Raw genomic sequence first — 54375 nt, forward strand, 5'->3', positions numbered from 1 at the left:
CAGGAGTACCTGCCGAGGGAGGAGGCCGAGGACTGGATCGTGCACGCGTGCTTCGACGCGGACTCGGCCCCGCTCGCCCTGTTCACCGGCGTCAAGGTCCGCTCCTGGCCGCCGCACGCGGGCATGACGGCGAACGCGTACGTGGTCGACAACCCGGAACTCGCCGACCTCGCCGCGCGTTTCATCAAGCAGATCGGCTTCAGCGGCATCATCGATCTCGACCTGCGCTTCGACCGGCGCGACGGGCAGTACAAACTCCTCGACTTCAATCCGCGCATGGGCGCCCAGTTCCGGCTCTTCGAGAACGAGTCGGGAGTGGACGTCGTCCGCGCCATGCACCTGAACCTGACCGGCCGGCCCGTTCCGGAGGGGGAGCAGCGTGCCGGCCACCGCTACATCGTGGAGAACATCGACCTGCCCGCCCTCCTCGCCTACCGCCGCAGCGGCTACACGACGCCGCACGCACCGGCGAGGGCGAGCGGGACGGAGCTGGCCTGGCTCGCGGGTGACGACCCGCTGCCGTTCCTCACGATGCTCGCCCGCTTCGTGCGCCCGGGCGCGAAGCACCTCTATCAGCTGTGGCGGACCCACCGCCGCGGCAGCAGCACCACTACCGCCACGAAGTAGGCAAGGCCACCCGAGGTGGCGCACCGTGTCTCTGGGGAGGGACTTCGTGATTCGACCGGTTGCAGTCATCGGGGCGGGGCCGTTCGGCCTGTCCACCGCCGCCCACCTGCGGGCGCGCGGCATCCCCGTCCGCGTCTTCGGCGACACCATGGTCAGCTGGCGCGACCACATGCCCGAGGGCATGCTGCTCAAGTCGACCCCTGCCGCCTCCAGTCTGGACTGCCCGCAGCCCGGACACACCCTCGCCGACTACTGCGACGCGGCCGGCATCCGCCGGCTGGTCACCGACGAGGACATCATCCCGGTGGAGACCTTCATCGCCTACGGCGAGTGGTTCCAGCACAAGCTGCTGCCCGACCTGGAGCGGGTCCGCGTCGTCTCCGTCGACCGCGACAGGAGCGGCGGGTTCGAACTCAAGCTGGACTCGGGTGAGTTGTTCACCGCTCGCGCGGTCGTGGTCGCCACCGGCCTGTCCGGGCTAGCCCACCTTCCGGCGGAGTTGGCCGCAGCGGCGGCCGACGGACCGGCGCCCACCGGACCGGTCTCCCACAGCTCCCAGCACCACGACCTCACCCGCTTCGCCGGCAAGGAGCTGATCGTCGTCGGCGCCGGCCAGTCCGCACTGGAGACGGCGGCCCTGGCCGCCGAGGCCGGAGCCCAGGTGCGGGTCGTCTCGCGCGGCCGCGGCCGGGTCGCCTTCGGGGCTCCGCCCTGGGACCAGCCCAGGCTCCGCCCCGAGTCCCCCTTCGGCCGTGCCTGGTCCCTGTGGGCGCTCAGCCACTACCCGCACCCGTACCGCTTCCTGCCCGCCCGGACCCGCCACTACCTGGTCCGCCGGGTCCTCGGCCCGCTCGGCGCCTGGTGGCTGCGCGACCGCTTCGAGGACAAGGTCCAGGTCCAGGACGTCGAGCGGGTGCTCGGCGCCGACGCCCCGGACGGCACCCCGGTCCTCACCGTGCGCACGCACGGCGGACACACCGATCAGCTGCCCGCCGACCACGTCATCGCGGCCACCGGCTACCGCGTGAGCATCGCCGCGATGGACTTCCTCGGCCACGAACTGCGCACCCGCCTCGCGGTGAGCCGGGGCGCCCCCAGGCTCGGCGCCGGTTACGTCTCCTCGGTCCCCGGCCTGTACTTCACCGGACTCCCGGCGGCGTCCTCCTACGGCCCGGTGATGCGCTTCGTCTGCGGCACGGAGTTCGCCTCGCCGCGCCTGGCCGGGCATCTGGCGGCGGCACACCCCTGAGGCCCGGAAGCAGCCCTACGCCTCCCATCCCGCCCGCTGCCACCGGAGGAACTCCGCGATCAGCTCGGGCGGGTTGGCGGCCTCGGTGGCCTCCACCTCCCAGCCCGGGCAGTACATGTCGAAGATCACGACGGGCAGCGGACGGCCGAGGACCTTCTCGATCCGGCCCTCCGCGTGCAGCCGGCGGGCCAGCTCGATGCAGGCACCCGCGAAGTGCTCACCGAGCAGTTCGCGCCGAATGGCCTGATCGCCGTCGCTGTCGTCGTCCTCCTCGAACCACAGCCCGAGATCCTCGGCCTCCGCGGCGTACAGCCGGGCGCCGGCCGGGTCCTCGGGGACGTTCCCGAGCATCTCGAAGCCGTCCAGGAGCCAGCACGCGTAGTTCCAGCGGGCCTCGCCGGGGTCTCCGTGGCGCTTCTCCTGCTCGTACTGGGTCTCGGTGTTGTAGCCGATGGCCACGTACGGGCGGCGCTCGTCGTCGTCCACCCGCCAGATGCGGAAGGAGAGGGCGTAGATCTCCGGTTTCAGCTCCTCGGGGAAGCGCTCCAGGACACCGGTCGAAGCCTCCAGAAGATGCGCCGAAAAATCTCCGTGCCGATCGGTCACGACGTCCGCCCCCGTTCCGTCAGTGCAGTGAACACAACCTAGCGAGCACCACTGACACTCAGGGGGCAGCACCATGCAGGCACGGATGACGAACCCGGCGTACGTCCTCCCGGCCGCGCTGAAGGGCATCGGCACGATCTTCCAGGCGGTCGGCGAGGGCGGACTGCCCGAGGAGCTGGCTGAGATCGTCGGGCTGCGGGCCAGCCAGATCAACGGATGCAGCGCCTGTGCGCACGGTCACACGGTCAACCTGCGCAAGGCCGGTGCGAGCGAGGAGCGGATCGCGGCCGTCGGCGCCTGGCGCGAGGCGCCCTTCTTCACCGAGGCCGAGCGCGCGGCGCTGCAGCTGTCCGAGCGGGTCACACGGCTCGCCGACCGCTGCGAGGAGCCGGTGCCGGACGCGCTGTGGGACGAAGTCGCCGACCACTTCGACGAGAAGCAGCTCTCGGCGCTGATCCTCACCATCTCGCTCACCAACATGTTCAACCGCATCAACACCACCATCAAGGAGCCCGCGGGCACCACTTGGGGGTGAGAAGCAGACAAGTGCGGGAACATCAGGGTGAGTCGGTGGGGCGCACTGTCCGTATTCTCTGATCATGGCCGCACCCCCCGCATACGCACTGATCGCCACGGACCTGGACGGGACACTGCTGCGCGGTGACGACACCGTCTCCGACCGGTCGCTCGCCGCACTCGCGAGGGCGGTGCGGGCCGGTGCCCGGCATCTGGTGGTGACGGGCCGCCCGGCCCCGCGGGTGAGGCCCCTGCTGGAGGACCTCGGGTGCACGGGGCTCGCGGTGTGCGGGCAGGGCGCGCAGGTCTACGACGCCGGAGCCGACCGCCTGCTGTGGTCGGTGCGCCTGGACCGGGAACTGGCCGAGACCGCGCTCGGCAAGATCGAGGCCGAGGTGGGGCAGGTCTACGCCGCCGTCGACCAGGACGGCGTGGACGGGCTCACGCTGATCGAGCCGGGGTATCTGATGCCGCACCCGACCCTGCCGGCCGTGCGGGTCGGCCGCCGCGACGACCTGTGGTGCGAGCCCATCAGCAAGGTGCTGTTGCGCCATCACACACTGTCCGACGACGAGTTGGCGGCGGTCGCGCGCTCGGCGGTGGGTTCGCTGGCGACGGTCACGATGTCGGGGCCGGGGACCGTGGAACTCCAGCCGTGCGGTGTCACCAAGGCGACGGGGCTGGCGCTGGCCGCCGACCACCTCGAGATCCCCGCCGGGCGGGCCCTCGCCTTCGGCGACATGCCCAACGACATCCCGATGTTCGACTGGGCGGCGCACGGCGTCGCCATGGCCAACGCCCACCCGGAGCTCAAGGCCGCCGCCGACGAGGTCACCCTGTCGAACGAGGACGACGGCATCGCCGTCGTCCTCGAAAGACTGTTCCCGACCGACTGACCGGGATAACAGCAGGGGCCCCGCCGCGGGCGTTCGTCAGTAGGCGCCGTTGACGTTGTCCATCGACCCGTAGCGCGCGGCCGCGTAGTTGCAGGCGGCCGTGATGTTCGCGACCGGGTCGTAGATGTCGAAGGACGTGCCGGCCACGTGGTACGCGTTGAACGTCGGGTCGATGACCTGGAGCAGGCCCTTCGACGGTATGCCCTTGGCGGCGTTGGAGTCCCACAGGTTGATGGCGTTCGGGTTGCCCGAGGACTCGCGGATGATGTTGCGGTAGATGCCGTTGTAGGTGCCCGGGATGTGCTTCTCGGCCATGATCGCGAGCGATTCGCGGATCCAGCCGTCGAGGTTGTTCGGGTACCCGGCGAGTGTGGTGGAGGGCGTGGTGGCCGCGGGGGTGGCGGCGGACGCGCTGGTCGCGCCGATGACGGGAAGGGCGAGTACGGCGGCACCGGTGCCGGCCACGGCGAGCGTGCGGACGAGGCGGTTGGTGCGGTTGCGGAGGCGCTGAGCGGCAGCAGGCATGGCGTTGTCCCTCTCCGTCGCCTGCGAGGTGAGCTGTCGGGTTCGGGCCCGGGGAGTGCCCGGCCGTGCCTCCTGGAAGGCACGGCTTCACCCCTAGCCGTTCCGGTGACGACATGTGCATCTGCGCATGTGCCGGCCGGTCCGGCGGCTTACCTGGGTCCCCCGCTCCTGCCGTACGAATGAGTTCGTCGATGGGTGGTGTCAGACGCGGCAGGATTCGGCGTCCGCCTGACGTGCCGGGAAGCTATGCGAGAGCACATGTCCGGAACAAGTACCGGATTCACCCAACGTGCCAGTTGACCTTGGTCTGTCCCGTATGGGCAACTTGATCCTTTGCTGTTGCCAATCCTCAACTGGCCTTGCGGGGCAAGGGCGGAAGGGGGTTGTGCCGGATGGCTGGATATACCTGCCCGCGTGACCCAACTCACGAAATGGCAAAGTGTACCAAATCAGACATGCGGGATTAGAGGGATTTGCTGCGCATGACGCAAAAGGAGTAATTCGCCCACGGCCCGGTTCGCGACAAATCGGACCAGTTGCTGTTAAGTCAATAGATGTCCGTCGTTATCAGATGATCAAGAACATAGCGGCCGTGATCCGATAGCGCCCGGCCTGGACCGGTGGGCGCTATCGGTGATCGAAACAGGACCGGATACGCTGACTTGAGTGATGGCAGCGACCTATCGACAAACCGCGTAACCGCCAGCAGACACCAGCAGACAGGAGACCCCTCGTGACCGTCGTCGGGCCGTTCGGGCTGAGCGTGCGGGACCAGGCTCTGGAAGCCGATGTCCAGGCCGGATTGGCGGCTGTCGAGGAAGGCTTGCTCGAAGCCACCAAGAGTGAGGTCCCGTTCATCACGGAGGCCGCGCAGCACCTCGTACGAGCCGGTGGGAAGCGGTTCCGGCCGCTGCTCGTGATGCTTGCCGCGCAGTTCGGCGACCCGTACGCGCCCGGCGTCGTACCGTCGGCCGTCGTCGTGGAGCTGACCCACCTGGCCACGCTGTACCACGACGACGTCATGGACGAGGCGGCCGTGCGGCGCGGCGTGGACAGCGCCAACACGCGCTGGGGCAATTCCGTCGCGGTCCTCACCGGCGACTTCCTCTTCGCCCGCGCCTCCCAGATCCTCGCCGACCTCGGCCCCGAGGCGGTACGGGTGCAGGCCCTCGCGTTCGAGAGGCTGGTCACCGGGCAGATCCTGGAGACCGCGGGTCCCTCGGACGGCCGCGATCCGGTCGAGCACTACCTGGACGTGCTCGGCGGCAAGACGGGATCGCTGGTGGCGGTCTCGTGCCGGTTCGGCGCGATGATGTCCGGCGCCGACGAGACGGTCGTCGACGTGCTCACCCAGTACGGCGAACGGCTCGGGGTCGCCTTCCAGCTCGCGGACGACGTCCTGGACATCGCCTCCGACTCGCGCGAGTCCGGCAAGACCCCGGGAACCGACCTGCGCGAGGGCATCCCGACGCTGCCCGTGCTCCGGCTGCGCGAGCGGGCCGCCCGCCTCGGCCTGCCCGAGGACCTCGCGCTGTGCGAGCTGCTGGACTCCGACCTCAGCGACGACGCCCGGCTCGCCGAGGCGCTCACCGCCCTGCGCGCGCACCCCGCCCTGGAGCAGGCCCGCCGGGACACCGTCCGGTACGCGGAGGAGGCGCGGGCCGCCCTGGCCCCGCTGCCGGAGTGCGACGCCAAGGCTGCGCTGACCGAGCTGTGCGACGCGGTGGTGCACCGGGCCGGCTGACCCGGGGCGGCATGCCCGCAACGAGCGCGAGGGCGGCGTCTCCCGCACGACCCCTACGGGTCGGGGGAGACGCCGCCCTCATGTGTCATACCGCAGGCGTACACGGAGTTGGCTCCGAGGTCTGACGCTTCCGCGCGGCCGATTTGGTCAGATGGAGACCACGGAAATCACCACTCCTCACCGATTCGGGTGAGAATGGCGGCTCAGGTGGACCAGCGTGAGGACAGCCGCCGCCGACGACGGAGGTAAGGCACAGATGGCACCGTACGAATCCGACGACGCAGCGGGCATCGCGCAGGACGAGGACCTGCGCGCCGGACGCCGCAAGGCCGCCCGGTACGCGGTCCCGGTCGCGGTGGTGGGGGTGGCGGCGGCCACGATCGGGCTGGTCCCGGCGCTCGCCGCCTCCGGTGACCCCGACCTGCCGAAGATCACCGCACAGCAGCTCATCGAGAAGATCGCCAAGTCGGACGTGCAGCAGCTGTCCGGCACGGTGAAGGTCACCACCGACCTCGGCCTGCCGAACCTCGGCGGCCTGGAGAGCAGCCTGGCCTCGGGGGCGGCCCAGCGCGGCGGCGACGGCTCCTCCGCGGACCCCAAGGCCAAGCTCACCGAGCTGGTCTCCGGCACGCACACCCTGCGCGTGGCCGCCGACGGCCCCGACCGGCAGAAGCTCTCGCTGCTGGAGAGCGGCGCCGAGTACAGCATCATCCACAACGGCAAGAACGTGTGGGGCTACGACAGCAAGAGCAACGAGGTCTACCACGGCACCGCCGCCGACTCCGGCAGGAAGCACCGGGCCGAGCCGCCGGCCACGCCCAAGGACTTCGCCGACGAGGCTCTGAAGTCGGTCGACGACACCACGTCCGTGACGGTCGACGGCACCGTCCAGGTCGCCGGACGCGACGCCTACAAGCTGCTGATCAAGCCCAAGCAGTCCGGCACCACGGTCGGCGCGATCAGCATCGCCGTGGACGCGAAGACGGGCCAGCCGCTGAAGTTCACGCTGACGCCGAGGAGCGGCGGCGCCGCCGTGCTGGACGCGGGCTTCACCCAGGTCTCCTTCGCCAAGCCGGCCGCCTCCGCCTTCGACTTCACCCCGCCCAAGGGCGCGAAGGTCACCGAGGAGAAGCAGAAGTCCAAGGCGCCGGAGCACGCCCCGAAGTCCGGCGAGGGCTTCGCCAAGGGCATGGACCGTGCCACCGTGCTCGGCAAGGGCTGGACGTCCATCGCCACCTTCGACACCGGCGCCAAGGGCGGCGCCCTGCCGTCCGGTTCCGAGGGCGGTGCCTTCGGCGGCTTCCTCGGCTCGCTGGGCGACCAGGTCTCCGGCAAGTTCGGCAAGGGCACGGTCTTCTCCACCCGTCTGGTCAACGCCCTGATCACCGACGACGGCAAGGTGTACGCCGGCGCGGTCACCAAGGACGCCCTGGTGAAGGCGGCGAACGAAGGGAAGTGACCCTCCCGGGGCCTGCGGGGAGCCCGGGTGGCTTTTCGCAGGCCCCGGGTGCGCTCCCGGGACACGACGAATCGAGGGACCGATGGACGAACCGTCCGCCACGGAGCGGGACTCGGGGGGCGCGGCGGAGCGGGGCGCACAGGACGAGCGGGGGCCCGTCATCGCCACGCTCGGCCTCACCAAGCGCTACCGCGGCGGACAACTCGCCGTCGACGGCCTCGATCTGACCGTCCCGGCGGGCAGCGTCTTCGGCTTCCTCGGCCCGAACGGCTCCGGCAAGACCACCACCATCCGCATGCTGATGGGCCTGATCGAGCCGACCTCGGGCACGGCCCGGGTGCTGGGCCGCCCCATGCCCCGGGCCACCCGCGCCGTCCTCCCGCAGGTCGGCGCACTGATCGAGGGCCCGGCCCTGTACGGCTTCCTCTCCGGCCGGGACAACCTGCTGCGCTACGACGCCGCCGACCCGACCGCCGACCCGCGCACCCGGCGCGCCCGCGTCGCAGCCGCCCTGGACCGGGTGGGCCTCGCCGCGGCCGCGGGCAAGAAGGCCAGGGCGTACTCCCTCGGAATGAAGCAGCGCCTGGGCCTGGCCGCCGCCCTGCTCCAGCCCCGCAGCCTGCTCGTCCTGGACGAGCCGACCAACGGCCTCGACCCGCAGGGCATGCGCGAAATACGCGCCCTGATCCGCGAGTTGGCCTCCGACGGCACGACCGTCTTCCTCTCCTCCCACCTCCTCGACGAGATCGAGCAGGTGTGCACGCACGCGGCGGTGATGGCGCAGGGCCGGCTCGTCACGCAGGGCGCGGTGGCGGACCTGGCGGCCGGCGCGCGCGGCCGGCTGGTGGTGATCACACCGGACCCGGGCGAGGCGGCCCGGACACTGAAGGAACAGGGCGTCGCGGACGTCACCGTGGACGGCGAGCGGGTGAGTGGCGAGCCGCCCGTACACGACCTCGCCGAGGTGAACGCGGCACTGGTCACGGCGGGCGTCCGGGTCCGGGGCTTCACGCTCGAACGGGCCTCCCTGGAGGACGCGTTCGTGGCACTGACGGGGGAGGGTTTCGATGTCGCGGGCTGAGGCGCTCGGCACACCGGCGGCGGCAGGTCCCGGTCGTCCGAGCCCCCTGTGGACCTTCGGGCTGCTGCGCAGTGAGCTGGTCACCACCGTCCGCCGCTGGCGCACGCTCGCGCTGCTCGGGGTGCTGGCGGCGGTGCCGGTGCTGATCGGGATCGCGGTGAAGGTCCAGACGCGGGGCGGCTCGACGGGCGGTCCGGAGGGCGGGAACGGCCCGGCGTTCATCGCGCAGATCACCAACAACGGCCTGTTCCTGGTGTTCACGGCCCTGGCCGCGACCCTGCCGTTCTTCCTGCCGATGGCGGTGGGCGTCGTCGCGGGCGACGCGATCGCGGGCGAGGCGGGCGGCGGCACCCTGCGCTATCTGCTGGTCGCGCCGGCCGGCCGTACCCGCCTGCTGCTCACCAAGTACACGACCGTCATGGCCTTCTGTGTGCTGGCCACCCTGGTCGTGACCGTCTCCGCACTGCTCGTCGGTGCGCTCCTGTTCCCGCTCGGCGAGCTGATGACCATCTCCGGCACCCGTATCAGCTTCGCCGATGGCCTCGGCCGGGCGCTGCTGATCGCCCTGGTGGTCGCGGCCTCACTGGTCGGCATCGCCGCCCTCGGCCTGTTCGTGTCGACCCTGACCAACAGCGGCATCGCGGCGATGGCGACCACCGTGGGCCTGCTCATCACCGTCCAGATCCTCGACCAGATACCCCAGCTGCACGCGCTCCAGCCGTACCTCTTCCCGCACTACTGGCTGTCCTTCGCCGACCTGGTGCGCGACCCCGTCTACTGGGACGACCTGGTGAAGAACCTCGGTCTCCAGGCGCTGTACGCGGCCGTGTTCGGCTCGGCGGCCTGGGCGCGTTTCACGACGAAGGACATCAACGCGTAGGGACGCAGGCCGTCCGCACGCAGGGCGTCTGCGCGCAGGGCGTCTGCGCGCAGGGCGGGACAGACGCCCGGGTGCGCCGAGTGCGCTCGCCGTCTGGCGCGCAGGAGCGAGCGGTTCGCGCCGTTCGCGCGTTCGTGCCGGGCGTGCCGGGCACGCGGGCCGTTCCGGGCACGCGGGGTGTCTCAGGCGTCCTGGTACGGGAAGCGGGCGAGCGGTGCCTCCCGCGCGAAGAACGTCTTCGCGCGGGTCAGCGCCTCGGAGTCCGTGCGCACGTCCCCGGGCCCGCTGCCGTTGCCCAGCAGCACCCCGCCGAAGCGCATCCCCAGGTAGGCGGCCGAGTTGTTGAGCGTGCCGACCAGGGGATCGGCGACCGACGGTTCCCGGTCCGCGAGGACCGTGACACCCCACAGCGTGCGTCCGCCCAGGGTGGCCTTGAAGTCGAGGCCGGGGGTGCGCAGCCAGCCCGACCAGTGATCCAGGTAGCGCTTGGTGAGGCCGGACACCGAGTACCAGTACAGCGGCGTGGCGATCACGATGTCGGTCGCCTCGAGGGTGGCGTCGAGCAGCAGACCGGTGGGGGTGTCCGCCTCCGGGCGTACGTGGTCGCTGTCGTGGCGCAGGTCGACGAAGTCGGGCAGCGCGAGGTCGGCGAGGCGGATCCACTGCTGCTCCACCTCCCCGGGCAGCTGCTCGGCGGCCTTGCGGGCCAGCAGTTCGGTGTTGCCGTCACGGCGGGCGCTGCCCAGGACGAAGAGGAAACGACGGCTCATGGGTCCCCCAGAGTGAGCGTTGACGTGCCACAAAAACAGGTGTGTGCATTATATGCACACACATGGATCTCCCTCCAGGGTGCGGCTGGTGCGATGCTGTGACGTCGTGGTGACGCAGGAGCCGTGCGGAGCAGACAGACTGGTCGGTAGGACGCGTAACGACCGGATCGCGACGCCGGGGGAGTGAGGGAACACCGATGTCTCGACTCAGCTTCGAGAAGAAGCGGGCGCAGCAGCCCGCGGCACACCCTGCGGCGGTGTACGTCCGGGTGTCCGGCGCGGGCAGCGCGTCGGTGGGCGGGACGGCGGTCGTGGCCGCGCCGGGCGAGGAGATCCAGCAGGCCGTGCTGGACCACCTCCAGCGCCTGGCGATCAGCCTGGGCACCCCCATACGCGCCACGATCCACGACGACTGCGCCGGCTGCATGGTTCCTCTGGAGGTCGCGGCGGACGGCTCCAGCCGAGTGGTGGGGGACCCGGTGCGGGTCGCTCCGCGGACGGCGCCGGGCGGGGCGCAGCCGCAGACGGGTGCGTTCGGCGCGCCGGGCACCGTACAGGCGCCCGCGGGGCAGTTCGGCCCGCCGCCCGTCATGATCCCGTCCACGACCACGGCCGCCGCCCCGGACGCCCCGGCCGGGCATCTCGCCGCCGTCGCCGCACCCGAGCGGGCTTCCGTGCCCGAACGAGCCTCTGTGCCCGAACGAGCCTCTGTGCCCGAGGGAGTTCCTGTGCCCGAGCGGGCCTCCGCGTCCGGGGAGAGCCCCGTGTCCTGCCCGGTCGCCCTGGTCTCCGTGCCCGCACCGGCCCCGGTGTCCGCGGGCATCCCGGAGCCCGCCCCGCTGCCGACCCCCGAGGCCCCGCTGCCGGCCCCGAAGACCACCCTGCTCATCCCGGAGGCGGCCCTGGAGCCCGCCCCGGCCACGTCCTCCACGCCCACCCCCGCCCGCGGCTTCGACGCCGTGGCCGAGGAGGTGCTCGGGGACGAGCCAGTGACCGAGACCGCCGAGGGGGCCGAGCTGCTCACCGGGCCGATGACGCGGATCAACGAGGCCGTACGGGAGGGTCGTATCGACGCCGCGGCGGAACTCGCCGACCGCACGGTCGTCGAGGCGTCCGGTGTGCTGGGACCGCGCCATCCCGAGGTGCTGCACCTGCGTGAACTGACCGCCTACATCGCCTATCTGGCGGGTGAGCCGGTCCGTGCCTTCCACCTCTCCCTGGACGTCGCCCGGCTGCGCCGCCAGGCCCTGGACGCGGAGGCGGCGTACGGCAACGTGCAGAGCGCGGCCACCGCCTGGCGTGCGGTGCGCGACCCGGAGGAGGGGCTGCGGCTCGGCCACGACCTGATCGACCTGTGGACGGATCTCACGGGGGAGCCGGGGCCCGCCGCCGACGATCTTCGCCCCTTGGAGTCCGTGCGCGCCCGCATGACGCGACTGACCGACCGGGCGGCCAGGGCGGCACAGGTGTGACCGGAGGCGGGTGACCGGGGGACAGCCGGCCGTACGCCGCCTTCGGCGGTCAGTGCACGCAGAACTCGTTGTCCTCGGGGTCCGCCATCACCGCCCACGCGCCGGCCGGCTCCTTCACCTCGCGCAGGATCCGCGCCCCCAGGGCCTCGAGCCGCGCGACCTCGTCCGCGCGCCGCCCGTCACCGGGGTGCAGATCGAGGTGCAGCCGGTTCTTGGCGGTCTTGGCCTCGGGGACGCGCTGGAACAGCAGCCGTCGCCCAAGCCCGGTGCCGGTGTCCGGGTCGTAGGGATCGTCGGGGTGCCGTACGGCGATCAGGTCGCGGAAGGCGGGGCGGCCGTGGTACTCGACGGTGGCCTCCCCGGGCAGTGCGCCGAGTGACAGCAGCCGCTCGACGAGGGCGCTGTTGTCCTCGGCCTCGTAGTGCAGTGCGGCGGCCCAGAAGTCGGCCTGCGCATGCGGGTCGGCCGCGTCGATGACGAGCTTCCAGTGCACCGGGGCGGGTGTGTGCGTCGACATGGCCCACTTATAGCGCGTGCCTCCGACAACCGGCCCGCGTCAGTCAGCCGGCCCGCCTCCGACGACTGGCCCGCCTCCGACGACCGGCCCGCGTCACGCGGCCGGCCTGCGTCAGGCGTCCACCGGGGCGGAGCCGGGCGCCTCGACGCGGGGCGGTACGACCATCGCCCTCGGCCTGCGCGCGGAGCGCAGGGCGTTCCAGGTGAGCAGCCCCAGGGCCAGCCAGACCAGCGCGAAGCCGGCCCAGCGCTCGGGCGGCATGGCCTCGTGGAAGTAGAGGATGCCGAGCAGGAACTGGAAGACGGGGGCCAGGTACTGGAGCAGCCCCAGCGTGGACAGCGGCACCCGGATCGCCGCCGCGCCGAAGCAGACCAGCGGCAGGGCGGTGACGATGCCGGTCGAGGCGAGCAGGGCGGAGTGGCCCGTACTGCCGGTGGTGAAGGTGGACTCGCCGTGCGCGGTGAGCCAGATCAGATAGCCGAGCGCGGGCAGGAACTGGATCGCGGTCTCGGCGGCCAGCGACTCGATGCCGCCGAGGGCGACCTTCTTCTTCACCAGCCCGTAGGTGGCGAACGAGAAGGCCAGGCACAGGGAGATCCACGGCGGACGGCCGTAGCCGACGGTCAGGACGACCACGGCGGCGAAGCCGACCGCGACCGCCGCCCACTGCGTGGGCCGCAGCCGTTCCTTCAGGATCAGCACGCCCATCGCGATGGTCACCAGCGGGTTGATGAAGTACCCGAGGGAGGCCTCGACCACATGGCCGGAGTTCACGGCCCAGATGTAGACGCCCCAGTTCACGGTGATCACGGCGGCGGCGACCGTGATGAGCGCGAGCCGCTTCGGCTGCCGCAGCAGCTCCCCGGCCCAGGCCCAGCGCCGTACGACGAGCAGGGCTGCCGCGACGAAGGCGAGGGACCACACCATGCGGTGGGCCAGGATCTCCATCGCCCCCGCGGGCTTCAGCAGGGGCCAGAACAGGGGGACCAGCCCCCACATGCCGTAGGCCGCGAAGCCGTTCAGCAGGCCTATCCGGTGCTCACTCCTGGACGTCCTGGCCACGGGCCCCTCCCTCTCACTTCTCACGCACGCGAGAAAGAAGGTAGCGCCGGACACCCCCTGCTGTCATGCCCGTATCGCCATACGGTCATGACAGCAGGGGGTGGCGCCGGTCACGTGCTCCCGGGAGAGGCGGTCAGTCCTTGAGCGCGGCGGTGACCGCCTCGGCGAGCGGGGTCGTCGGGCGGCCGGCCAGACGGGACAGGTCGCCGGTGGGGACGACCAGCTCGCCCTTCTCGATCGAGGCGTCCACGCCGACGAAGATCTCCACGAAGTGCGCGGGCAGTCCGGCGCCGGCCAGGATGCCTTCCAGGACCTCGCCGGTGACGGCGTTGTAGGCGATCTGCCTGCCGGTCTGGCGACTCAGCTCGGCCGCGTACTCGGCGAAGCTCCAGGCCTCGTCGCCGCCCAGCTCGTACGTCCGGTTCTCGTGGCCCTCGCCGGTCAGTACGGCGACCGCGGCGGCGGCGTAGTCGGCGCGGGAGGCCGAGGAGACCCGGCCCTCACCGGCCGCCGCGACGACCGCGTCGTGCTCCAGCACCGGAGCCAGGTTCTCGGTGTAGTTCTCGTGGTACCAGCCGTTGCGCAGCAGCGTGTACGGCAGCCCGGAGGCGAGCAGCACCTCCTCGGTGGCCCGGTGGTCGTCGGCCAGCGCGGCCGTGAGGCTGCCCGGGGCGCTGGTGTACGCGAGCAGTGCCACGCCCGCCGCCCGGGCGGCGTCGATGACGACCCGGTGCTGCTGCACCCGGCCCTTGTCGAACTCGTTGCCGGAGATCAGCAGGACCTTGTCGCCGGCCGCGAACAGCGCGCCGAAGGTCTCCGGCGCGTTGTAGTCGGCGACGGCGAGCTTCACCCCGCGGGCCGCGAAGTCGGCGGCCTTGGCCTCGTCGCGCACGACGGCGGTGATCTGCTCCGCCGGAACCTTCTCCAGCAACTGCTCCACGACGTGACGGCCGAGGTGTCCGGTGGCTCCTGTGACGACGATGCTCATGGTTCAGAACTCCTTGTGGGGTGGCTGTGACACTCACCCTAGGATCTGCACTAACCAAGCGAAAGTACCCACTTTGAAGTAAGGTACTGGCATGGCAGTAAGTAGTGCGCGTGGGCGCAGTGGCGCCGAGGCGGAGGCCCTGTGCCCCTACCGGCTCGTCCTGGAGCACGTCACCAGCCGCTGGGGCGTTCTCGTCCTCATCGAGCTGCTGGAGGGCTCGCGGCGGTTCAGCGAGCTGCGCCGGGCGATCGACCGGGTGGGCCGCATCAGCGAGAAGATGCTCACCCAGACCCTCCAGACCCTGGAGCGCGACGGTCTGGTCCACCGGGACGCCAAACCGGTCATCCCGCCCCGCGTCGACTACTCGCTCACCGTCCTCGGCCGCGAGGCGGCGGAGCAGGTGCGGGTCCTGGCCCAGTGGACGCACGACCGCATGGGCGAGGTGGAGAAGGCCCGCGCCGTCTACGACGAGGCCCGGGAACTGCGCTCCCGGGCCTCGTGATCGAACGGCGCCGTCATGGGCGCCGGCGGCGGTGTCAGCCGACGACCGTCCAGGTGTCCCCGCCGGCCAGCAGCGCGGCCAGATCGCCCTTGCCGCGCTGTTCGATGGCCGCGTCCAGCTGATCGGCCATCTGGGTGTCGTAGACCGGCCGCTCGACGGAGCGGAACACACCGATCGGGGTGTGGTGCAGCGTGTCGGGGTCGGCCAGCCGGGAGAGGGCGAAGGCGGTGGTGGGGGACGCGGCCTGCGCGTCGTGCACCAGGACGTCCGCCTCGTTCTCCGGGGTCACCGGGACCACCTTCAGGTCGCCGGTCTGCCGGTCCCGTACGACCCCGCGCGTGTTCTCGGGGCCGAAGCGGATCGGCTGCCCGTGCTCCAGCCGGATCAACGCCTCCTCGGCATGCTGCTTGTCCTTCAGGGCGTCGAAGGCGCCGTCGTTGAAGATGTTGCAGTTCTGGTAGATCTCGATCAGGGCCGTGCCCGGGTGGTCGGCGGCCGCGCGCAGCACCTCGGTCAGGTGCTTGCGGTCGGAGTCGATCGTCCGGGCGACGAAGGACGCCTCCGCGCCGATCGCCAGCGACACCGGGTTGAACGGCGCGTCGAGGGAACCCATCGGGGTCGACTTGGTGATCTTGCCGACCTCGGAGGTCGGGGAGTACTGGCCCTTGGTCAGGCCGTAGATCCGGTTGTTGAACAGCAGGATCTTGAGGTTGACGTTGCGGCGCAGGGCGTGGATCAGGTGATTGCCGCCGATGGAGAGGGCGTCGCCGTCACCGGTGACCACCCACACGCTCAGGTCCCGCCGCGAGGTCGCGAGGCCGGTGGCGATCGCCGGGGCGCGGCCGTGGATGGAGTGCATCCCGTAGGTGTTCATGTAGTACGGGAAGCGGGAGGAGCAGCCGATGCCGGAGACGAAGACGATGTTCTCCTTGGCCAGACCCAGCTCCGGCATGAACCCCTGGACGGCCGCGAGGATCGCGTAGTCGCCGCAGCCCGGGCACCAGCGCACTTCCTGGTCGGACTTGAAGTCCTTCATCGACTGCTTGGCCTCGGCCTTGGGGACGAGCTGCAGCAGCCCGTTGGTGGCGTCAGTCATCGATGGCCTCCTTCAGTGCGGCGGCGAGCTGCTCCGCCTTGAACGGCATGCCGTTGACCTGGTTGTACGAGTGGGCGTCGACCAGGTACTTCGCCCGGATCAGGGTGGCGAGCTGCCCGAGGTTCATCTCGGGGATCACGACCTTGTCGTACCGCTCCAGCACCGCGCCGAGATTGCGCGGGAACGGGTTGAGGTGGCGCAGGTGGGCCTGCGCGATCGACTCGCCGGCCGCGCGCAGACGCCGTACCGCCGCGGTGATCGGCCCGTACGTCGAGCCCCAGCCCAGCACCAGCGTCTTCGCCTCGTGCGGGTCGTCGACCTCGATGTCCGGGACCTCGATCCCGTCGATCTTGGCCTGGCGGGTGCGGACCATGAACTCGTGGTTGGCCGGGTCGTAGGAGATGTTGCCCGTGCCGTCCTGCTTCTCGATGCCGCCGATGCGGTGCTCCAGGCCCGGGGTGCCCGGGATCGCCCACGGACGGGCCAGGGTCTGCGGGTCCCGCTTGTACGGCCAGAAGACCTCGGTGCCGTCCTCGAGGGTGTGGTTCGGGCCGGAGGCGAACTGCACCCTGAGGTCCGGCAGCTCGTCCAGGTCGGGGATCCGCCAGGGCTCGGAGCCGTTGGCCAGGTAGCCGTCCGAGAGCAGGAAGACGGGGGTGCGGTAGGTCAGCGCGATCCGGGCCGCCTCCAGGGCCGCGTCGAAGCAGTCGGCCGGGGTCTTCGGGGCGACCACCGGTACCGGAGCCTCGCCGTTGCGCCCGAACATGGCCTGCAGCAGGTCCGCCTGCTCGGTCTTGGTGGGCAGGCCGGTCGACGGGCCGCCGCGCTGGATGTCCACGACCAGCAGCGGCAGCTCCAGGGAGACGGCCAGGCCGATCGTCTCGCTCTTGAGTGCCACACCGGGACCGCTCGTCGTCGTCACCGCGAGCGAGCCGCCGAAGGCCGCCCCCAGCGCCGCGCCGATGCCGGCGATCTCGTCCTCGGCCTGGAAGGTGCGCACACCGAAGTTCTTGTGCTTGCTCAGCTCGTGCAGGATGTCCGAGGCCGGAGTGATCGGGTACGAGCCGAGGAACAGCGGCAGATCGGCCTGCTGGGAGGCGGAGACCAGGCCGTAGGCGAGGGCCAGGTTGCCGGAGATGTTGCGGTAGGTGCCGACCGGGAACGCCTTGGCGGCCGGGGCGACCTCGTAGGAGACGGCGAAGTCCTCGGTCGTCTCGCCGAAGTTCCAGCCCGCCCGGAACGCCGCGATATTGGCCGCCGCGATGTCCGGCTTCTTCGCGAACTTCGACTGGAGGAACTTCTCGGTGCCGTCGGTGGGCCGGTGGTACATCCAGCTCAGCAGGCCCAGCGCGAACATGTTCTTGCTGCGCTCGGCCTCCTTGCGGGAGAGGTCGAACTCCTTCAGCGCCTCGACCGTCAGGGAGGTCAGCGGCACCGGGTGCAGGTTGTAGCCGTCCAGCGAGCCGTCCTCCAGCGGGGAGGCGGCGTAGCCGACCTTCTGCAGGGCACGCTTGGTGAACTCGTCCGTGTTGACGATGATCTCGGCGCCGCGCGGCAGGTCGCCGATGTTGGCCTTCAGAGCGGCCGGATTCATCGCGACCAGCACGTTCGGCGCGTCGCCCGGGGTGAGGATGTCGTGGTCGGCGAAGTGGAGCTGGAACGAGGAGACGCCGGGCAGGGTGCCGGCGGGGGCGCGGATCTCGGCAGGGAAGTTCGGCAGGGTGGAGAGGTCGTTGCCGAAGGACGCGGTCTCCGAGGTGAACCGGTCACCGGTGAGCTGCATGCCGTCACCCGAGTCCCCCGCGAACCGGATGATGACCCGGTCCAGACGCCGGACATCCTTGGTTCCGCCCGGTTTGCGCTGCTCTCCCACGACGGTTCCGTCGGCCTGCTCCGCTGGGCTGCTGACCTGGCTGGTCACTGAACTGGACCTCCTTCGAGGCGGCTGTCCGGGCATGGTCGTCCCACCGACCATCCCAGGATCAACCCTACGTCGGTTAGGGTCGCCTTCCCGGGGCCATCCGCAGAATGGACGGCGTTTCGAGACGGCCTGTCGCGCTGACTTGTCATAATCTCCCGCACTGGAGCGCCGTTCGAGTCGCGCCCCGCGCTCCCCCCCACGCTTTCTCCGGTTCCCGCTCCCGGCCCGCCGCTCCGGTGTCCGGCTTCCACAGAAGCCGGACGGCCTGACGCAGTGCTGATACAGCGTCAGGCCGTTATGAGTTCAGGTAGGTCAGGACGGCCAGAACACGTCGGTGATCACCGTCGCTCTGGGACAGACCGAGCTTGAGGAAGATGTTGCTGACGTGCTTCTCCACGGCGCCGTCGCTGACCACCAGCTGCCGTGCGATCGCCGAGTTCGTCCGCCCCTCCGCCATCAGCCCCAGCACCTCGCGCTCACGCGGGGTGAGCCCCGCCAGCACGTCCTGCTTGCGGCTGCGGCCCAGCAGCTGCGCGACGACCTCCGGGTCCAGCGCCGTACCGCCCTCGGCCACCCGCACCACCGCGTCGACGAACTCCCTCACTTCGGCGACCCGGTCCTTGAGCAGATAGCCCACGCCCCGGCTCGAACCGGCCAGCAGCTCCGTGGCGTAGCGCTCCTCCACGTACTGCGACAGCACCAGCACCCCGAGTCCCGGGTGCGACTTGCGCAGCCGTACGGCCGCCCGCACGCCCTCGTCGGTGTGCGTCGGCGGCATCCGCACGTCCGCCACCACGACGTCGGGCAGCGCGCCCTGCGCATCCAGGTCGGCAATGGTCTTGACCAGCGCCTCCGCGTCCCCGACGCCCGCCACGACGTCGTGCCCGCGGTCGGTCAGCAACCGGGTCAGGCCCTCTCTGAGCAGCACCGAGTCCTCGGCGATGACCACCCGCACCCTGTCCTCCACCATCTCCCGGCCCCCCACTGCCCGACTTCCGCCGACGTCGTTTCGTACGGCAGTCCAGCATTCCAGCAATCGGGCCGCCGTGCGCGGGGGGCAAGGATCTTGCCGGTGTGTCGGGAGGCAAACGGGCGTGTGGGGGGCTCAGGCCCGCCAGGGCAGTTCGGCGATCACGCGGGTGGGGCCGCCGGCGGGCGAGTCCACGACCAGAACTCCGTCCACCGCCCCCAGGCGGCCGGCCAGGCCCGCCAGCCCCGAGCCGTGGGAGGCGTCCGCGCCGCCCACCCCGTCGTCCATCACCTGGACGAGCAGCCGGTCCTCGGAACGCCACACGTCGACGGAGGCGGAGCGCGCCCCGCTGTGCTTGCTGATGTTCTGCAGCAACTCGGAGACGGTGAAGTAGGCGATGCCCTCGATGGCCGGGGCCGGCCGGGTCGGCAGGTCGACCTCCACCCGCACCGGCACGGTGCAGCGGGAGGCGACCGAGGACAGGGCCGCGTCCAGGCCGCGGTCGGTCAGTACGGCCGGATGGATACCGCGTGCCAGGTCACGCAGCTCCTGCAGCGCCGTCTTCACCTCGCCGTGGGCGTCGTCCACCATCCGGGCCGCCGCCCGCGGGTCCTCCCGCAGCTTCTCCTTGGCCAGACCCAGATCCATGGCCAGGCTCACCAGCCGGGCCTGCGCCCCGTCGTGCAGGTCCCGCTCGATGCGGCGCAGATCGGCGGCCGCCGTGTCCACCACGATCCCGCGGTCCGACTCCAGCTCCACGACCCGCGCCGACAGCCGCGTCGGCCCCAGCAGCCCGCGCACCAGCAGTCCGTCCACCGTCGTCAGCGCCCGCACGATCCACGGGGTGGCCAGCGTGAACAGCAGTCCGACCAGCGCGGTCACGGTGATCTCGAACGGGTTGTCGAGATAGATGCTGTGGTGTTCGTCGCCGTACAGCTGCAGGCCGCCCTGGCCGCCGTACATCGGGAACACCCAGAACCAGAGGGGATACGTCAGCAGCGCCCAGCCGTAGGTCCAGAAGCTCACCGACACGACGAACGAGAACACCGCCCAGGGGAACTGCAGCAGCGCGTAGAGCAGGGCCCGCCAGGAGGTGCCGCTCTTCAGCACCGCACCGATCCAGGGGAACACCCCGGGCTTGCTCGTGCGCAGCGGCTCCGGCTCGGCCACGTCCAGGCCCAGCAGCGCGCGCGCCCGCGTGCGCTCCAGCGCGCCGAAGCCCCGGCAGCCGGTGAGCGCCACCGCCAGCACCGGGATCCCGAGGAAGGTCACCAGCAGGCCGGCGCCCAGCGCCACCATCGTGACCGCCCAGCAGAAGAACACCACCGCGATCGGCAGGCCCAGCAGCACATACCCGTACTCGCGCCAGCTGCGCGCCTCGACGGGCGCCCGCAGCGCGGCGGGCAGCCGGTGGCGCCGTTCCCCGTCGCGGGCGGGGTAGCCGGATCCGGCCGGGTGCCCGTGTCCCCGCCCGTACCCCTGTCCGTACTCCGTGGCCATCGGTGTCGTCCCGTTCTGCTCGTCCTGACGGCGGTGCTGCCGTACCTCCCAGCCTGGCGTGCAGCGGCTTCGCGAGCCATGGAGGCCGTCGGTCTCTCGGACCGGGGGTTTTCCCCACCCCGGGGTGTGCCCGCGCCCCCCGGGGTGTGCACGCGCGCGTGGGGGCGGCCGGGTGACCGCGGTGGTGCGGCTGCGGCGTTCCGGCTGCGGCGTTCCGGCTTCTCGCGGGGGTCCCGGTCGCGGCGCGTCGGGGTCTCCGCTGGTGTTTCCTGCGGTGTCGGTTGCTGCGCGGGGGTCTCGGTTGGTGTTTCCTGCGGTGTCGGTTGCTGCGCGCGGGGGTCCCGATCGCTGCTCCCTGTGCTCCCGGCGCTATTCCGTGCGATCCCGCCAGGGCAGCTCCGCGGTGACCACCGTCGGGCCGCCTGCCGGGGAGTCGACGACGAACAGGCCGTCCACGGCGCCCAGCCGTTCTGCCAGGCCCCGCATGCCGCTGCCGCCGTCCAGCCGGGCGCCGCCACGGCCGTCGTCGCGGACCTGGATGAGCAGCCGGTCCTCCGAGCGCCACACGTCGACGGAGGCGGAGCGCGCCCCGCTGTGCTTGCTGATGTTCTGCAGCAGCTCGGAGACGGTGAAGTAGGCGATGCCCTCGATGGCCGGGGCCGGCCGGGTCGGCAGGTCCGCCGTCACCTTCACCGGCACGGTGCAGCGGGAGGCGACCGAGGACAGGGCCGCGTCCAGGCCGCGATCGGTCAGCACGGCCGGATGGATGCCCCGGGCCAGATCGCGCAGCTCCTGCAGCGCGAGCTTCACCTCGCCGTGCGCCTCGTCCACCATCGCCGCGACGTTGTCGTCGGCCTGGCCCTCCAGCAGCTTCTCCTTGGCCAGGCCGAGCCCCATCGCCAGGTTCACCAGCCGCGCCTGTGCCCCGTCGTGCAGGTCCCGCTCGATGCGGCGCAGATCGGCGGCCGCCGTGTCCACCACGACCCCGCGGTCCGACTCCAGCTCGGCGATACGGCGTTCCAGCTCGTCGGAGGGCGACAGCAGCCCGCGGACCATCGCCCGGTCGACGTTGGCCATCCCCCGCGCGAGGAACGGCAGCACCGGCCACAGCACGAACAGCGAGGTCAGAACGGTGCAGAAGGTGAGGATGCCCCAGGGCAGCCGGATGAAGTCGTACAGCAGGGTCCGCCAGCCCACCGGGTCCTTCAGCGCCAGCCACAGCCGCTGCATCGGCCCCCCGCCCCGGGAGATCGGCAGCGGCGACGGCTCCTCGACGTGCACCCCGAGCAGCGCCCGGGACCGGCTCCGCTCCAGCTTGCCCAGTTGCCGGGCGCCCAGCAGCGAGACGGCCAGCATCGGAAGTCCGATCACCGTGAGGGTGAGGAGCCCGCCGGTGAACACCACCGTGCACGCGTAGACGAAGCCGAACACCGACACCGGCAGGTTCAGCAGGAGATGCGCGATCTCCTTCCAGGTGTGACGGTCGTAGGCGAACCGGACCGGAGGAAGGCGGTCGGGGCCGTCGGCGCGGCCGGCGGCGGAGGCGGGAGCGGTCATACCGGCCAGCCTGCCGTGCCCGGCACCTCCTGCGCCATGCGGTCCGCCGCCTGCCTCTACTGGGGAAAACCCCACCCTTTACACCGTCCATGTGTCTCACCCCGTGACGGGCTGCTTACCGTGTCTTTATCAGGGCCTAGACTCCCGTGCGTACAGATCCTCGAATCACAGTGCGGCACAGGATTCGCAAAGGTCACGAGGTCAGGGAGCGAGGCGGACGGTGCGGGAGACGTTGGGGGACTCGACGGTCGCCGCGGCGGACGTCGCGGCGGGCTACTTCCGGTCCTACTCGGTGGTGGGACTGCTCGCCGTGGTGGGCGTGCTCTTCGTCGCGGTCGCCTTCGGGGCCGGCCGCCTGCTGCGCCCCGTAGTGCCGACCCCCGAGAAACTCCTGACGTACGAGTGCGGCGTCGACCCCGTCGGCGAGGGCTGGGCCCACACCCAGGTCCGCTACTACGTCTACGCCTTCCTCTACGTGATCTTCGCCGTCGACTCGATCTTCCTGTTCCCCTGGGCGACGGTCTTCGCCGCCCCCGGCTACGGCGCGACGACCCTGGTCGAGATGTTCATCTTTCTCGGCTTCCTCGCCGTGGGCCTGCTCTACGCCTACAAGAAGGGAGTCCTGGCATGGACGTGAACGCCTCGGCTCCGACGGTCTCCGAGCCCGTGCCGCTTCCCGAGCCCAAGCGGCTGGGTGCGCTCGCCCGCCTTGCGCCCGAACCGATGAAGGTGGTCCTGAACTGGGGCCGCCGCTACTCGCTGTGGGTGTTCAACTTCGGCCTCGCCTGCTGCGCGATCGAGTTCATCGCCGCGTCGATGGCCCGCCACGACTTCATCCGCCTCGGCGTGATCCCCTTCGCGCCGGGCCCCCGTCAGGCCGACCTGATGGTCGTCTCCGGCACGGTCACGGACAAGATGGCGCCTGCCGTCAAGCGCCTGTACGAGCAGATGCCGGAGCCGAAGTACGTCATCTCCTTCGGTGCCTGCTCCAACTGCGGCGGCCCGTACTGGGACTCGTACTCCGTCACCAAGGGCGTCGACCAGATCATCCCGGTCGACGTGTACGTCCCCGGGTGCCCGCCGCGCCCCGAGGCGCTGCTCCAGGGCATCCTCAAGCTCCAGGAGAAGATCGCCCGCGAGTCGCTGGGCGAGCGCTACGGGACGTCCCGGCCGTCCGCGGCCGCCCTGCAGAGCGGCCTGGTGAAGCCCCCTGCCGCCGCTTCTGATCCTGCGCCCGCGCCTGCTTCTGACTCCGGTTCTGGCTCTGGCTCGGGCTCGGGCTCGGGCTCTGGCTCTGACTCCGGTTCTGGCTCCGGGGCCGCTTCCGGCTCCTCTTCCGCCTCCGCCTCGGCCGAGGGGGAAGCGCGATGAACACGGCCGGCTGGCTGCCCGCCCCCGTCGAAGAACTCTTCGGTACGGAGGCCACGGCCGAGGAGGCGTACGAGGTCCTGACGGTGGACGTCCCGGCGTCCTCCTGGCTCACCGCCCTGGAGACGGCCCGTACGACCCTGTCCTGCACCTACTTCGACTGGCTGAGCGCGGTCGACGAACCGGGCACGGGCTTCCGGGTCTCCGCCCACGTCGTCGCCCTCCGGCCGGTCCGCCGTCTGCTCCTGCGGACGACGGTCCCGCACGAGGCGCCGACCCTGCCCTCGGCCGTCGGCGTCTTCGCGGGCGCGGCCTGGCACGAGCGCGAGACCCACGAGATGTTCGGGGTCGTCTTCGAGGGCCACCCGGGCCTGGAGCACCTCCTTCTTCCGGAGACCTTCGAGGGCCACCCCCTGCGCAAGGACTTCGTCCTCGCCGCCCGGGTGGCCAAGGCCTGGCCGGGAGCCAAGGAGCCGGGCGAGTCCGAGCACGGCGGGCCCAAGCGCCGCCAGATGCTGCCCCCGGGCGTCCCGGATCCGAACGAATGGGGCCCGCTGAAGGGCCAGCTGCCTCCCGCTCCGGCGCGTCCGGCCCGGGGTGCGGGCCGGGCGGCGGGGGAGCGGCCTGCGCGAGCGGCCGGAGAGCGCGCCGCGGGCGAGCGTCCGGTACGGCGGGCCCGTACGGCGGCGGAGGGCTCGGCCAGCCAGACCGCCGGCCAGGCTTCCGGGGAATCGGCTGCCGGGGCGACTGAGGTCACCGGGGCTGCTGGAGCTGCCGGGTCGACTGAGGTCACCGGGGCTGCTGGAGCTGCCGGAGCCACTGAGGTCACCGGGGCTGCTGGAGCTGCCGGAGCCGATGGGGCTGCCGGGGCTGCGGGTGCCACCGGAACTGCCGGAGCCGGTGCCCGGCCGCGTCGGATGCGGAGCGCCGGCCAGGGCTCGGTGAGCCAGACGGCGGCGGAACCGGCTTCCGAGACCCCCGCGGCACCCGAGCCCCGCCCGGCGTCGCCGGCCGGCCCGCGCCGCGCGCGCAGCGCCTCGCAGGGCTCGGCCTCGCAGCGGGCCGGGACCCCGGAACCGGCATCGTCCGAGCAGGACGGCGCCGCCCGCCGGAGCACGGCCCCGCGCAGCTCGGACGCCCCCTGGCACCACGCGCGCCCGGCGTTCGACGAGCAGCGCGAGCAGAATCAGGCCGAGGGACAGACGCAGGCCGAGGAGCCGAAGCAGGCCGCGGAGCAGGCGCCCGGAACGGATCGGGCGCCGCAAGCGGATCAGGCACCGGAGCCGGAGCGGGCCTCGGAGCCGGTGTCGGCACCGGACGAGAACCGGGCCCCCGAGCCGCAGCCCGAAGCCTCAAATGCACCCGAAGCCTCCGACGCACCCGAGGCACCCAACGCACCCGAAGTGCCCATGGAACCCAAGGCGCCCAACGCACCCGGCGCCCCCGAAGTGTCCAGGGAATCCGGAGCCCCCAAGACACCCGAAGACCCCAAGGCACCCGAAGACCACAGCACCCCCGACGACCCCACTGGAGGCCCGCAGTGAACGACGCGCTCGACGTCGCCTTGCGACTCCTGGTCGTGTTCGTCGTCTTCCTCACCTTCCCGCTGATCGTCGGCCAGACCGAGCACAAGGTGATGGCCCACATGCAGGGCCGCCTCGGCCCGATGTACGCGGGCGGCTTCCACGGCTGGGCCCAGCTCATCGCCGACGGCGTGAAGTTCGCGCAGAAGGAGGACGTGGTCCCGGCGGGCGCCGACCGCCGCGTCTTCCAGCTGGCCCCCGCCGTGGCCCTGCTGCCGTATCTGCTCGTCCTGCTCGCCATTCCGATCGGGCCGAGCGAGGGCGCGGTCGGTCAGGTCCTGGACGCGGGCATCTTCTTCGTCCTCGCGGTGATGGGCGTCGGTGTCCTCGGCTCGCTGATGGCCGGCTGGGCCAGCGCCAACAAGTTCTCGCTGCTCGGCGGCCTGCGCACGGCCGCCCAACTGCTTGCCTACGAACTCCCGATGCTGCTCGCCGCCGCCTCCGTGGCCATGGCCGCCGGAACCGTCTCCCTGCCGGGCATCCTGCACGCCTTCCACTGGTGGTGGGTGCCCTGGCAGATCGTGGGCGCGTTCGTGTTCTTCGTGGCCGGCCTCGCCGAGCTGCAGCGCCCGCCCTTCGACATGCCCGTCGCCGACTCGGAGATCATCTTCGGCGCGTACACCGAGTACACCGGCCTCAGGTTCGCGCTGTTCCTGCTCGCCGAGTACGCCGGGATCGTCGTCCTGTGCGGTCTGACCACCGTCCTCTTCCTGGGTGGCTGGCACGGCCCGTGGGGTGCCGACGGCCTGGGCTGGCTGTGGACCCTGCTGAAGACCGCCGTCCTCGCCTTCGTCGTCATCTGGCTCCGCGTGACCTACCCCCGCCTGCGCGAGGACCAGCTCCAGAAGTTCTCCTGGACCCTCCTCGTCCCCCTCTCCCTCGCCCAGATCGCCCTCACCGGCATCGTCAAGGTGGTGATCTCGTAATGTCCCCGATCCCCGGCTCCGGCCTGGCCAAGGGGCTGGCCGTCACCCTCCGCACGATGACCAGGAGGACGGTCACCGAGCAGTACCCGGACGTCCAGCCCGAACTGCCGCCCCGCACCCGCGGCGTCATCGGCCTGTTCGAGGAGAACTGCACGGTCTGCATGCTGTGCGCCCGCGAGTGCCCCGACTGGTGCATCTACATCGACTCCCACAAGGAGACGGTCCCGCCGGCCGCACCCGGCGGCCGCGAGCGCAGCCGCAACGTCCTCGACCGGTTCGCCATCGACTTCTCCCTGTGCATGTACTGCGGTATCTGCATCGAGGTCTGTCCTTTCGACGCGCTGTTCTGGTCCCCGGAGTTCGAGTACGCCGAGACCGACATCCGTGAGCTGACCCATGAACGGGACAAGCTCCGCGAGTGGATGTGGACCGTGCCGGCCCCGCCCGCCCTCGATCCGGGCGCGGAAGAGCCGAAGGAGATCGCCGCTGCCCGCAAGACCGCCGAGAAGCTGGCCGCCGCGCAGGCGGCACCCGAGGAGGGGGAGTCGTGAGCCTCGCCGCAGCACCGCACGGCTTCCTGTCCCCGACCGGTGTCGAGATCGCCTTCCTGCTCGTCGGACTGGTCACCTTCGGCGCGGCCCTGGTCACCGTCACCACCCGGCAGCTGGTGCACGCCGCCCTGTGGCTGGTGGTCACCCTCGGCGGCCTCGCCGTCGAGTACCTCCTGCTCACCGCCGAGTTCATCGCCTGGGTGCAGGTCCTCATCTACGTCGGATCCGTCGTCGTCCTCCTCCTGTTCGGCCTGATGCTCACCAAGGCCCCCATCGGCCGCTCCCCGGACGCCGACTCCGGCAACCGCTGGATCGCCCTGGCCGTCGCGGTGGCCGCCGCCGGCGCCCTGGTGTGGGTGGTCGTCGACGCCTTCCGCACGACCTGGATCGACCTGGCCGGCCCCGCCGCCGGCACCACCCGCGTCACCGGCGAGAGCCTCTTCCAGAACTGGGTCCTGCCCTTCGAGGCACTCTCCGTCCTCCTCCTCGCGGCCCTGGTCGGCGCGATCGTCCTGTCCCGCAAGGCGAAGGCCGACACGGCCTCCGGCACGACGGACACGGCGTCCGGCAGCCCGGCCACCCCCCTGACCGTCCCCGGCGAGAAGGAAGGCGCCTGCTGATGCACCTCGCCTATCCCGCCGTCCTCTCCGCCCTCCTCTTCTGCACGGGCCTGTACGGCGTCCTCGCCCGGCGCAACGCGATCCTGGTGCTGATGTCGGTCGAGCTGATGCTCAACGCCGTCAACCTCAACCTGGTCGCCTTCGACGTCTGGCTCAGTCGGGCCGCCCGGGAGACCCTGCACTCCGGCCAGGCGCTGACCCTGTTCACCATCGCCATCGCCGCCGCCGAGATCGGCATCGGCCTCGCGATCGTGCTCGCCGTCTACCGCAACCGCGGCACCTCCGACATCGACAAGCTCCGCGACACCGCCGAGGGCCACGGTGACGACACCGACGGCCCCGGCACCGACACCTCCGCGGCCGAGAAGGCTGAGGCCACCGCGTGACCACGACCACCCTCGCCGTTCTCGTCCCCCTTCTGCCGTTCCTGGGCGCCGCGGCCGGCCTGCTCCTGGGCCGCACCGCCCCCGGATTCGTCCGCCCGCTCGCCGTACTTCCGGCCCTGGCCGCGCTCGCGCTGGCCGCGCTGGTCGCCGTGCGCCAGGGCGGAGGCCCGCCCATCGAGGCCCACACCGAGCTGACCCCGACCGGCTCGGTACCGATCGACCTGGCCCTGGACATCGACGGCTTCGCCGCGCTCGTCGCCGTCCTGGTCGCCTTCGTCGCGACCTGCGTGCAGATCTACTCGACGGGCTACCTGCGCGACGACCCGCGCTACCCCTCGTACGCGGCCCTCGTCTCCCTGTTCACCTCCGCGATGCTCCTGGTCGTCTACTCCGGCGACCTGATCATGCTGCTGGTCGGCTGGGAAGTCATGGGCATCTGCTCCTACTTCCTCGTCGGCCACTACTGGGAGACCCCCGAGGCCCGCGCCGCCTCCCTGAAGGCCTTCCTGGTCACCAAGCTCGGCGACGTGCCGTTCCTCATCGGCCTGTTCGCCCTGGGCACGGACGCCGGATCGTTCCGCATCACCCGCGTCCTGGGGGCCGTGGCGAGCGGCGGCATCGACCACCCGACCCTGGTCGCCCTGCTGCTGCTCGCGGGCGTGGCCGGCAAGTCCGCGCAGTTCCCGCTGCACACCTGGCTCCCCGACGCGATGGCGGGCCCGACACCCGTCTCGGCGCTGATCCACGCCGCGACGATGGTGGCCGCCGGGGTCTACTTCGTCGCCCGTCTCCTGCCGGTGTTCGAGGCGTCCCAGGCCGCGATGGTGGTCCTCGCCGTGATGGCCGCCGTCACCATGGCCGGCTCCGGCCTCGCCGCGCTCGCCCAGGACGACATCAAGCGGGTCCTGGCCTACTCGACGATCGGCCAGCTCGGCTACATGACCGGCGCCCTCGCCGTCGGCGACCGCGGTGCCGCCGTCTTCCACCTCCTCTCGCACGGCGCCTTCAAGGCACTGCTGTTCCTCGCGGCCGGCGTGATCATCCACGCTGCCGGCACCAACTCGCTGGCCGCCATGTCCCGGATGAGCCACCTGCGCGACCGCGTCCCGGACGCCTACTGGACCATGACCGTGGCGCTGCTAGCCCTCGCCGCGATCCCTCCCTTCAGCGGCTTCTTCTCCAAGGAGTCCGTCCTCGGTGCCGCCGAGCGCGTCGCCACCGGCCACGCCGACCAGGCCCCCGGCGCGGCGGGCTGGATCGTCCTCGTCGCCGGTCTGCTCGCGGCCCTGTTCACCGCCGCCTACGCCACCCGGCTGTGGCTGCTGGCCTTCCGCGGCCGGGGCGCCGAGGCCCCCGACCACGGCCGCCAGCCGCTGACGATGACCGTGGTGCTGTGGGTCCTCGCCGTGCCGTCCCTGGCCTTCGGCGGGCTTGCGTACCGCTCGCTGCCCGGCTGGTTCGACGGCCGCGACCTGACCCCGACACTCCTCACCTCCGTCCTCGGCACCGGACTCGCACTGGTCGGCGGGCTGCTCGTCTACGGCGCCTGGCAGCGCACCAGAGCGCTCGCCGCCCGCATCCCGGCAGCGCCCGCGCCCTCCTTCGAGTGGGAGACCCTCCAGGGCGAGGCCGCCGCCCACCCGGAGGGCGACGCGAGCCTCGTCGAGGCCCACGCGCTCGCCGACCACGGGCCGGCCTACCGCGACCTCGCCCACACGCCCGACCCCGGCCGGCTGCTGCTCGGCCCGCTGTACCGGCATGCGGCCACCGGCTTCCACCTCGACGCCGTGTACGCGGTGCTGTTCGTCCGCCCGGTCCAGGCCGGAGCGAGTCTCGTCCGGTTCCTCGACAGCGCGGTCGTCGACACCTACGTACGCGGCGCGGCCGCCCTGCCGCGCCTGCTCGGGGCCGCCGTGCGGCGCGCGCAGACCGGCAATGTGCAGACCTATGTGAGCGCGCTGCTCGCCGGCACCGTCGTCCTGGCGGTCGTCGTCCTCCTCGTCGCCACGGGAGCGTGAGCAGGCGTGATCGATATCAACGAGTCCGTGATGCAGTTCCTTCTGGCGTTCGTCGTCGTCGGCCCGCTCCTCGGCGCCGTCGCCGCTCTCCTCCCGGCCCCGCCCGGACTGAAGGGGAAGTCGCCCGGGCAGGCCGTGCTGCGCCACGGCGTCACCGTGACCGGCGCGATCCTCATCGCCGCGATCGTCCTCGTGCTCGGCTTCGACCACGACCATCCGTCGAAGATGCAGGCCACGACCGACATCAGCTGGATCCCCGCACTCGACGTGCGGATCCACCTCGGCATCGACGGCATCTCCCTCCCCCTTCTGGTCCTGACCGCGCTGCTGACCTTCCTCTGCGCGCTCTACTCCTACTTCAAGCCGCCGACGGGCCCGTCCCCGAAGGCGTTCGTCGCGCTGCTGCTCCTTCTCGAGTCCGGCACCCTCGCGACCTTCGCCGTCCTCGACCTGCTGCTGTTCTTCCTCGCGTTCGAGACGGTGCTCATCCCGATGTACTTCCTCATCGCCCGCTGGGGCGGCGAGGGCCGGACCCGCGCCGCATGGAAGTTCATCCTGTTCACGCTGCTCGGCTCCGTCGTCATGCTGCTCGGCCTGCTCCTGATCGGAATCAAGGCGGGCACGTTCGACATGGTGGCACTCGCCACTGACAACGGCCGGTCGCTGACCACATCGGTGCAGGTCATCGCGGTTCTGGCGATCGGGATCGGGCTCGCGGTCAAGGCGCCGATGTGGCCGCTGCACAGCTGGCTGCCGGAAGCCCACACCGCCGCACCGACCGTCGGTTCGGTCCTGCTGGCCGGTGTCCTGCTGAAGATGGGTACGTACGGTTTCGTCCGCATCCTGCTGCCGGTGGCTCCGGAGGGCTTCCACACCTTCGCGCCCTACCTCGCCGCCTTCGCCGTCGTCGGGATCATCTACGGGTCCCTGGCCTGCCTGGCCCTCGCCAAGCAGGGCGCGAAGGGCGACCTGAAGCGCCTGATCGCCTACTCCTCCGTCGGCCACATGGGCTTCGTCCTCCTCGGCATCGCCACCACGACCCCGACCGGCGTGAACGGCGCCCTGTTCGCCAACATCGCCCACGGCCTCATCACCGGCCTGCTGTTCTTCCTGGTCGGCGCGCTGAAGGACCGCACCGGCACCACCGACCTCGACACCCTCGCCGAGGAGACGGGCGCCGCGCTCTACGGCAAGGCCCCACGGCTCGGCGGTCTGCTCGCCTTCGCCGCCGTCGCCTCGCTCGGCCTGCCCGGCCTCGCCGGGTTCTGGGGCGAGATGCTGTCCCTGTTCGGCGCGTTCGAGCCCGCAGCCGGCCTCAGCCGGCCCGCGTTCCTCACCTTCATGGCGATCGGCGCGTTCGGCACCCTGCTGACGGCCGCGTACATGCTGATCGTGGTCCGCCGGGTGTGCATGGGCGCCGTACCCCAGGACACGCCGAAGCTCGCGGACGTCCACGGCTACGAGTTCGCAGCCTGGACCCCGCTCGTCGCCCTCACCGTCGCCGCCGGGCTGTGGCCGAGGGCCCTGCTCGGCCTGACCGACCCGGCCGTGCAGCAGCTCCTCGCAGGAGGCACCCGATGAGCGCCCTGGCCCAGCCGCTGGCCCAGTCCGCGGTCCAGTCCGTCGACTGGCTCGCGATCGCGCCGCCCACCATCGCCGCGGTGGTCGCTCTCGCGGTGCTCGTCGCCGACCTGTTCGTCCCCGAGGCGCGCAAGCCCCTCCTCGGCTGGGTCTCCGTGGCGGGCCTCGCCGCCGCCGCGCTGATGCTGCTGCCCCTCCTGGACGGCGACCGCAGCACCTTCTGCCTGCCCGGCGACGCGCGCGTGTGCAGCTACACCGCCGACCGCTTCACCCTGGTCATCCAGTTCCTCGTCCTCGGCGGTGCCCTGCTGGCGGCCCTGCTGTCGGTCACGAACCTCAAGGACGACCAGCGGCGCGTCCCGGCGGGCGAGTTCTGGTTCCTGCTGCTGTCCTCCGCGGCCGGTGCCGCCCTGCTGCCCGCCTCCCGCGACCTGGCCACGCTGATCGTCGCCCTGGAGGTCGCCTCCCTGCCCGCCTTCGCCCTCGTCGGCATCCGGCACGGCGACAAGCGGTCCTCCGAGGCGGCCCTGAAGTTCTTCCTGTCCTCGGTCACCGCCACCGCAGTGAGCCTGATGGGCATCAGCTTCGTCTACGCCTCGACCGGCACCCTCTACCTCACCCAGGTCGCCCAGCGCATCCAGCACGTCGACGGGCAGCTCCACACCCTCGCCCAGACCGGCGTCGTCCTGACCCTCGTCGGCTTCGCCTTCAAGACGGCCGCCGTACCGTTCCACTTCTGGGTGCCCGACACCTACGTGGGCGCGCCCCTGCCCGTCGCCGCCTACCTCTCGGTCGTCGGCAAGGCGGTCGGCTTCTCCGGCCTGATCCTGGTCACCGTCGTGGCCCTCCCGTCGTACGCGGACGTCTGGGGGCCCGCGCTCGCCGCCCTGGCCGCCCTCACCATGACCGTCGGCAACGTCGGTGCCCTGCGGCAGCAGGCCACGCGCGCGTACAGCGCCGTACGCCTGCTCGCCTGGTCCTCCGTCGGCCAGGCCGGCTACCTCCTCGTACCGATCGCCGCCGCCGGTTACGCCAAGGACGCCCAGAAGGCCATCGGCTCCACCGTCGCGTACGCCCTCATGTACGCCGCCGTGAACCTCGGCGCCTTCGCGGTGGCCGCGCTGGTGGGCCGTACGAAGTCCCTGAACCGGATCAGCGACTACCGGGGCCTGTACGCCTCCAACCCGGCCGCCGCGCTTCTCCTGGCCTTCTTCCTGCTGTGCCTGGCCGGGCTCCCGCCGGGCGTGATCGGCCTGTTCGCCAAGGTCACCGTGTTCTCGGCAGCCGTCGACGCGGGCCTGGGCTGGCTCGCCGTGGTGATGGCCGTCAACGTGGTGATCGCCCTGTTCTACTACCTCCAGTGGACGGCCCTGCTGTTCCGCGCTCCCGAGGGCGAACCCGCCCGGCACCGGGTCCCGGCACCGGTGACCGCTGCACTCGCCCTCACCGGCGTCCTCGGCGTGGCCCTCTCCGGCGCACCCCAGCTGGTCCTGCGGTTCACGGCCACCGGCCTGTTCTGAGCACCTGCCGCATCCGGAGGGCCCACGCGCGTGTGGGGCACGGCCAGGCATGCGCGCGGCAGGACACCGCCGCGCGTCAGGACCGCTGCGCGCGTGACGACGGTGCTCCCACGCGCTCGGCGCGCCGCCCGTGCTCCCACGCGCGTGTGGCCCCGTGCCACAAGCGCGCGGAGGGCCGTAACTGCACGTCACCCGTACGGCTCAGGTGTGTCGTGGTCTGCACAAGGGAACTTGCGGTCGCCGCCTGGCGTTGACCAGAACGGGAGGGTCCACTGGACCAAAGGGTTCCCCCGCTGCACGACTTGGAGGGCGTACCGTGCACCGCCGGCACAACGGGCTAAGGACCGCAGTACTCCTCGGGGGACTGTCGGCGCTCATCATCGTCATCGGCAGTTTCTTCGGCCGCATGGGACTGATCGTGGCGGTCGTGATCGCGCTGGGCACGAACGCCTACGCGTACTGGAACAGCGACAAGCTGGCGCTTCGGGCGATGCGCGCCCGCCCGGTGAGCGAGTTCGAGGCCCCTGCGCTCTACCGGATGGTCCGCGAGCTGTCCACGCAGGCCCGCCAGCCCATGCCCCGCCTGTACATCTCCCCGACAGAGGCACCCAACGCCTTCGCCACGGGCCGCAACCCGCGCAATGCGGCCGTGTGCTGCACGGAGGGCGTCCTGCGCCTGCTGGACGAGCGCGAGCTGCGCGGTGTCATCGGCCACGAGCTGAGCCATGTCTACAACCGCGACATCCTGATCTCCTCGGTGGCCGGCGCGCTCGCCTCGGTGATCATGTTCCTGGTCAACTTCGCCTGGCTGATCCCGGTCGGCCGCTCGGACGACGACGACGGTCCCGGCCTGCTCGGTCTGCTGCTGATCATGATCCTGGGCCCCATCGCGGCTTCCCTCATCCAGCTGGCCATCAGTCGCTCCAGGGAGTACGAGGCGGACGCGTCGGGCGCCCAGCTCACCGGCGACCCGCTGGCCCTCGCCAGCGCCCTGCGCAAGCTGGAGATCGGTACCCAGCAGCTCCCGCTGCCCCCCGAGCCCCGGATCGAGACCGCGAGCCACATGATGATCGCGAACCCCTTCCGCCCGGGCCAGGGACTGTCGAAGATGTTCTCCACGCACCCGCCCATGGCGGACCGCATCGCCCGGCTCGAGAAGATGGCGGGTCGTCACCTGTGAAGATCATGTCCAAGCGCTGAAGTGCTTCGAGGCTCGGTGGGTGGCCCCGGTCTCCTTGATCACATCGCGCCAGGACTTCCCGGTGCGCACTTTGTGGAAGAGCGCGTCCACGGAGCGACGAACGGTGCCGGTCCGCCCCGTCGGCAGCAGGGGCGCAATCTTGGCCCAGTCGTCGTCCGACAGCATCGCTGCGGGTACGTCGAGGCCTGCAGCGGCGTACCAGGCCCGCACGGTGCAGGGGACTCCGCCACGTCGCCCGTCAGGCACCGGACCAGTAACCGTGACCTTCGGTTCCAGCAGGGACAAGATCGCCGCCTGCTGCTGTGGGGCCATGCCGGGGAAACGACTCCCGGGCCATGCGCGCAAGCGCCCGGAGGTTCTGGGCGTACTGGTCCGAGTCCTCCATCTCCGTCAGCCATTCGGCCGCCTCGGCACGCAGGTTCTGAAGCTGTTGGAGTTCTTCGTCGAGGGCCGAGGCCGCGGCGTCGATGGCTTCGGCCGACCTGCTCTGTTTGGCCGACGCGACGATGACGGCCGTGATCGAGGCGTTCCTGCCCCCGATCTGTCGATCAAGATCAACGACTCGATCAGCCGGCGCCGGACCTGTTGCCGTCAGCCGCCCCGATCCACTCGGCCAGTTCCTGAAGCTTCCCGCTGTCGCTCGCGATCTCCATGACCTTCTTGCGGACGTGCCCTTCGAGCACGTCCGTGTCGATGCACGAGCAGCCGCAGGACTTCTGGCTCAGGTCTCTGGGCGCGTTGCCCGAGCACCGGCAGTAGCGGGCTCCATCCCGTTCGGCTTCACGGCTGAAGCCCGTATACGTCTTCCGGCAGGGACTGATCACCTGGGTGTTCCCGCACCCTTCGACGACGGGACGCTCGCCGCGGTCCGGCCGTACGCGGAGGAAGTGCCGGACGGACAGAACCGGCGCGAGCCGGGCGCCTCTTTCCGGCCCGGCCCCCGCGCCGGACGCCGGCCAACTGCTGGACCGCGTCCTGGCCATGCTGGGACGCTCGCCGAAATGGCCCGTGCAGGCGGCGCCTTGGCTGAACCGGCGGTTGAAACACTCTCCGCCGCTTCAGCCACGAGGCCGGGTCAGCTCCTTCTGAGCTGACTTTCCTGCAGGGACGTCCACCGTAGGCGGCAGGCCGGCGCTCCGGCGCGACGGGGCCGCCCCCCCGCCTGGGGAAGGAGGCTCCTACGGTGATGCTCAGATGCTCAGACGCCCAACGCGACGCACGCCACGGCCACCCAGCCGTCGTGGCCGTTGATCCGGACGGTCATCCACTCGGTGCTGGTGATGCCGCACGCCTTGTACCGCTGGCGGTTCACGGAGCCCTCGCCGAGGCTGCCGCACGGCAGCTTTCCCCTGGCGGCGATGCTGCCGATGACCGAGTACGTCGTCCCGGCCCCGCTGCGCACGTTCACCTCGGAGCCGGAGTTGTTGTAGACGTGGCAGCTGAACGCGGCGGCGGAAGCGGTCTTCGCGGTGGTCTGCGCGGGCGCGGCGCCGGCCGGGGCGATCGCGAACGCCGTGGCGCCGATGAGCGAGGCGGTGACGGTCGCGGCCTTCAGAGAGAGATGCACTGTTCCCCGATTCAATGTGTTCATGGTCATCGGCACCTTAACAACGGCTGACACAATGAGGCGGATCGGCCTTGGTGGCCCTGTCCAGGGCGGTAGTTGGGCGTTCGGTGCGGCGTGGGGACATCGCCGTGGATCGTGTCGGACGAACTGTGGGACCGCCGTGAACCGCTGCTGCCGCAGCGCGAGCGCAGGTTCCGGTATCCGGGCCGCAAGGCATTGCCCGATCAGGAAGTGCTGTGCGGGATCCTGTACGTGCTGCTCACCGGAATCCAGTGGGAGTACCGGCCGCAAGACCTCGGCTCCGGCCCCGGCATGACGTGTTGGCGCCGCCTGCGGGACTGGAACGAGGCCGGCAACGACTGCACGAGGTCCTGCCGGCCGAACTGAACGAGGCTTCGCGCCTGGACCGGTCCCGCTGCGTGGCCGACTCGTCCCACGTCAGGGCGCTGAAAGGGGGGAGCCGGACGGGCCCGTCGCCGATGGACCGGGGCCGAGCCGACTCGAAGCACCACTTTACCGATGGCCACGGCGCGCCGCTCGCAGCCCTGTTGACCGGCGGCAACCGCAACGACGTCGCCCCATTGCTGCCGTTGCTCGACGCGATCCTGCCGGTCCGCGGCCGGGTCGGCCGTCCCCGCCGCAAGCCGGACTCCGCGCCTCTCTTCGCTCTTGCTCTGCTTGTCCAACTCACTCGCCCGGAGGGCCTGAACACGAGCTCCACGGGTGGCCGGCCTGCTCCTGCAGCAGCGCTCACCACAGCCGTCGGATCCTCCTTGCTCCCCTCCGCCAACGCCTCAAGTACCCGATCAAGTGCCTCACTCACATCAGCGCGCGTGACCACTTGAAACAGGCGTCGGACCAGCGTTCTTGACCGTCAGTGGCAGCAGCCTCCTGCCGGTCGGGCCGAAGGCCGGGGGTACCGAGCTGCTCGACCAGCCGGTCGGCGAGCGGCCCGCGACCCAAGAGGACCTCTTCGCCCCCGCGACGTCAGCGTCCGCCGAATGCCTCGTCCGTGGGGACAACCTCACGCCCCAGAGGCATGAGCGAAATGGGGATCATCTTCAGGTTCGCCCAGCCGAAGGGGATCCCGATGATCGACAGGAACAGGGGGATGCTCGTGATCAGGTGGGCCAGCGCCAGCCACCATCCCGCGAAGACCACCCAGATCACGTTGCCGACGCACGAGGGGGCCCCGGCGTCCGGCCGCTCCACAGTGGTCCGGCCGAACGGCCACAGCACGAAGCCGGCGATGCGCAGCGACGCGATGCCGAACGGGATGGTGATGATCAAGACGAAGCAGATCAGTGCAGCGATCAGGTAGCCGATCGCCATCCAGAGGCCGCAGAAGACGAGCCACAGGATGTTGAGAAGCAGGTTGAACACCTTCATGATCGGTACCTTTCCAGGTCGCTCCGTCGGCATGCCTGCTGTCACAAGTATCAGCCGATCATGTGTTCAGGCGGAACCGGAGCGCCTTTGTAGCGTGATCAGGAAGGTTCGGGGACGATCCCCTTCGGCATCGCCGCCTTCCGTGTCGGTGTCCACGCCCTGTGGCTCTTCGGGTGCACCACGGTCGAGCGCCGGGACGCGGGTGCGCCCTCCTGCATCGGCAACGTGCTCTGGCTGGTGCCGGCCGGCTGGTGGCCGGCGCTCGCCCACGTCACCACCGGTATCGCCCTGTGCCTGACGATCACCGGCATTCCGTTCGGCATCGCCAACTTCAAGAGGACTCCGGTCTCCCCGCTGCCGCTGGGCCGCGAGATCGTCCCCACGGACCAGCCGTTCGCGACCCGCTGACGGGATGTCGGAGGCTCCGTACGCCGGAGGCTCGGCACGCCGGAGGGCAGGAACGGCGGCGCCGGGAACGTTGGACACCGGGAACGTCGGAGGGCAGGAACGGCGGCGCCGGGAACGTTGGACACCGGGCACGTCGGAGGGCAGGAACGGCGGCGCCGGGAACGTTGGACACCGGGAACGTCGGAGGCTAGGGGCGCGGCGACCCGTCCGCGCCGCGTCCCGCCCACCACCGCCGTACGCCGTACGCCAGTACCCCGACGACCAGGACGGCCGCCCCCGCGGCGACCGAGATCGCCGGAAGGGCGAACGCCAGCGTCGCGCAGCCCAGCAGCCCCAACACCGGTACCACTCGTGCCGCCAGGGCCGGGCTCAGGGTCCAGGCGGAGGCGTTGGCCACGGCGTAGTAGGCCAGCACGCCGAACGAGGAGAAGCCGATCGCGCCCCGCAGGTCCACCGTGGCGGCCACAACGGCCACCACCGCGCCCACGGCCAGCTCCGCCCGGTGCGGAACCTGGAACCGCGGGTGCACGGCGGCCAGCGCGCCGGGCAGATGGCCGTCACGGGCCATGGCGAGCGTCGTGCGGGACACCCCGAGGATCAGCGCGAGGAGCGACCCCAGGGCGGCCACCGCCGCCCCCGCCCGCACCACAGGCGCAAGGCCCGGCACCCCGGCCGCCCGCACCGCGTCGGCCAGCGGCGCCGCCGCCTGCCCCAGCCGGTCCGCGCCGAGGACGGCGAGAACGGCCACGGCCACGCACACGTACACGACCAGAGCGATGCCGAGGGCCAGCGGGATGGCCCGCGGAATGGTGCGCTCGGGCTCCCGCACCTCCTCGCCCAGGGTCGCGATCCGTGCGTACCCGGCGAACGCGAAGAACAGCAGACCGGCCGCCTGAAGCACCCCGCCCACACCCGAGGGAAGCCCGATCCCGAGCCGCCCGGCATCGGCCTGCCCGGAGGTCAGGCACACGACCACCACGGACGCGAGGACGGCCAGCACCACGGCCACGATCACCCGCGTCAGCCACGCCGACTTCTGGATGCCGCCGTAGTTCACGGCGGTCAGGGCCACCACGGCCGCCACCGCCACCGCGTGCGCCTGCCCCGGCCACACGTACGCCCCCACGGTCAGCGCCATGGCCGCGCAGGAAGCCGTCTTTCCGACCACGAAGGACCAGCCGGCGAGATACCCCCAGAACGGGCCCAGCCGCTCCCTGCCGTACACGTACGTCCCGCCGGACGCCGGATAGCGTGCGGCCAGCCGGGCCGAGGACATGGCGTTGCAGTAGGCCACCACGGCCGCGACGGCCAGCCCCAGCAGCAGCCCCGTCCCGGCGGCGTGCGCGGCCGGCCCCAGGGCGGAGAAGACGCCGGCGCCGACCATCGAGCCGAGGCCGACGACCACTGCGTCCCGTACGCCCAGGCTGCGGCGCAGGCCGGTACCGGTTGGTGTCATGCGCCGCACCCTACTGAGCACCGCAACCGGGTGGAGGACCCGTGGCGTCCTCTTCTTCGACACAGCACGCACACGCGCGCGACGTACAGCCGATCCTCACCGGATTCTCAAGGGCCGGACAGCGCGGGTACAGCGCAGGAGGGCAGGTTCACGGCATGACGATCATCGGTTGGATCACCCTGGGGCTCCTGGCCGGAGCCATCGCCAAGGTCCTGCTGCCGGGCCGTGACCCGGGCGGCTTCATCGGCACGACCCTCATCGGCATCGCGGGCGCGTTCATAGGCGGCTGGATCTCGGCCCGCTGGCTGGACCACCCGATCACCAAGAATTTCTACGACGGCGCGACCTGGGCCGCCGCCATCGGCGGCTCGCTCGTCCTGCTGATCGCCTACCGCCTCCTGTTCGGCAATTCACGCAACTGAGGCGACCGGCCGACGGCGACCGAAGCGCGACCGGTCGACAACGACCGAAGGGTGGGCACCCGGGGGTGCCCACCCTTTCTGTCCGGGTCCTGCCGGCGCGCCGCCGGAGTCCTACCGGTAGTTCACGAACTGCAGCGCGAAGTCGAAGTCCTTGCCCTTGAGGAGGGCGATCACGGCCTGCAGGTCGTCGCGGCTCTTGGAGGTGACCCGCAGCTCCTCACCCTGGACCTGGGCCTTCACGCCCTTCGGACCCTCGTCGCGGATGATCTTCGCCACCTTCTTCGCGTTCTCCTGGGAGATGCCCTCCTGGATCGACGCGAAGATCTTGTACTCCTTGCCGGAGAGCTGGGGCTCGCCCGCTTCCAGCGCCTTCAGCGAGATGCCGCGCTTGATGAGCTTGGACTGGAAGACGTCGAGGACCGCGTTGACCCGGTCCTCGGAGTTCGCCTCCATGAGGATCTTGTCACCGGACCACGAGATCGAGGCACCCACGCCCTTGAAGTCGTAGCGCTGGGAGATCTCCTTGGCGGCCTGGTTGAGGGCGTTGTCGACCTCCTGCCGCTCGACCTTCGAGACGATGTCGAAACTGGAGTCGGCCATGTCCTGTGGCTCCTTGTATCGGGGTGCGAATCGGGTGCGTGGCGGCGGCCGCCGAGCCCGGCATGCCACCGGGCCGCATCCGCCCCAGCCTAGCCATCTCGCGACCCGAGGGGTGGAGATCAATCGGGTGGCGAAGCACCCCTCGGCATCGGGTATTGTTTACGTCGTTGCCAGGGAGCGCCGCCGAAAGGTGGACTCGACGGCAGCAAACCCCGGCGGTGTGCCCGAGCGGCCAAAGGGAGCAGACTGTAAATCTGCCGGCTCAGCCTTCCCAGGTTCGAATCCTGGCGCCGCCACACTGGGGAAGACCCCCTCCACTGCGGAGACGCAGTGGAGGGGGTCTCTTCGTATGGGCTGTGCCCCGCGCGGGGCACACTGGCGGCATGTCCTCCCGCCGTAGAACCTGTCCCGTCTGTCGCCGCGAAATCGCTGTCGTCGCGGGGCGCTTCGCACGGCACGACCCGCCCGGAGCGCGCGAGAACGGGGAACTCGTCTCCTGCACAGGATCCCGGCAGCAGGCACAACTCGGGGCGGTCCAGCCGGCGTTGGACGGGTACGCCGTGCCGGACTTTCCCGGGCAGCTGCCTCTGTTCTGACGGGTGAACGGCCGGTGGCCGGGCTCAGTTCCCCGCGACCGACTTCACGGCGACCGACACGGGCGTCGATCCCCCGATCAGCTCCAGCGTCAGACCGGCCGTCGCCGAGGTGTCCACCAGCTCTGCCAGTACGGCCGCCACGTCGTCCCGCGGGATCGGACCGCGCCCGGTGTGCGCCTCCAGGCGGACCTGGCCGGTACCGGGCTCGTCCGTCAGCGCACCGGGCCGCAGGATCGTCCAGTCGAGCGCGTCCTGGCGGGTGACGTACGTGTCGGCCTCGCCCTTGGCGCGCAGGTACACGTCGAAGACGTCGTCACCCTGGTGGGCGGGGTCCGCGCCCATCGAGGAGACGACCACGAAACGGCGCACGCGCGCACGGACGGCCGCTTCCGCGAACAGGACCGCCGCGGCCTTGTCCACCGTCTCCTTGCGGGCAGTACCGCTGCCCGGGCCCGCACCGGCCGCGAAGACCGCGGCGTCCGCGCCCTGCAGGTGTGCCGCGACCCCTTCCACCGAGGCGAACTCCAGGTCGAGCAGGACCGGCTCCGCGCCGGCCGCCCGCAGCTCGTCGCCCTGCTCGGGGTTGCGGATGATCCCCGCGACCTCGTCCCCGCGCGCGGAGAGCAGCCGCTCCAGCCGCAACGCGATCTGACCATGACCACCAGCGATGACAATGCGCATGATTCCGACCGTACGCCCGAAGAGCCGCATCCGCCGTACCAGTTCGGGGTGGGTTGGGGGAGCGTGGCGAGGGTGAGGGGTGGGGTGTGGGGTGTCGCGGGGCTGTGTGGGGCGGTGAGGTGTGGGGTCGCATGGGGTGGTGTGGGGTGGTGATGTCGAGCGTGCGCCGGAGTGCGGGCCGTGAGGCTGTGCCGCGGGCCGCGTGCGGTCCGGGGGCTGCCGCCCGGTCCTGGGGCCCGCCGCCCGGACCGCACGCCCCGTCATGACAACTCGCCCCGCCCCTGCCGTGGCAGCCCCAGTTCCGCCGCTGCCGCCGAATTGCAGTACTCGCGGACCGCGCTCGTGCGGGCCACCACGCGCCCCCGGTGGACCACGATGCGGCTGTAGGCCAGGGAGAGGGTGCCGGCCAGGCGGTCGCCGCGTACGGCCAGGAGTTCGGCGGGAAATCCGGCCTCCACGCGTACCTCGGGGAGGCCGAGGGCCGCGCGGGCCGAGGTGCTCACCGCTTCGTACGCGGCCTCGGGGCGCAGGCCGTGGGCGGAGGCGAGGAGGTAGGCCGCCTCGAGGGGGTCGCCGCGGCCGACGGGGTTCGAGACGTCCCGCAGGGCACCGCTGCCGGCCGCCACCCGTACCCCGGCCGTGCGCAGCAGCCGTACCGGGGCCGTCCCCCGCCGCTCGGCGCTCCCGCAGCCGCCCTGCGGCAGGCACACCACCGTCACACCGGCTGCCGCGAGCTGGTCCGCGAGCCGGGAGACAGCCTCGTCGGGCAGGCGCGCCAGACCGGCGCACGGGCCGATGGTCACGCCGGGGCGCAGGCCGCCCGCCATGGCGGCGAGCCGGGAGAGCCGGGCCGGGTCGGCGGCGTCCGTGTGCAGGTCCACCGGGCAGCCGTGCTCGGAGGCCATCTCCAGGACGGCCTCCACATAGCCCGTCGGATCCGGGTCCAGGTCCGGGCAGCCGCCCACCACGGAGGCGCCCATCTTCACCGCGTCCCGCAGCATCACGAGCCCGTCGGCCCCGGCGGCCCCGGTCAGCAGGCGCGGCATGGCCACCGTGGTCAGCTCCGCGAGCCCGCGCAGCGAGCGGCGGGCCTGCAGTACGGCGCCGAGCGCGCCCAGGCCCTGGACATCGCCCACGCGCACGTGCGCGCGTGCCGCCGTCGCACCGTGCCCGAGCTGGAGCAGGGCCGCCTCGGTGGCCCGGCGCTGGACGTCGTCGGGGGCGTACGACACCGGTCCCGGATACTCGGCGGAGAGTGCGGTGTCGCTGTGGGCGTGCGGTTCGGCCGGGGCCGGCAGGAGCAGATAGCCGCTGAGGTCCACGCGTGTGGCGCCCGCCCGGGCCGGACCCGGTGCCAGGCTTCCGGCCGTGCCGACCGCCTCGATGCGCCCGCCGCCCAGCCGTACGTCCACGGTCCTGCCGTCGGTGAGCCGCGCCCCGCACAGCAGCAGCGGGGCCGGGGCCGGGTGGCCGGAGGACCCCCACGGGTTCGACGACGACGGAGGCGGCTGCGGCTGACTGTCGGGCATCGGACTCCAGGGCTCGGGCCGGGGGCTCGGGGCAGGGCCGCGTGAGGGGCTCAAGGCCGCTGTGGTCTCAAGATCACGCAGAGTGAGTCGAGCCTAGGGTGGCGAGCCCTGCAGGGCGCGGAGGAGCGCAATAGTCGTACCGGTGTGGTCCGCCCTTGGAGGAACCCCCGGGCGCCGGCCGTGAACCCCCGTGCGCCGGCCGTGGAGAAGCGCTCGGCCCGGGTCGCTCACGCGCGCGTGAGTGCGTCCTGCGGGGCTTGCGAGACCGCCGGGAGAGGCGTGCAGGGGCCTGCGCCCGGTGCCCGGATACGGATTTGGGTGAACGGTGCGGGACCGTGTAATGTCTTCATCGCTCGCCCCAATAGCTCAGTCGGCAGAGCGTCTCCATGGTAAGGAGAAGGTCAACGGTTCGATTCCGTTTTGGGGCTCTGGTGTGGGAGGTTCCGCCGCAAGGCGGGGCCGATCTCATCAAAGCGGTGTAGCTCAGTCGGTAGAGCAAGCGGCTCATAATCGCTGTGTCACCGGTTCAAGTCCGGTCACCGCTACTGAAAGTAGCCGATTGCGGGGTCGGTCCTTCGATCGGCTACTCTTTCTTGCGTTGAATTAGTCCATCCGTTCGTCTTAGGAGCACTCACGTGGCTGCCACCGACGTCCGCCCGAAGATCACGCTGGCCTGCGTGGAGTGCAAGGAGCGGAACTACATCACCAGGAAGAACCGGCGTAACAACCCGGATCGTCTTGAGATGAAGAAGCACTGCCCGCGTTGCAAGGCGCACACCGCGCACCGCGAAACGCGATAAATCAGGCTCGTTCGTGAGGCCGCCCCCGCAGGTTGGGGGCGGCCTCACGTCGTTTCACACACTGCTGAGAGCAGAAACGCTGCTGAGAGCAGGCATGCCGCCGAGACCAGGAGGTGCCGGGCCATGGCGCTCGACCAGTCCTTCGTGGGACGGACCTATCCGCCCACCGCGCCCTACGAGGTGGGCCGGGAGAAGATCCGCGAGTTCGCCGAGGCGGTCGGGGAGAGCAATCCGGTCTACACGGACCCCGAGGCCGCCAAGGCGTTCGGTCACCCCGATGTGATCGCCCCGCCGACCTTCGTGTTCTCCATCACCTTCCGGGACGCCGGACAGGTCGTCCGCGACTCGCAGCTCGGCCTCGACTACGACCGCGTGGTCCACGGCGACCAGAAGTTCGTCTACAGCCGCCCGGTGCGCGCGGGTGACCGGCTCACGGTGACGTCCACCATCGAGGCGATCAAGTCCATGGCGGGCAACGACATCCTGGACGTCCGCGGCGAGGTGCACGACGAGGCGGGCGAGCACGTGGTGACCGCATGGACCAAGCTCGTGGCCCGTGCGGCCGAGGAGGGCTGAGGAAGCGATGACGGCGAAGATCGCGTACGACGACGTCGAGGTCGGCACCGAGCTGCCGACGCAGACCTTTCCCGTGACCCGCGACACCCTGGTGCGGTACGCGGGCGCCTCCGGGGACTTCAATCCGATCCACTGGAACGAGAAGTTCGCCAAGGAGGTGGGCCTCCCGGACGTCATCGCGCACGGCATGTTCACCATGGCCGAGGCGATCCGCGTGGTCACCGACTGGACCGGGGACCCGGGTGCGATCGTCGAGTACGGCGTCCGCTTCACCAGGCCGGTCGTCGTCCCGAACGACGAGACCGGCGCGGAGATCGAGGTCAGCGGCAAGGTCGCGGCCAAGCTCGACGACAACACCGTGCGCGTGGACCTGACCGCGAAGAGCGGCGGCCAGAAGGTGCTGGGCATGTCCCGGGCGGTCGTCCGGCTGGCCTGACGGCCTGAGCGAACCTGTTGCGGTAAGGGGCGTCCTCCATGGCTGGGCGCCCCTTACGCGTACCTCCACGCGGAAGCCCTTTCCGCAGAACCTACTTGCCAAGTTAGTGATTGAGTACTAACTTCATGGTGTGTCCAGGATGAGTGCAGAAGAGCGGCGCGAGAGCGTCATCCGTGCGGCGATGTCGGAGTTCGCGCAGAGGGGCTACTACGGCACCTCCACCGATGCGATCGCCAAGCGGGTCGGAGTCTCGCAGCCGTACCTCTTCCGGCTCTTCCCCGGCAAGAAGGCGATCTTCGCCGCCGCCGCACTGCGCTGCATCGACGAGATGTGCCATCTCTTCGAGGAGGCGTCGAAGGGGCTGGAGGGCGAGGAGGCGCTGCGCGCGATGGCGCAGGCGTACGTGGAGCTGATCCAGGAGAAGCCCGAGCTGCTCCAGATGCAGATGCAGACGTACATCACCGTCGCGGCGGCAGAGGCGGAGGGGGACCACGCGTTCGGCGAGGCCGTACGGGCCGGCTGGATGAGGATCTGGGACACCGTGCATCTGCCCCTCGGGGCGGACCCGGGTGAGACGACGACCTTCCTGGCGTACGGGATGCTCATCAACACCCTTGCTGCCATGGGATTCCCGCCCGAGCACCGGGTCTGGGAGGGGATGTATCCGGAGGCCGGGACCACGGGCCGGCTGGAGAAGTAGCGGAAAGCGGTGCGCCCGGAGGACGGCACTGCGTCTTTCGTGGGCGTGAAAGTTAGTAAGTAATAACTAATGAGTGATCGTTCAGCACCCTCTGGGGGAGAGATGTCACAGCAGCAGACCGCAGCACCAGGCACCACGGCATCACGCGGGGGCGCCGTCTGGGCCCTCGTCATCACCAGCGTCGCCGGGTTCATGGCGGCCCTCGACAACCTCGTCGTCACCACTGCCCTGCCCTCCATCCGCAAGGACCTCGGCGGCGCGCTGGACGACCTGGAGTGGACGGTGAGCGCCTACACGCTCACCTTCGCCGTCCTGCTGATGTTCGGTGCCGCGCTCGGCGACCGCTTCGGGCGCCGGCGGCTCTTCCTCGCCGGACTCACCGTCTTCACGGGCGCCTCCGCCGCCGCGGCCATGGCCCCCGGCATCGGCTCCCTGATCGCCGCCCGCGCGGTCCAGGGCGTCGGCGCGGCCGTGATGATGCCGCTGACGCTCACCCTGCTGACCGCGGCCGTGCCCGCCGCCAGGCGCGGTATGGCGTACGGCATCTGGGGCGCGGTCAACGGGCTCGCCGTCGCCTCCGGGCCGCTCATCGGGGGCAGCCTCACCGAGCACATCTCCTGGCACTGGATCTTCTGGCTGAACGTCCCGCTCGGCGTCGCCCTGCTGCCGCTCGCCCGTCTGCGCCTGGCCGAGTCCTACGGCGCCGGCGCCCGGCTCGACCTCCCCGGGACCCTGCTCGTCAGCGGCGGGCTCTTCGGCATCGTGTACGGACTGGTGCGCGGCCCGGTCGACGGCTGGACCGGCTCCCTCGTCCTGACCGGCCTGATCGCGGGCAGCGCGCTGCTCGCCGGCTTCGTGCACCACGGCGTGCGCAGCAAGAACCCGATGCTGCCCATGCGGCTGTTCCGCTCCCGTGCCTTCTCCGGGATCAACGCCGCGAGCCTCCTGATGTTCCTCGGGATGTTCGGCTCGATCTTCCTGCTCAGCCAGTACATGCAGGGCGTGCTCGGCTACTCGCCCACCGAGGCGGGCCTGAGGATGCTCCCCTGGACCGGCATGCCGATGCTCGTCGCGCCGATCGCCGGCATCCTCTCCGACCGCATCGGCGGCCGCCCGGTCGTCGCCACCGGACTGTTCCTGCAGGCCGCCGGCCTCGGCTACATGGCCTCGGTGGTCACCGCGGACGTCTCCTACGCGACCCAGCTGCCCGGCCTGATCATCAGCGGCATCGGCATGGCTCTGTTCTTCGCGCCGGCCTCCAACCTGGTCATGTCCAGCGTGCTGCCCGCGGAGCAGGGCATCGCCTCCGGCGCCAACAACGCGCTGCGCGAGGTGGGCGGCGCGCTCGGCATCGCGGTCATGTCGTCGATCTTCTCCGCGCAGGGCGGCTACGCGAGCGCGCAGAACTTCGTGGACGGTCTGCGGCCCGCTCTGGTCGTCGGCTCAGGGGTGGTCGCCCTCGCCGGGCTCGCGGCCCTGCTGATCCCGGCCCGGCGCAGGACCGCCCAGGACGCCGCCGCGACCGAGCCCGCGCCGGTCCTGGAGACAGCGGCTCTCTGAGCTCCCGCGGCGCCCACCGGGCGCACGCGTCCGGCACACGCGCGTACGGCCCCGTCCCCGCCGACGGGGCCTTACGCGTGCGTGCCCGGCAAGGTCACGGTTGCCGGGGCCCGTACGCGTGCGTGCTTGTCGAGGTCACGGTTGCCGGGGCCCGTACGCGTGCGTGCTCGTAGAGGTCACGGTCGCCGGGACCCGTACGTGCGTGCCCGTCCAGGTCACGGTCGCGGGGGCCGGCTCCCGTGCCGCCTCGCCGTGCTGTCTGCGGCGTCTCGTAGTCTTGGGCGCGTGCAGGAACTCCACGACGCCCCCCTCGCCCCGCTGACCACGTTCCGGCTGGGCGGCCCCGCCACCCGGCTCGTCACCGCGACGACCGACGCCGAGGTGATCGCCGCCGTCCGCGACGCCGACGACACCGGGACACCGCTGCTGGTCATCGGCGGCGGGTCGAACCTGGTCATCGGCGACAAGGGCTTCGACGGGACCGCCCTGCGCATCGCCACCCGCGGCGTCGAACTGCGCGGCACCACGCTGGAGCTGGCGGCCGGCGAGGTGTGGACGGACGCCGTGGCCCGCACCGTCGAGGCAGGACTCGCCGGGATCGAATGCCTGGCCGGGATTCCCGGCTCCGCGGGCGCCACCCCGATCCAGAACGTGGGCGCCTACGGCCAGGAGGTCTCGTCGACGATCACCGAGGTGATCGCGTACGACCGCCGGGCCGGAGAGACCGTCGCGCTGACCAACGAGGAGTGCGCCTTCTCGTACCGGCACAGCCGCTTCAAGGCCGACCCCGAGCGCTACGTCGTGCTGCGTGTCCGCTTCGAACTGGAGGACGCGCACGGGCTGTCGGCGCCGGTCAAGTACGCCGAGGCCGCCCGCGCGCTCGGCGTGGAGCCGGGCGGGAGGGCGCCGCTCGACGCAGCCCTCGAGACCGTGCTGAAGCTGCGGGCCGGAAAGGGCATGGTCCTCGACCCCGAGGACCACGACACCTGGTCCGCCGGATCCTTCTTCACCAACCCGATCCTCACCGACGAGCAGTTCGCCGCCTTCCACGCGCGCGTGCGGGAGCGGTTGGGCGACGGCGTCGAGCCGCCCGCGTACTCCGCGGGGGAGGGGCACACCAAGACCTCGGCCGCCTGGCTGATCGACAGGGCGGGCTTCACCAAGGGGTACGGCACCGGGCCCGCCCGTATCTCCACCAAGCACACCCTCGCCCTCACCAACCGGGGCGCCGCCAGCACCGAGGACCTGCTGGCCCTCGCCCGCGAGGTGGTCGCCGGGGTCCGCGAGGCCTTCGGGATCACGCTGGTCAACGAGCCGGTCACGGTCGGCGTGAGCCTGTAGCCGCACCGGCTCAGTAGGCCACGCCCACCCCCTGCTTCACCGTCCCCGCGTCGTCGATCATCGCCAGCATCGCGTGGGCGACGTCCGCGCGCGCGATGAACCGGCCCCCTCGCGGAAAGCCGCCGACGACCGTGCGGTAGCGGCCGGTGAGCGGCTTGTCCTGCAGGCGCGGCGGCCGCACGGACGTCCAGTCCGTGCCGCTGCGTGCCAGCTCGGCCTCCATCTCCCGCAGGTCGGCGTACACGTCCTTGAGAATCGCCGACACCAGGCCCCGCATCCCGCGGTCCAGGAGGCCGTCGTCCTCGGGCGCCGGTCCGACCGGGCCGGCGCTCACCACCAGCAGCCGCCGTACGCCCTCCGCCTCCATGGCGCCGAGGACCGCGCGCGTGAGCCGGGCGGCCACCCCGGCGTCCTTGCGGCTGCGCGCGCCCAGGCCGGACAGCACCGCGTCCCGGCCACGGACGGCGGAGTGCAGCTCCTCGGGGCCGGCGAGCGCGGAGCGTACGACGTCCAGCCGGTCGCCGGTGACGGTGAACCGGGCCGGGTCCCGCACCACGGCCGTGACCTCGTGACCGGCGTCCAGGGCCTGGCGGACGATCTCCCGGCCGATCCCGCCGGTGGCCCCGAAAACGGTGAGCTTCATGGTGATTCCCCTGTTCCCCTGGTGGGTGAGTACTTACTCACCTCCGCTGCCCCTAGAGTGGGTAAGCACTCACCCACTCGTCAAGCCCGAAATGGACGCCCCATGGAGACGAAGCCGGCGCGTGTCCGCATCCTCGACGCCGCCCACGAGCTGATGCTCACCGTCGGACTTGCCCGAGCCACCACCAAGGAGATCGCCAGGGCGGCCGGCTGCTCCGAGGCGGCGCTCTACAAGTACTTCGACAGCAAGGAGGATCTGTTCGTCCGGGTGCTCACCGAGCGCCTGCCCCGGCTCACCCCCCTGCTGAGCAGCCTGGAGGCCGAGCCGGGACGGGGAACCCTGGAGGAGAACCTCACCGAGATCGCCCGCCAGGCAGCCCTCTTCTACGAGCAGAGCTTCCCGATCGCGGCCTCCCTGTACGCCGAGACGCAGCTCAAGCGCCGGCACTACGAGGCGCTGCGGAAGATCGGCTCCGGGCCGCACGCGCCGATCGAGAGCCTGGACGCCTACCTGCGCGCCGAGCAGGACGCCGGCCGTGTCCGCGAGGACGCCGACACCTTCGCGGCCGCCTCGCTCCTCCTCGGCGCCTGCGCCCAGCGCGCGTTCGCCTACGACGCCACCGAGACCGGTGCACCGCCGCCCGTGGACGCATTCGCCGCCCGGCTCACCCGGACCCTGCTGGGCGGGATCGCCCCGGGAATCTCCGTTGCGCAGGAGGACGGCCGACCGTGACCCTGAGGTCATGAGGCATCCCGCATGCGGCTGAGGCTGCACGCATTCAGGCCCGGGACCGGGCCGTACGAGCACCGTGTCGTCCAGCCCCGGCAGCCCCTGCGCCGCACGTCACTGACCGCGCCCGACCCCATCGGCCTGCTGCTCGGCGATCACGACGGGCTGAACCGGCTCGCGGGCCTGTTCTCCTTCGCCGCCTGCTCCCCGCACACGATCGTCCATGTGCCGCTGCGCGACGGGATCCCGCCCGACGAGGGCCGGGGCGAGCGGGTCGACCTCGTCCTGGCCCACCACACACTCGGGCTGCGCCCCAGCCGGTGGCCCGAGCTGCGCCGGAAACTGCGCCGGGGCACCCCGGTGACCGCCGGCACCGACGAGGCGCGCACCGCGCGGGACGCCGCCGCCTGGCGCCAGCGGATGGACCGGTTCGAGTGCCGGGAACGGCTGCGGCACGCCACCCACGCCCGCACGTTCTTCCTGTTCGGCAACCGGGGTGTCTTCGCCGAGACCGCCACCCGCCTCGCCGGCGCCGCAGGGTGGGGTCCGCACCACAAGCGCGTCGCCCAGGGCCACTCGGCGCTGATGGCGGCGCTTCCGGAGCTCGTCCAGCCGCCCGGCGGCGGGCATCCCGTCGAGGTCCTGATCTGCTTCAAGCCCTCCCCGTCGCCGTACGCCCAGGTCAGTCGGCCGGGCGCGTCAGCCACTCGTCCACGCCGGCCAGCAGCCGCGCCCTGACGTCCTCCGGCGCCGCGGAGCCCCGGATCGACTGGCGGGCCAGTTCCGCCAGCTCGCTGTCCGTGAAGCCGTGGTGGTGGCGGGCGATCTCGTACTGGGCGGCCAGCCGCGAACCGAAGAGCAGCGGGTCGTCGGCGCCCAGTGCCATCGGGACGCCCGCCTCGAAGAAGGCGCGCAGCGGTACGTCCTCCGGCTTCTCGTACACGCCGAGGGCCACGTTCGACGCCGGGCACACCTCGCAGGTCACCCCACGGTCGGCCAGCCGCTTCAGCAGCCGCGGGTCCTCCGCCGCCCGCACGCCGTGGCCGATCCGGCAGGCGTGCAGGTCGTCCAGGCAGTCCCGCACCGACGCCGGGCCGGTCAGCTCGCCGCCGTGCGGGGCGGACAGGAGGCCGCCGTCGCGTGCGATGGCGAAGGCGCGGTCGAAGTCCCGCGCCATGCCCCGCCGTTCGTCGTTCGACAGCCCGAAGCCGACCACGCCCCGGTCGGCGTACCGCACCGCGAGCCGGGCCAGCGTGCGCGCGTCCAAAGGGTGCTTCATACGGTTCGCCGCCACCAGGACCCGCATCCCGAGCCCGGTCTCCCGCACCGCCGTGTCCACCGCGTCCAGGATGATCTCCAGGGCCGGGATCAGCCCGCCCAGCCGGGGTGCGTACGACGTCGGGTCGACCTGGATCTCCAGCCAGCCCGAGCCGTCCCTCAGGTCCTCCTCGGCGGCCTCCCGGACCAGCCGCTGGATGTCCTCCGGCTGCCTCAGGCAGGAGCGCGCCGCGTCGTACAGCCGCTGGAAGCGGAACCAGCCGCGCTCGTCCGTCGCGCGCAGCCTCGGTGGCTCGCCGCTGGTCAGTGCCTCGGTCAGCGTCTCGGGCAGGCGCACGCCGTACTTGTCGGCCAGCTCCAGGACGGTTCCCGGCCGCATCGAGCCGGTGAAGTGCAGGTGCAGATGGGCTTTCGGCAGCTCAGAGAGGTCACGTACACGCTCCATCCCAGGATCCTGCCGCACGTCCCAGCCGCCCCGGTAGCACTTTCCCCGAACGTGGCCTTGCTCGCACGCGCGAACGGGCCGCCTCCCCGCAGGGAGGACGGCCCGCACGCGCGCGTGAAAGTGACCTGGAGCGGAAGGGACCTCAGTCCCGTGCCTCCGCCAGCAGCTTCTGCATCCGGCTCACGCCCTCGACGAGATCCTCGTCACCGAGTGCGTACGACAGCCGCAGATAGCCCGGGGTGCCGAAGGCCTCGCCCGGGACGACCGCGACCTCGGCCTCCTCCAGGATCAGCGCGGCCAGCTCGACGGTGTCCTGCGGGCGCTTGCCGCGGATCTCCTTGCCGAGCAGCCCCTTGACCGACGGGTAGGCGTAGAAGGCGCCCTCGGGCTCCGGGCAGAGCACGCCGTCGATCTCGTTGAGCATCCGCACGATCGTCTTACGGCGGCGGTCGAACGCCTCACGCATCTTCGCGACGGCCTCCAGGTCGCCGGAGACGGCGGCCAGCGCGGCCACCTGGGCCACGTTCGAGACGTTCGAGGTGGCGTGCGACTGCAGGTTGGTCGCTGCCTTGACGACGTCCTTCGGGCCGATGACCCAGCCCACGCGCCAGCCGGTCATGGCGTACGTCTTCGCCACACCGTTGACCACGATGCACTTGTCGCGCAGCTCGGGCAGGAGCGCCGGCAGCGAGGTGAACTGTGCGTCGCCGTAGACGAGGTGCTCGTAGATCTCGTCCGTGAGGACCCACAGGCCGTGCTCGACGGCCCAGCGGCCGATCGCCTCGGCCTCCTCCCGGCTGTAGACGGCGCCGGTCGGGTTGGACGGGGAGACGAAGAGCACGACCTTCGTCTTTTCCGTGCGCGCCGCCTCCAGCTGCTCGACCGAGACGCGGTAGCCGGTCGTCTCGTCGGCGACGACCTCCACCGGGACCCCGCCGGCCAGGCGGATCGACTCCGGGTACGTCGTCCAGTACGGCGCGGGGACGATGACCTCGTCGCCCGGGTCGAGGATCGCGGCGAACGCCTCGTAGATGGCCTGCTTGCCGCCGTTGGTGACGAGGATCTGGGAGGCGTCGGGCTCCCAGCCGGAGTCGCGCAGCGTCTTCGCGGCGATCGCGGCCTTCAGCTCGGGCAGACCGCCGGCCGGGGTGTAGCGGTGGTACTTCGGGTTCTTGCAGGCCTCGATCGCGGCCTCGACGATGTAGTCCGGAGTCGGGAAGTCGGGCTCACCGGCGCCGAAGCCGATCACCGGACGCCCGGCGGCCTTCAGGGCCTTGGCCTTGGCGTCCACGGCGAGGGTGGCGGACTCGGAGATCGCGCCGACTCGGGCGGAGACCCGGCGCTCGGTGGGAGGGGTTGCAGCGCTCATGGGGCCATGGTTTCAGACAGGAAATGTCCCCGGCACGCGGGTTTCACAGACTGAACAGCCAGGGGGCGAGCCGTGAACAGGGGTCCGAATCCGGCCTCCGGCCAGGACGATCTTCTGCGCCCATGCCCCGGACAGGCACTTTCTGTTCGACGCCGGGCCGCGGACCACGTACACTCTCACCTCGTTGGCCTTCAGCAGCCGCAACTCAGCCGGTGCACACCGAGCACCCGGCCGGATGCGGTACGTTGGGGGACACACCAAAGGGTCGTAGCTCAATTGGTAGAGCACCGGTCTCCAAAACCGGCGGTTGGGGGTTCAAGTCCCTCCGGCCCTGCTACACACACCGCCAGGATGTGTGCGCATGTACGTACAGCAATGCACCGCCGTGCGGCTCAGGAACCGGGCGCGGCACGGCCACGACCCGGGATCAGGTGAGGACGAATGACGGACGCCGTGGGCTCCATCGACACGCCTGATGCTCAGGACGAGCTGTCCGAGTCCAAGAAGAAGGCCCGTAAGGGCGGCAAGCGTGCCAAGAAGGGCCCGCTGAAGCGCCTCGCCATCTTCTACCGCCAGATCGTCGCGGAGCTCCGCAAGGTCGTCTGGCCCTCGCGCAACCAGCTGACGTCGTACACCACTGTGGTGATCTTCTTCGTCGCGATCATGATCGCCCTGGTGACCGTGATTGACTATGGGCTCAACCACGCGGCCAAGTACGTCTTCGGCTGAGCCAAGAGCGAAGGGCGCCGTGGTACCGGCGCCCGTTTTCGCATGTTCCACCCCTATGTATCCAGGAAGAAGCAGCCATCGTGTCTGACCCGAACCTGAACGACGCCATCGAGCCGGACGAGACGGTGGACGACGAGCTCGACATCGTCGAGGGCGCGGACGAGCAGGACGAGTTCGAGGCTGCCGAGGCCGAGTCGGGCGTGCCCGCCGAGGAGAGCGCGCTGCACGTCGAGGATGAGGAGGGCGAGGACGTCTCGGACGCCGAGCCCGTCATCCCGGCCGACGAAGCCGAAGAAGCCGCGGAGGAAGAGCCCGCCGAGGAAGAGGCCGCCGAGCCCGTCGACCCGGTCGAGGCCCTGCGCGAGGAACTGCGTTCCCTGCCCGGCGAGTGGTACGTCATCCACACCTACGCCGGTTACGAGAACCGCGTGAAGACCAACCTGGAGCAGCGCGCCGTCTCGCTGAACGTCGAGGACTACATCTTCCAGGCCGAGGTGCCGCAGGAAGAGGTCGTCCAGATCAAGAACGGCGACCGCAAGACGATCAAGCAGAACAAGCTGCCGGGTTACGTCCTGGTCCGTATGGACCTGACCAACGAGTCCTGGGGCGTCGTCCGCAACACCCCGGGCGTCACCGGGTTCGTCGGCAACGCCTACGACCCCTACCCGCTGACCCTGGACGAGATCGTCAAGATGCTCGCCCCGGAGGCGGAGGAGAAGGCCGCCCGCGAGGCCGCCGAGGCCGAGGGCAAGCCCGCCCCGCAGCGCAAGGTCGAGGTCCAGGTGCTGGACTTCGAGGTCGGCGACTCGGTCACCGTCACCGACGGCCCGTTCGCCACGCTCCAGGCGACCATCAACGAGATCAACGCGGACTCCAAGAAGGTCAAGGGCCTGGTGGAGATCTTCGGCCGCGAGACGCCGGTCGAGCTCTCCTTCGACCAGATCCAGAAGAACTGAGCACACACGCCGAGGGCGCCCCGCCGGTGAGGACCGGGCCGGGGCGCTCTCGCCGTGTCCGGCCCGCGGTCCTCGGCGCCGTGGCCGCACTGGCGCTGCTGGTGCTGACGTACGTGGTCTTCCTCCCGGCGGCCTGGCTGCGGACCGAGGTACGGGGCGCGGAGCCGGCCAGGGCCACGTTCCACGACGGGGCCTGCTTCCTGGGCGGCTGCAGCGTGACGTTCTCCGTGGCGGGCGAGGAGCTGACGGCCGGCCTTCCCTTCGGCACGCGCGCGCGTGGCCTCGCCGAGGGTGACACCGTGGACGTACTCCACGCGCCCGGCGAGCCGGAGCAGGTCGCGCTCGCCGACGACACCGGCCGGAAGAGCGTCGCCACACTGCTTGCCGTGCCGGGCGCGGCGACCGTGCTCGTCGTGCTGGCCGGAGCCGCGTACGTGCTGCGCGACCGACGGCCCGAAGACCCCGCGCCGTCC

At 71.2% G+C, this 54375-nt stretch carries 56 protein-coding genes, 4 tRNA genes, 2 pseudogenes and 1 riboswitch (2 of these 63 running past the window's edge); of the genes and pseudogenes, 40 read left to right on the top strand and 22 right to left on the bottom strand.

The annotated features are described in order from the left end of the window. Positions 1 to 627, top strand: the 3' portion of a protein-coding gene (locus AB0H32_RS05915; RefSeq protein ID WP_361115048.1) for an ATP-grasp domain-containing protein. 624 nt of this gene lie to the left of the window's left edge; only the last 627 of its 1251 coding nucleotides appear in the window; the start codon falls outside the window, past its left edge; the stop codon is at positions 625 to 627. 46 nt (positions 628 to 673) lie between these two features. Further along, a complete protein-coding gene (locus AB0H32_RS05920; protein WP_361114860.1) occupies positions 674 to 1876 on the top strand; it encodes an FAD-dependent oxidoreductase in 1203 nt (400 codons plus the stop codon). A gap of 15 nt (positions 1877 to 1891) precedes the next feature. Here AB0H32_RS05920 and AB0H32_RS05925 read toward each other — a convergent pair whose 3' ends face one another. Then, positions 1892 to 2482 (bottom strand): hypothetical protein, encoded by a 591-nt coding sequence (locus tag AB0H32_RS05925; protein ID WP_361114863.1) that lies wholly within the window; start codon positions 2480 to 2482, stop codon positions 1892 to 1894. A 73-nt stretch (positions 2483 to 2555) separates the two neighbouring features. On the opposite strand from AB0H32_RS05925, the gene AB0H32_RS05930 reads away from it, so the two are divergent. Together AB0H32_RS05930 and AB0H32_RS05935 are read left to right on the top strand one after the other, a co-directional pair. After that, positions 2556 to 3017, top strand: a complete 462-nt coding sequence (locus AB0H32_RS05930) for a carboxymuconolactone decarboxylase family protein (RefSeq protein ID WP_361114866.1) — start codon at positions 2556 to 2558, stop codon at positions 3015 to 3017. A 64-nt stretch (positions 3018 to 3081) separates the two neighbouring features. Then, the gene (locus tag AB0H32_RS05935; RefSeq protein ID WP_361114869.1) at positions 3082 to 3894 is read left to right on the top strand and encodes an HAD family hydrolase; all 813 of its coding nucleotides are present in this window, start codon (positions 3082 to 3084) and stop codon (positions 3892 to 3894) included. A 36-nt stretch (positions 3895 to 3930) separates the two neighbouring features. Here AB0H32_RS05935 and AB0H32_RS05940 read toward each other — a convergent pair whose 3' ends face one another. Beyond that, positions 3931 to 4419 carry a transglycosylase SLT domain-containing protein gene (locus AB0H32_RS05940; RefSeq protein WP_361114871.1) on the bottom strand — a complete coding sequence of 163 codons (489 nt, stop codon included), beginning with the start codon at positions 4417 to 4419 and terminating at the stop codon, positions 3931 to 3933. Between the two features lie 3 nt (positions 4420 to 4422). Continuing rightward, positions 4423 to 4620, bottom strand: a riboswitch (cyclic di-AMP (ydaO/yuaA leader). Positions 4621 to 5152: 532 nt separating this feature from the next. Between AB0H32_RS05940 and AB0H32_RS05945 the strand changes: the two genes are divergently transcribed. From AB0H32_RS05945 to AB0H32_RS05960, 4 genes are all read left to right on the top strand, one after another. Then, positions 5153 to 6163 (top strand): polyprenyl synthetase family protein, encoded by a 1011-nt coding sequence (locus AB0H32_RS05945; RefSeq protein ID WP_361114874.1) that lies wholly within the window; start codon positions 5153 to 5155, stop codon positions 6161 to 6163. Positions 6164 to 6419: 256 nt separating this feature from the next. Further along, complete coding sequence (locus AB0H32_RS05950; protein ID WP_361114877.1) at positions 6420 to 7622, top strand: DUF2092 domain-containing protein; 1203 nt, start codon at positions 6420 to 6422, stop codon at positions 7620 to 7622. An 82-nt stretch (positions 7623 to 7704) separates the two neighbouring features. Continuing rightward, complete coding sequence (locus AB0H32_RS05955; RefSeq protein WP_361114880.1) at positions 7705 to 8703, top strand: ABC transporter ATP-binding protein; 999 nt, start codon at positions 7705 to 7707, stop codon at positions 8701 to 8703. Next, the gene (locus AB0H32_RS05960; protein ID WP_361114883.1) at positions 8690 to 9583 is read left to right on the top strand and encodes an ABC transporter permease; all 894 of its coding nucleotides are present in this window, start codon (positions 8690 to 8692) and stop codon (positions 9581 to 9583) included. Before AB0H32_RS05955 ends, AB0H32_RS05960 begins: the two co-directional genes overlap by 14 nt. 182 nt (positions 9584 to 9765) lie before the next feature. Here the strand turns inward: AB0H32_RS05960 and AB0H32_RS05965 are convergent, their stop codons facing one another. Then, positions 9766 to 10353 (bottom strand): NAD(P)H-dependent oxidoreductase, encoded by a 588-nt coding sequence (locus tag AB0H32_RS05965; protein WP_361114886.1) that lies wholly within the window; start codon positions 10351 to 10353, stop codon positions 9766 to 9768. Between the two features lie 197 nt (positions 10354 to 10550). Between AB0H32_RS05965 and AB0H32_RS05970 the strand changes: the two genes are divergently transcribed. Continuing rightward, positions 10551 to 11825, top strand: coding sequence for a tetratricopeptide repeat protein (locus tag AB0H32_RS05970; protein WP_361114888.1), 1275 nt, complete (start codon positions 10551 to 10553; stop codon positions 11823 to 11825). A gap of 49 nt (positions 11826 to 11874) precedes the next feature. Here AB0H32_RS05970 and AB0H32_RS05975 read toward each other — a convergent pair whose 3' ends face one another. The 3 genes from AB0H32_RS05975 to AB0H32_RS05985 form a co-directional block, all read right to left on the bottom strand. Next, positions 11875 to 12342 carry a VOC family protein gene (locus tag AB0H32_RS05975; RefSeq protein ID WP_361114891.1) on the bottom strand — a complete coding sequence of 156 codons (468 nt, stop codon included), beginning with the start codon at positions 12340 to 12342 and terminating at the stop codon, positions 11875 to 11877. A gap of 111 nt (positions 12343 to 12453) precedes the next feature. Then, on the bottom strand, positions 12454 to 13404 hold the full coding sequence (rarD, locus tag AB0H32_RS05980) for an EamA family transporter RarD (protein ID WP_361114894.1): 951 nt from the start codon (positions 13402 to 13404) through the stop codon (positions 12454 to 12456). 133 nt (positions 13405 to 13537) lie between these two features. Further along, the gene (locus AB0H32_RS05985; protein ID WP_361114897.1) at positions 13538 to 14392 is read right to left on the bottom strand and encodes an SDR family oxidoreductase; all 855 of its coding nucleotides are present in this window, start codon (positions 14390 to 14392) and stop codon (positions 13538 to 13540) included. 91 nt (positions 14393 to 14483) lie between these two features. On the opposite strand from AB0H32_RS05985, the gene AB0H32_RS05990 reads away from it, so the two are divergent. Then, positions 14484 to 14894, top strand: coding sequence for a helix-turn-helix domain-containing protein (locus AB0H32_RS05990; protein ID WP_361114899.1), 411 nt, complete (start codon positions 14484 to 14486; stop codon positions 14892 to 14894). A gap of 34 nt (positions 14895 to 14928) precedes the next feature. Here the strand turns inward: AB0H32_RS05990 and AB0H32_RS05995 are convergent, their stop codons facing one another. The 5 genes from AB0H32_RS05995 to AB0H32_RS06015 all read right to left on the bottom strand — a co-directional run bounded on the left by AB0H32_RS05995 (position 14929) and on the right by AB0H32_RS06015 (position 21938). Then, the gene (locus AB0H32_RS05995; RefSeq protein WP_361114902.1) at positions 14929 to 15990 is read right to left on the bottom strand and encodes a thiamine pyrophosphate-dependent enzyme; all 1062 of its coding nucleotides are present in this window, start codon (positions 15988 to 15990) and stop codon (positions 14929 to 14931) included. Then, the gene (locus tag AB0H32_RS06000; RefSeq protein WP_361114905.1) at positions 15983 to 17911 is read right to left on the bottom strand and encodes a 2-oxoacid:acceptor oxidoreductase subunit alpha; all 1929 of its coding nucleotides are present in this window, start codon (positions 17909 to 17911) and stop codon (positions 15983 to 15985) included. Before AB0H32_RS06000 ends, AB0H32_RS05995 begins: the two co-directional genes overlap by 8 nt. Before the next feature lie 295 nt (positions 17912 to 18206). After that, positions 18207 to 18881: a response regulator transcription factor gene (locus AB0H32_RS06005; RefSeq protein ID WP_361114908.1), complete on the bottom strand. Its 675-nt coding sequence runs from the start codon at positions 18879 to 18881 to the stop codon at positions 18207 to 18209. Positions 18882 to 19016: 135 nt separating this feature from the next. Further along, a complete protein-coding gene (locus AB0H32_RS06010; RefSeq protein WP_361114911.1) occupies positions 19017 to 20381 on the bottom strand; it encodes a sensor domain-containing protein in 1365 nt (454 codons plus the stop codon). Positions 20382 to 20750: 369 nt separating this feature from the next. Next, entirely contained in the window at positions 20751 to 21938 is a 1188-nt protein-coding gene (locus tag AB0H32_RS06015; protein ID WP_361114914.1) for a sensor domain-containing protein, read from the bottom strand. 220 nt (positions 21939 to 22158) lie between these two features. Here AB0H32_RS06015 and AB0H32_RS06020 point away from each other — a divergent pair, with 220 nt between their 5' ends. The 11 genes from AB0H32_RS06020 to htpX all read left to right on the top strand — a co-directional run bounded on the left by AB0H32_RS06020 (position 22159) and on the right by htpX (position 33671). Continuing rightward, complete coding sequence (locus AB0H32_RS06020; protein ID WP_361114917.1) at positions 22159 to 22575, top strand: NADH-quinone oxidoreductase subunit A; 417 nt, start codon at positions 22159 to 22161, stop codon at positions 22573 to 22575. Next, positions 22566 to 23309 carry an NADH-quinone oxidoreductase subunit B family protein gene (locus tag AB0H32_RS06025; RefSeq protein WP_361114920.1) on the top strand — a complete coding sequence of 248 codons (744 nt, stop codon included), beginning with the start codon at positions 22566 to 22568 and terminating at the stop codon, positions 23307 to 23309. The genes AB0H32_RS06020 and AB0H32_RS06025 overlap by 10 nt, the downstream gene beginning before the upstream one ends. Next, the gene (locus tag AB0H32_RS06030; RefSeq protein ID WP_361114923.1) at positions 23306 to 24850 is read left to right on the top strand and encodes an NADH-quinone oxidoreductase subunit C; all 1545 of its coding nucleotides are present in this window, start codon (positions 23306 to 23308) and stop codon (positions 24848 to 24850) included. Before AB0H32_RS06025 ends, AB0H32_RS06030 begins: the two co-directional genes overlap by 4 nt. Next, on the top strand, positions 24847 to 25815 hold the full coding sequence (locus tag AB0H32_RS06035; protein WP_361114925.1) for a complex I subunit 1 family protein: 969 nt from the start codon (positions 24847 to 24849) through the stop codon (positions 25813 to 25815). The genes AB0H32_RS06030 and AB0H32_RS06035 overlap by 4 nt, the downstream gene beginning before the upstream one ends. Then, positions 25815 to 26366, top strand: a complete 552-nt coding sequence (locus tag AB0H32_RS06040; protein ID WP_361114928.1) for an NADH-quinone oxidoreductase subunit I — start codon at positions 25815 to 25817, stop codon at positions 26364 to 26366. The genes AB0H32_RS06035 and AB0H32_RS06040 overlap by 1 nt, the downstream gene beginning before the upstream one ends. Beyond that, positions 26363 to 26986, top strand: coding sequence for an NADH-quinone oxidoreductase subunit J (locus tag AB0H32_RS06045; RefSeq protein ID WP_361114930.1), 624 nt, complete (start codon positions 26363 to 26365; stop codon positions 26984 to 26986). Before AB0H32_RS06040 ends, AB0H32_RS06045 begins: the two co-directional genes overlap by 4 nt. Beyond that, on the top strand, positions 26986 to 27372 hold the full coding sequence (nuoK, locus tag AB0H32_RS06050; RefSeq protein WP_361114933.1) for an NADH-quinone oxidoreductase subunit NuoK: 387 nt from the start codon (positions 26986 to 26988) through the stop codon (positions 27370 to 27372). Before AB0H32_RS06045 ends, nuoK begins: the two co-directional genes overlap by 1 nt. Beyond that, positions 27369 to 29390 carry an NADH-quinone oxidoreductase subunit L gene (locus tag AB0H32_RS06055; protein WP_361114936.1) on the top strand — a complete coding sequence of 674 codons (2022 nt, stop codon included), beginning with the start codon at positions 27369 to 27371 and terminating at the stop codon, positions 29388 to 29390. The genes nuoK and AB0H32_RS06055 overlap by 4 nt, the downstream gene beginning before the upstream one ends. Before the next feature lie 6 nt (positions 29391 to 29396). Next, positions 29397 to 30971 carry an NADH-quinone oxidoreductase subunit M gene (locus AB0H32_RS06060; protein ID WP_361114940.1) on the top strand — a complete coding sequence of 525 codons (1575 nt, stop codon included), beginning with the start codon at positions 29397 to 29399 and terminating at the stop codon, positions 30969 to 30971. Continuing rightward, the gene (locus AB0H32_RS06065; protein WP_361114943.1) at positions 30968 to 32491 is read left to right on the top strand and encodes an NADH-quinone oxidoreductase subunit N; all 1524 of its coding nucleotides are present in this window, start codon (positions 30968 to 30970) and stop codon (positions 32489 to 32491) included. The genes AB0H32_RS06060 and AB0H32_RS06065 overlap by 4 nt, the downstream gene beginning before the upstream one ends. A gap of 316 nt (positions 32492 to 32807) precedes the next feature. After that, complete coding sequence (gene htpX, locus AB0H32_RS06070) at positions 32808 to 33671, top strand: zinc metalloprotease HtpX (RefSeq protein ID WP_361114946.1); 864 nt, start codon at positions 32808 to 32810, stop codon at positions 33669 to 33671. A 3-nt stretch (positions 33672 to 33674) separates the two neighbouring features. On the opposite strand, the gene AB0H32_RS06075 is transcribed toward htpX, so the two are convergent. The 3 genes from AB0H32_RS06075 to AB0H32_RS06085 form a co-directional block, all read right to left on the bottom strand. Then, a complete protein-coding gene (locus AB0H32_RS06075; RefSeq protein ID WP_361114949.1) occupies positions 33675 to 34004 on the bottom strand; it encodes a transposase in 330 nt (109 codons plus the stop codon). A gap of 254 nt (positions 34005 to 34258) precedes the next feature. Continuing rightward, the gene (locus AB0H32_RS06080) at positions 34259 to 34675 is read right to left on the bottom strand and encodes a hypothetical protein (protein WP_361114953.1); all 417 of its coding nucleotides are present in this window, start codon (positions 34673 to 34675) and stop codon (positions 34259 to 34261) included. A gap of 215 nt (positions 34676 to 34890) precedes the next feature. Further along, positions 34891 to 35283: an SH3 domain-containing protein gene (locus AB0H32_RS06085; RefSeq protein WP_361114956.1), complete on the bottom strand. Its 393-nt coding sequence runs from the start codon at positions 35281 to 35283 to the stop codon at positions 34891 to 34893. A 90-nt stretch (positions 35284 to 35373) separates the two neighbouring features. Between AB0H32_RS06085 and AB0H32_RS06090 the strand changes: the two are divergent. After that, a pseudogene (locus tag AB0H32_RS06090) lies at positions 35374 to 35906 on the top strand (IS5 family transposase); the annotation flags it as partial. 340 nt (positions 35907 to 36246) lie between these two features. Here AB0H32_RS06090 and AB0H32_RS06095 read toward each other — a convergent pair. Next, positions 36247 to 36648 carry a YccF domain-containing protein gene (locus AB0H32_RS06095; RefSeq protein ID WP_361114959.1) on the bottom strand — a complete coding sequence of 134 codons (402 nt, stop codon included), beginning with the start codon at positions 36646 to 36648 and terminating at the stop codon, positions 36247 to 36249. Between the two features lie 117 nt (positions 36649 to 36765). On the opposite strand from AB0H32_RS06095, the pseudogene AB0H32_RS06100 reads away from it, so the two are divergent. After that, positions 36766 to 37056 (top strand): annotated as a pseudogene (locus tag AB0H32_RS06100) (YccF domain-containing protein); the annotation flags it as partial. Positions 37057 to 37243: 187 nt separating this feature from the next. Here the strand turns inward: AB0H32_RS06100 and AB0H32_RS06105 are convergent. Continuing rightward, the gene (locus AB0H32_RS06105) at positions 37244 to 38512 is read right to left on the bottom strand and encodes an amino acid permease (RefSeq protein ID WP_361114962.1); all 1269 of its coding nucleotides are present in this window, start codon (positions 38510 to 38512) and stop codon (positions 37244 to 37246) included. 155 nt (positions 38513 to 38667) lie between these two features. Here AB0H32_RS06105 and AB0H32_RS06110 point away from each other — a divergent pair, with 155 nt between their 5' ends. Further along, positions 38668 to 38934, top strand: coding sequence for a GlsB/YeaQ/YmgE family stress response membrane protein (locus AB0H32_RS06110; protein WP_361114965.1), 267 nt, complete (start codon positions 38668 to 38670; stop codon positions 38932 to 38934). A 111-nt stretch (positions 38935 to 39045) separates the two neighbouring features. Here the strand turns inward: AB0H32_RS06110 and AB0H32_RS06115 are convergent, their stop codons facing one another. Further along, positions 39046 to 39534 (bottom strand): YajQ family cyclic di-GMP-binding protein, encoded by a 489-nt coding sequence (locus AB0H32_RS06115; protein ID WP_361114968.1) that lies wholly within the window; start codon positions 39532 to 39534, stop codon positions 39046 to 39048. A 214-nt stretch (positions 39535 to 39748) separates the two neighbouring features. On the opposite strand from AB0H32_RS06115, the gene AB0H32_RS06120 reads away from it, so the two are divergent. Both AB0H32_RS06120 and AB0H32_RS06125 read left to right on the top strand, forming a co-directional pair. Beyond that, positions 39749 to 39830: transfer RNA gene (locus tag AB0H32_RS06120), tRNA-Tyr, on the top strand. An 87-nt stretch (positions 39831 to 39917) separates the two neighbouring features. Then, positions 39918 to 40130, top strand: a complete 213-nt coding sequence (locus AB0H32_RS06125) for a hypothetical protein (protein ID WP_361114970.1) — start codon at positions 39918 to 39920, stop codon at positions 40128 to 40130. 24 nt (positions 40131 to 40154) lie between these two features. Here AB0H32_RS06125 and AB0H32_RS06130 read toward each other — a convergent pair whose 3' ends face one another. Beyond that, the gene (locus AB0H32_RS06130; RefSeq protein ID WP_361114973.1) at positions 40155 to 40811 is read right to left on the bottom strand and encodes an NAD(P)H-binding protein; all 657 of its coding nucleotides are present in this window, start codon (positions 40809 to 40811) and stop codon (positions 40155 to 40157) included. 260 nt (positions 40812 to 41071) lie between these two features. After that, positions 41072 to 42340, bottom strand: coding sequence for an amidohydrolase family protein (locus AB0H32_RS06135; RefSeq protein ID WP_361114976.1), 1269 nt, complete (start codon positions 42338 to 42340; stop codon positions 41072 to 41074). 355 nt (positions 42341 to 42695) lie between these two features. Between AB0H32_RS06135 and AB0H32_RS06140 the strand changes: the two genes are divergently transcribed. The 8 genes from AB0H32_RS06140 (at position 42696) to AB0H32_RS06175 (ending at position 47753) form a co-directional block, all read left to right on the top strand. Next, positions 42696 to 42768 (top strand) — tRNA-Thr (locus AB0H32_RS06140). A gap of 44 nt (positions 42769 to 42812) precedes the next feature. Then, positions 42813 to 42885, top strand: a tRNA-Met gene (locus tag AB0H32_RS06145). Positions 42886 to 42975: 90 nt separating this feature from the next. After that, a complete protein-coding gene (rpmG, locus tag AB0H32_RS06150) occupies positions 42976 to 43140 on the top strand; it encodes a 50S ribosomal protein L33 (RefSeq protein WP_361114979.1) in 165 nt (54 codons plus the stop codon). A 123-nt stretch (positions 43141 to 43263) separates the two neighbouring features. Next, positions 43264 to 43716: a MaoC family dehydratase N-terminal domain-containing protein gene (locus AB0H32_RS06155; RefSeq protein ID WP_361114981.1), complete on the top strand. Its 453-nt coding sequence runs from the start codon at positions 43264 to 43266 to the stop codon at positions 43714 to 43716. 7 nt (positions 43717 to 43723) lie between these two features. Beyond that, the gene (locus tag AB0H32_RS06160; RefSeq protein WP_361114984.1) at positions 43724 to 44152 is read left to right on the top strand and encodes a MaoC family dehydratase; all 429 of its coding nucleotides are present in this window, start codon (positions 43724 to 43726) and stop codon (positions 44150 to 44152) included. A gap of 130 nt (positions 44153 to 44282) precedes the next feature. Beyond that, complete coding sequence (locus AB0H32_RS06165) at positions 44283 to 44852, top strand: TetR/AcrR family transcriptional regulator (RefSeq protein ID WP_361114987.1); 570 nt, start codon at positions 44283 to 44285, stop codon at positions 44850 to 44852. 102 nt (positions 44853 to 44954) lie between these two features. Next, a complete protein-coding gene (locus AB0H32_RS06170) occupies positions 44955 to 46412 on the top strand; it encodes a DHA2 family efflux MFS transporter permease subunit (protein WP_361114989.1) in 1458 nt (485 codons plus the stop codon). A gap of 285 nt (positions 46413 to 46697) precedes the next feature. Continuing rightward, entirely contained in the window at positions 46698 to 47753 is a 1056-nt protein-coding gene (locus AB0H32_RS06175) for a UDP-N-acetylmuramate dehydrogenase (protein WP_361114992.1), read from the top strand. 10 nt (positions 47754 to 47763) lie between these two features. Here the strand turns inward: AB0H32_RS06175 and AB0H32_RS06180 are convergent, their stop codons facing one another. Continuing rightward, the gene (locus AB0H32_RS06180; protein WP_361114995.1) at positions 47764 to 48396 is read right to left on the bottom strand and encodes an NAD(P)H-binding protein; all 633 of its coding nucleotides are present in this window, start codon (positions 48394 to 48396) and stop codon (positions 47764 to 47766) included. 102 nt (positions 48397 to 48498) lie between these two features. On the opposite strand from AB0H32_RS06180, the gene AB0H32_RS06185 reads away from it, so the two are divergent. Beyond that, the gene (locus tag AB0H32_RS06185; protein WP_361114998.1) at positions 48499 to 49128 is read left to right on the top strand and encodes a TetR/AcrR family transcriptional regulator; all 630 of its coding nucleotides are present in this window, start codon (positions 48499 to 48501) and stop codon (positions 49126 to 49128) included. 24 nt (positions 49129 to 49152) lie between these two features. Further along, on the top strand, positions 49153 to 49863 hold the full coding sequence (locus AB0H32_RS06190) for a hypothetical protein (protein WP_361115001.1): 711 nt from the start codon (positions 49153 to 49155) through the stop codon (positions 49861 to 49863). Here the strand turns inward: AB0H32_RS06190 and AB0H32_RS06195 are convergent. Together AB0H32_RS06195 and AB0H32_RS06200 are read right to left on the bottom strand one after the other, a co-directional pair. Then, a complete protein-coding gene (locus AB0H32_RS06195; protein WP_361115004.1) occupies positions 49808 to 50848 on the bottom strand; it encodes an adenosine deaminase in 1041 nt (346 codons plus the stop codon). The two genes, AB0H32_RS06190 and AB0H32_RS06195, sit on opposite strands and share 56 nt — an antisense overlap. A gap of 142 nt (positions 50849 to 50990) precedes the next feature. Beyond that, a complete protein-coding gene (locus AB0H32_RS06200; RefSeq protein WP_361115007.1) occupies positions 50991 to 52217 on the bottom strand; it encodes a pyridoxal phosphate-dependent aminotransferase in 1227 nt (408 codons plus the stop codon). A gap of 261 nt (positions 52218 to 52478) precedes the next feature. Between AB0H32_RS06200 and AB0H32_RS06205 the strand changes: the two genes are divergently transcribed. From AB0H32_RS06205 to AB0H32_RS06220, 4 genes are all read left to right on the top strand, one after another. Then, positions 52479 to 52551, top strand: a tRNA-Trp gene (locus AB0H32_RS06205). Positions 52552 to 52658: 107 nt separating this feature from the next. Further along, entirely contained in the window at positions 52659 to 52946 is a 288-nt protein-coding gene (gene secE, locus AB0H32_RS06210; RefSeq protein WP_361115010.1) for a preprotein translocase subunit SecE, read from the top strand. 80 nt (positions 52947 to 53026) lie between these two features. After that, positions 53027 to 53902, top strand: a complete 876-nt coding sequence (nusG, locus tag AB0H32_RS06215; protein WP_361115013.1) for a transcription termination/antitermination protein NusG — start codon at positions 53027 to 53029, stop codon at positions 53900 to 53902. Positions 53903 to 53982: 80 nt separating this feature from the next. Beyond that, positions 53983 to 54375 carry the 5' portion of a hypothetical protein gene (locus tag AB0H32_RS06220; protein WP_361115017.1) on the top strand. 6 nt of this gene lie beyond the right edge of the window, so the window shows 393 of its 399 coding nt (coding positions 1-393); the start codon lies at positions 53983 to 53985; the stop codon falls past the right edge of the window.

Source organism: Streptomyces sp. NPDC020362 (assembly GCF_040642095.1).
GTDB lineage: Bacteria > Actinomycetota > Actinomycetes > Streptomycetales > Streptomycetaceae > Streptomyces.

Excerpts from the sequence above, each read along its gene's own strand:
- AB0H32_RS05935 (WP_361114869.1), top strand. The coding sequence starts at position 3,082 with ATGGCCGCACCCCCCGCATACGCACTGATCGCCACGGACCTGGACGGG.
- AB0H32_RS06200 (WP_361115007.1), bottom strand. The coding sequence starts at position 52,217 with ATGAGCGCTGCAACCCCTCCCACCGAGCGCCGGGTCTCCGCCCGAGTC.
- AB0H32_RS06015 (WP_361114914.1), bottom strand. The coding sequence starts at position 21,938 with ATGACCGCTCCCGCCTCCGCCGCCGGCCGCGCCGACGGCCCCGACCGC.
- AB0H32_RS05950 (WP_361114877.1), top strand. The coding sequence starts at position 6,420 with ATGGCACCGTACGAATCCGACGACGCAGCGGGCATCGCGCAGGACGAG.
- AB0H32_RS06195 (WP_361115004.1), bottom strand. The coding sequence starts at position 50,848 with ATGGAGCGTGTACGTGACCTCTCTGAGCTGCCGAAAGCCCATCTGCAC.
- AB0H32_RS06025 (WP_361114920.1), top strand. The coding sequence starts at position 22,566 with ATGGACGTGAACGCCTCGGCTCCGACGGTCTCCGAGCCCGTGCCGCTT.
- AB0H32_RS05965 (WP_361114886.1), bottom strand. The coding sequence starts at position 10,353 with ATGAGCCGTCGTTTCCTCTTCGTCCTGGGCAGCGCCCGCCGTGACGGC.
- nuoK (WP_361114933.1), top strand. The coding sequence starts at position 26,986 with ATGCACCTCGCCTATCCCGCCGTCCTCTCCGCCCTCCTCTTCTGCACG.
- AB0H32_RS06005 (WP_361114908.1), bottom strand. The coding sequence starts at position 18,881 with ATGGTGGAGGACAGGGTGCGGGTGGTCATCGCCGAGGACTCGGTGCTG.
- AB0H32_RS05940 (WP_361114871.1), bottom strand. The coding sequence starts at position 4,419 with ATGCCTGCTGCCGCTCAGCGCCTCCGCAACCGCACCAACCGCCTCGTC.
- AB0H32_RS06110 (WP_361114965.1), top strand. The coding sequence starts at position 38,668 with ATGACGATCATCGGTTGGATCACCCTGGGGCTCCTGGCCGGAGCCATC.
- AB0H32_RS06180 (WP_361114995.1), bottom strand. The coding sequence starts at position 48,396 with ATGAAGCTCACCGTTTTCGGGGCCACCGGCGGGATCGGCCGGGAGATC.
- AB0H32_RS06085 (WP_361114956.1), bottom strand. The coding sequence starts at position 35,283 with ATGAACACATTGAATCGGGGAACAGTGCATCTCTCTCTGAAGGCCGCG.
- AB0H32_RS05990 (WP_361114899.1), top strand. The coding sequence starts at position 14,484 with ATGGCAGTAAGTAGTGCGCGTGGGCGCAGTGGCGCCGAGGCGGAGGCC.
- AB0H32_RS06170 (WP_361114989.1), top strand. The coding sequence starts at position 44,955 with ATGTCACAGCAGCAGACCGCAGCACCAGGCACCACGGCATCACGCGGG.
- AB0H32_RS05955 (WP_361114880.1), top strand. The coding sequence starts at position 7,705 with ATGGACGAACCGTCCGCCACGGAGCGGGACTCGGGGGGCGCGGCGGAG.
- AB0H32_RS05960 (WP_361114883.1), top strand. The coding sequence starts at position 8,690 with ATGTCGCGGGCTGAGGCGCTCGGCACACCGGCGGCGGCAGGTCCCGGT.
- AB0H32_RS05975 (WP_361114891.1), bottom strand. The coding sequence starts at position 12,342 with ATGTCGACGCACACACCCGCCCCGGTGCACTGGAAGCTCGTCATCGAC.
- AB0H32_RS06185 (WP_361114998.1), top strand. The coding sequence starts at position 48,499 with ATGGAGACGAAGCCGGCGCGTGTCCGCATCCTCGACGCCGCCCACGAG.
- AB0H32_RS06095 (WP_361114959.1), bottom strand. The coding sequence starts at position 36,648 with ATGAAGGTGTTCAACCTGCTTCTCAACATCCTGTGGCTCGTCTTCTGC.
- AB0H32_RS05985 (WP_361114897.1), bottom strand. The coding sequence starts at position 14,392 with ATGAGCATCGTCGTCACAGGAGCCACCGGACACCTCGGCCGTCACGTC.
- secE (WP_361115010.1), top strand. The coding sequence starts at position 52,659 with ATGACGGACGCCGTGGGCTCCATCGACACGCCTGATGCTCAGGACGAG.
- AB0H32_RS06105 (WP_361114962.1), bottom strand. The coding sequence starts at position 38,512 with ATGACACCAACCGGTACCGGCCTGCGCCGCAGCCTGGGCGTACGGGAC.
- AB0H32_RS06040 (WP_361114928.1), top strand. The coding sequence starts at position 25,815 with ATGTCCCCGATCCCCGGCTCCGGCCTGGCCAAGGGGCTGGCCGTCACC.
- AB0H32_RS05995 (WP_361114902.1), bottom strand. The coding sequence starts at position 15,990 with ATGACTGACGCCACCAACGGGCTGCTGCAGCTCGTCCCCAAGGCCGAG.
- AB0H32_RS06190 (WP_361115001.1), top strand. The coding sequence starts at position 49,153 with ATGCGGCTGAGGCTGCACGCATTCAGGCCCGGGACCGGGCCGTACGAG.
- AB0H32_RS06080 (WP_361114953.1), bottom strand. The coding sequence starts at position 34,675 with ATGGCCAGGACGCGGTCCAGCAGTTGGCCGGCGTCCGGCGCGGGGGCC.
- AB0H32_RS06155 (WP_361114981.1), top strand. The coding sequence starts at position 43,264 with ATGGCGCTCGACCAGTCCTTCGTGGGACGGACCTATCCGCCCACCGCG.
- AB0H32_RS06010 (WP_361114911.1), bottom strand. The coding sequence starts at position 20,381 with ATGGCCACGGAGTACGGACAGGGGTACGGGCGGGGACACGGGCACCCG.
- AB0H32_RS06115 (WP_361114968.1), bottom strand. The coding sequence starts at position 39,534 with ATGGCCGACTCCAGTTTCGACATCGTCTCGAAGGTCGAGCGGCAGGAG.
- AB0H32_RS06130 (WP_361114973.1), bottom strand. The coding sequence starts at position 40,811 with ATGCGCATTGTCATCGCTGGTGGTCATGGTCAGATCGCGTTGCGGCTG.
- AB0H32_RS05930 (WP_361114866.1), top strand. The coding sequence starts at position 2,556 with ATGCAGGCACGGATGACGAACCCGGCGTACGTCCTCCCGGCCGCGCTG.
- AB0H32_RS06160 (WP_361114984.1), top strand. The coding sequence starts at position 43,724 with ATGACGGCGAAGATCGCGTACGACGACGTCGAGGTCGGCACCGAGCTG.
- AB0H32_RS05970 (WP_361114888.1), top strand. The coding sequence starts at position 10,551 with ATGTCTCGACTCAGCTTCGAGAAGAAGCGGGCGCAGCAGCCCGCGGCA.
- AB0H32_RS06135 (WP_361114976.1), bottom strand. The coding sequence starts at position 42,340 with ATGCCCGACAGTCAGCCGCAGCCGCCTCCGTCGTCGTCGAACCCGTGG.
- AB0H32_RS06065 (WP_361114943.1), top strand. The coding sequence starts at position 30,968 with ATGAGCGCCCTGGCCCAGCCGCTGGCCCAGTCCGCGGTCCAGTCCGTC.
- AB0H32_RS06030 (WP_361114923.1), top strand. The coding sequence starts at position 23,306 with ATGAACACGGCCGGCTGGCTGCCCGCCCCCGTCGAAGAACTCTTCGGT.
- AB0H32_RS06075 (WP_361114949.1), bottom strand. The coding sequence starts at position 34,004 with ATGGCCCCACAGCAGCAGGCGGCGATCTTGTCCCTGCTGGAACCGAAG.
- AB0H32_RS06125 (WP_361114970.1), top strand. The coding sequence starts at position 39,918 with ATGTCCTCCCGCCGTAGAACCTGTCCCGTCTGTCGCCGCGAAATCGCT.